A 56348-nucleotide genomic window follows, 5' to 3' on the forward strand; every position below is an offset into this window, starting at 1 on the left:
GCAAGGCAGGATCGAGCACGTCGGGGCGGTTGGTCGCCGCGATGATGATGATGCCTTCGTTGGTCTCGAAGCCGTCCATCTCGACCAGCAGCTGATTCAGCGTCTGCTCGCGCTCGTCATTGCCGCCGCCGAGGCCCGCGCCACGGTGGCGGCCGACGGCGTCGATTTCGTCGATGAAGATGATGCAGGGCGCATTCTTCTTGGCCTGCTCGAACATGTCGCGCACGCGGCTGGCGCCGACGCCCACGAACATCTCGACGAAATCGGAGCCGGAAATGGTGAAGAAAGGCACATTGGCTTCGCCGGCGACAGCACGCGCCGTCAGCGTCTTGCCGGTGCCGGGAGGCCCGACCAGCAGCACGCCGCGCGGAATGCGGCCGCCCAGGCGCTGGAACTTCTGGGGATCGCGCAGGAACTCGACGATTTCCTGCAGGTCCTCCTTGGCCTCGTCGATGCCGGCGACGTCATCGAAGGTGACGCGGCCATGGGCCTCGGTCAGCAGCTTGGCCTTGGACTTGCCGAAGCCCATGGCCTTGCCGCCGGCGCCCTGCATCTGGCGGGACAGGAAGATCCACACGCCGATCAGCGCCAGGATCGGCAGGGCCTGCAGCAACAGCTGTAGGAGCCATGGCGTCTCGGCGGGCGGGGCAGCGCTGACCTGTACGTTGAGGTCGTTCAGCGTCTTGGCCAGATTCGGATCATTGGGCAATTGGGTGGTGAAGCCCGTGCCACCATTGACGTAGGTGCCCTTGAGCTCGCTGCCCTGGATGGTGACATCCTTGATTTTGCCTTCCTTGGCGGACTTCACCAATTCCGAATAGGAGATCGAGCCGTCGGCGGCGGCGCTCTGGCTGCCCGTCTGCCGGAACAGGGTGAAGAGTGCCAGCAGCAGCAGCACGACAATCACCCAAAGCGCAAAATTTCGGAAGTTCGCGTTCATCTCTCGCCTTTCGCGGCGGACGGCCTGCCTTCTGCAGGAGACGCCACAGCATATCGCGGCTAAAATAGGCACAGGCGAGCCAAATGCCAAGGCAAGCCCGTGGGATAGATAGCCCTGCGCTCCCTTACAGAAGTGCCGAGGGCTTGTCACGGTGAAGATTCGAGTGGCGCATGCGCCGCTAATTTCTTGAAATAGGCCATTATTTTGCCGCTTCTAGGGCAGGGCTGGCGGAAAATGACAATTTCTACATCTTGGTTTTCGTGATGCCGCGTCGGCGTTCAGGCTCGCGGGTGACTTGGAGATTGCCGGACTTGTCCAGCCGCAGCAGGGTGCCGCCGAGGCTGCGCTGCCAGTGGGCTCCCTGGCCGTCGCCCAGGTCGAGAGGTTGGTCGAGAACCTGGTCGAGCGCCGCCGCCAGTGCCTCCAGGCGTTCGAGGCGCAGGCCATAGGCCGATCCCGCGTTTCTGTCCCGCATCTCGAGCACCGCCCGCTCCAGGATGCGCAGCCTGATATCGGCGGGGCAGGCCGCAAGGCCGCGGCCGTCGAGCCGCAGGCAGTCTTGCTCCCGACGGACCAGAACCTCGAAACGCTCGGCCGCGATGGCTTCCAGCGCGTCGCTGCTGCGTGCGGCCCGGCGGGCGAGCAGGCCCAGGCGCTCCGGATCGAGGCCGAGCGGGGCAAGCTGGGCCAGAAGGGCGCGCAGGCGTACGCGCTCGAATCGGGCATTGCGATTGGACGGGTCCTCGAGCCAGGCCATGCCGGCGGCCTGCAGGGTCGCCACCAGCCGGGCTCTGGTCGTGCCGAGCAGGGGGCGGATGAGGCTGAGACCAGCCAGAGGCATGACGGGGCGCATCGCGGCCAGGCCGTCGACGGCAGAGCCGTGCATCAGGCGCATCAGCACGGTTTCGGCCTGGTCGTCGAGCGTATGGGCCGTGGCGATCGCATCCGCTCCGATTTCGGTCGCGGCTTCTGCCAGCAGGGCATAGCGGGCGTTGCGGGCTGCTTCCTGCAGGCGTGCGGCCGGCTTGTCGCCCTCCCAGCGCTTGATGATGCAGGGCAGGCCGAGTTCCGTGGCCCTCATGGCAACGATACGGCATTCCCCGGCGCTTTCGGGACGCAGGGCGTGATCGATGCTTGCGACGGTGAGGCAAGTTTGCGGGTTTTGCTCGCGCCAGCGTGCGGCCAGCAACATCAGGGCGGTGGAATCGGCGCCCCCCGAGACCGCGAGGATGACATGCGTACGATTGCCGAAATCGGCAAGGAGGGTGCGAAGCTCTCCCAGGGCAATGGGTGCGGACAAGGCACGGCTCCCGGATGCATGACCGGCATCCGCCATGGCGGTGTCCCGGGCGCCGAAGGCCGGGATCACCCGACCTTGCAGGCGTTCTTCTTGATCTCGCGATCGGCACCGCTGAGAATGGTCGGGCCGGCCTTGGGATATTTGCTGCCGACGGCCTGAAGCGCGGCGCAGGCCGCATCCTTCTCGCCCATGGCCGCCAATGTGATGCCGAGCTTGAGCATGCTTGCCGGCGCGCGCCTGGAATTGGCGTAGGTCTTGGTGACCTTCAGGAACTGCTCGGCTGCATCGGTATATTGCTTGCGCTGATAGAGGCTCTCGCCGATCCAATGCACGGCGTCGGGCACGCGCTTGTCCTTGGGGTGGCTGGCGATGAAGTTGCGAAAGGCAGCCTCGGCCTGGTCGTAGCGCTGGGTCTCGATCAAGCGATAGTCGGCGGCGTATTCGGCCTCCGGAGTTGCCGGGGCTGCGGGTGCCGGCTCGGCGCCGGCATTGGGTTCATTGCTCGCCATCGGCCGCGACGTGTCGACGGCAATGCCCGGCAGGCCGGGGGAGACGGTGGAGTTGCGCGGGCGCGGCGTCGAGGGCGGCGGAGCCTGGTCGGGAACGTCGCCGGTGGAGTCCTGCATGGCGACATCGTTGCCGCCGCCGGCGGGAAGGCTGCCCAGGGAGTTGGGCTGCGTGGCGGGAGGGGCGTTCTGACCGCTCTTCTGGCGCGAAGGCGTGCTGGGGGCCGGCTTCGGAGCGGACGCCTTGCCACCACCGCCTTCAAGGGCCTGCAGGCGATATTCGGTATCTTCCTGCTGGCGCTTCATGTCATCCTGGAGGCGGCGCACCTGCGACTGCAGATCCTCGACGGTGCCGAGCAGCCGGCGGTTCTCACCCTCCAGCCGCTGTACGCGTACGAGGAGATCGCCCATGGTGGATTCCTGGGCCACGACATAGCCGCCTTGCGACGGGCTGGGTGCCGCAGCCGTGGCCGCCGGGGGGGGCTCGGCGGTCGAGCCGGTGACGTTGCCGTCATACTCGGTTTGGGCAGGATACGCGGCCTGGGCAGGCGGCTGCGGATAGGGCTGGTCGGGCGTGTAGCCATTATCCTGCGCGGACTGGTCCTGCCCGACGCTGCCGGGCGGCATCAGTCCTTCGTCATAGGACGCTGCGCGCACCGGGCCCGAGGGCAGGGCCAGGGTCACGGCCAGCAAAAGCGCGGCGGAAGCGGGGCGGAGCATAGGGCGGCTCATTCGGTTGCAATCAATCCAAGGCGTTCTGCGATCTGGCGGAATCGCCGTAAATCGCAAGGATGGGTCGAAACTCGGCATTCGAGCAAGGCGCGTTCTCACCACAACGCATCATGCTCCGGTCACGTCGATACCACACAGGTCAAGTCAGGCGAAACTTTGAACAAACGGCTTTCCCCATGATAGAAAAGGCGCAAACCCCGCCAAATTTCGGTGGCGTGCTTAACGATATCTGCCACAGGCTGCCTCTTCGGGTCTATTACGAGGACACCGATTTCTCCGGTATCGTCTACCACGCCAATTATCTGCGCTTCTTCGAACGCGGGCGGACCGAGTTCATCCGCGCGCTCGGCGTCGACCAACTCGCCCTTCACCGCGAGGAGGGAATCGCCTTCGCCGTACGTTCGATCCAGGTTGAATTCCTGCGTCCTGCCTTGATGGACGACATCATCGAGGTGGAGACCAAGGCTGGCGAGGTGCGCGGGCCTTCGCTGCACCTCGAACAGTCGATCCGGCGGGGCGAGGAAGTCCTGACCACTGCCAAGGTGCTGGTGGTATGTATCCGTAACGGCAGGCCCCAGCGTCTGCCGGAGAGTCTGCGCACTGTGCTGTCCAAAGCATGATGGCTCGAGGCGTGAACGCTTTTTGGCTCGAACCTTTTGTTTCGACACTTCTTCGCGGTTTGGGTCGTTGTCCTCAAATCGCGGAACGCATCAGTCGGAATCAGTAATCGGCCAGCGTTGAAGTCGCTGCCATCAATGTTGCAGCGCATCGTAAATAAGAATTCGCGAATCGAAGCCGGCCGTAACCCGACATTAACGGTACCGATGATCAATAGGCCTGGAATCCGCCGTTTATCGCGGTTGGGAAGGGGTGCCGCACTGCGGTCACATTCAAACGTCAAAAGGAGCCCGTGACGCCTGGAGTTGTTGCTCTGCACAATCAGGCGCGTGGATTTCCCGAGTAACGTTTGGTGTGTGCCGGGGCGGCGCCCTAGAGCAAAACGCCTTCGGCAGGCTTGATCTTGGCTTGAAGCTCAGGATCGGGATCGAACTCGCCGAGTATTGTTGCGAATAGGCCGATCTTGCGCGGATCTGCCTGGCTACGAATGTGCCGATCCTCCGCGGACCGGATAGACTGAGAAGACGCCGATCCTCGGGATCGGCTTTGGCCCGCCGGCCTCAGGACGAGGAATTGAAGGAATGGAAGCGACCGCCGATATGGCCCAGACGGCCCTGGCTCCGGTAACCGATGTGAGCCTGCTCGGATTGATCATGAATGCCGGTCTGGTCGTCCAGATCGTCATGCTGGGCCTGATGGCAGCCTCGGTTTGGTGCTGGGCCATCATCATCGACAAGGCCATCCTGTTTTCCCGGTCGCGCGCCGCCATGAACCGCTTCGAGCAGGTGTTCTGGTCGGGCCAGAGCCTGGAAGAGCTCTATCGCTCGCTGTCGCAGCGCCAGAACTACGGCATGGCCGGCCTGTTCGTCTCGGCCATGCGCGAATGGAAGCGCTCGCTCGAATCGCCCGGCCGTTCCTTCCTCGGCCTGCAGGCGCGCATCGAGAAGGTGATGGATGTCACCGTTCAGCGCGAGGTGGAGCGTCTTGAATCCAAGCTCCTGGTGCTCGCCACCGTCGGCTCCTCCAGCCCGTTCATTGGCCTGTTCGGCACGGTCGTCGGCATCATGACCGCCTTCCAGTCGATCGCGGCCACCAAGAACACCTCGCTGGCAGCGGTGGCGCCCGGCATTTCCGAGGCGCTTTTCGCCACGGCGATGGGCCTGGTCGCCGCCATTCCCGCGGTGATCGCCTACAACAAGTTCAACGCGGAAGTCGCCAAGCAGCAGGCTCGCCTGGAAGGCTTCGCCGACGAATTCTCCGCCATCCTGTCGCGCCAGATCGACGAGCGCCTGGCCGCCTAAGCGGTCACCTCGTTCGGTCCTTCATCTCAAGGAAAGCATCATGGGTGGAAGTGTTGCGACAGGATCCGGCGGCTCGGGCGGCGGGACGCGCCGCCGGCGCCGTCACAAGGCGCCGATCGCCGATATCAACATGACGCCGTTCATCGACGTCATGCTGGTGCTGCTCATCATCTTCATGGTCGCCGCGCCGCTGCTGACCCAGGGCGTCGATATCGATCTGCCGCAGACCCAGGCGAAGGCCATCTCGGTGGACAAGCGCCCGATCACCGTCTCCATCAAGGCGGACGGCCAGTCCTATCTGAATGACAGCGACAAGCCGGAGCCTGATCTGCTCGGTCGCCTCAAGGCGATGACGGAGAACGGGGCTGGGGCGGATGAGCGTATCTTCGTCAAGGGCGACGGCAAGGCGAGCTGGGATCAGATCGCCAAGGTGATGAGCGACATCACCGGCGCCGGATTCAAGAAGGCCGCGCTGGTGACCCAGCCGCAGAGCTAGGAACGGGGCATTCACATTCCCCTGTCTCGACCGATGACCGCATGGGTAGGCGGATGACACAGAGACAGGGATGGCTTGGCGACGTCGAAGGGGCGAACGAAGACGTCGGGGTTGGGGTTTGAAAGGCCGGTTTGAGTACGATGCGTGATTATGGACTTCCCGTTTCGGCGGCGGTGCATGTAATTTTGCTGGGAGCGTTGCTGTTCGCGTTTCCGGCCGCCAAGCCGCTCGACTCGGCCCCGGCCGTCCCGGTGGACATGGTCACGCCGGAACAATACGACCAGATCATGAAGGGCGATCCGACACCGTCGGCCAGTGGTGGCGGCGGGCAGGAAGCGCCGCAGCAGGCGCAGGCTACGCCGACTCCGCCGACGCGCGACGTGCCGGATGCCGAAGTCGCCGACAATTCCGACGACGCCCCGCCGCCCTTGCCGACGCCAAAGCCCGATCCGAAACCGGACACGCAGGCCCTCGCCAAGCTGGCGCAGGCTGCTGCCGCTGCCGAGGCAGCCGCCAAGGCGCAGGAACAGGCCAAGGCCGAAGCTGCGGCCAAGGCTGCACAGGCCAAGGCGGACGCTGCCGCGAAGGCGGCCCAAGCCAAGGCTGCCGCCGATGCCGCCGCCAAGGCGCAGGCGCAGGCCCGCGCCGAGCTTGCCGCCAAGGCCGAGGCTGCGGCCAAGGAAGCGGCGGAAGCCGAGCGCCAGCAGAAGCTCGCCGAGGCTGCGGAAGCCGCCAAGAAGGCGGAAGCCGACAAGCAGCGCAAGGTTGCCGAGGCGGAGGCCGCCAAGAAGGCGGAAGCCGAGAAGCAGCGCAAGATCGCGGAGGCGGAGGCCGCCAAGAAGGCTGAGGCCGAGAAGCAGCGCAAGATCGCTGAAGCCGAGGCCGCCAAGAAAGCCGAAGCCGAGAAGCAGAAGCAACTGGCCGATGCCAAGACCAAGGCTGACGCCGAGCGACAGGCCGCCATCGACAAGGCGATTGCCGACAAGAAGGCGCAGGAAGCCAAGCAGGCCGCAGCCGCGAAGAATGCTAAGCAGCTCGATGGCATCGACGGCATCCTGGCCAAGCGTAAGGCCAAGGAAGGTCAGCAGGTTGCCAGCAACGGCCCTGCCACGACGCCGAGCAAGCCGTCTGGCCGTGCTGGCAATACCCGCGACAATATCGGCCAGACCGCGTCAACCGGCAGGCCGGAGGCCAATGCGCCCAGGCTCAGCCTGAGCGAGCAGGCTGCAATGGGGCGGATGGTCGAGAAGCAGGTAACACGTTGCATGCCGCCGAACTTCGGCGTGAATGCAGGCTCGGCCTTTGCCAAGGTCAAGCTGTCGATGAACTCCGACGGTACCCTTGCTGCTGCCCCGACCTTGGTGAATTCCAGCGATGCTGCGACCGGCAATGCCCTGATCCGGGCGATCAAGCGCTGCATCACCGCCGACAACCCCCTGCCGTTCAATCCGCAGACCTACGCGGCATGGAAAGAATTCAACTACACCCATGAACCCGGCGGCTTCTGATCTTCCGGGCAACATGGCCGAACGTGACGAGAGACACATGCGAATGAATCTGAATCGACGCGGATTTATGCAGGCTGGCGCTGGGGCGATTTCTGCGCTCGCAGGCCTCGCGGCCATGCCGGCCTGGGCGCAGTCGGCTGCTCCCATCCTGGAACTCAGGGGCCGAGGTCAGGGCGGTATCCAGCCCGTCTCGGTTGCCGTCATGGGCATCAGCGGCAGTGGGCGCGATCTTTCCGGCATCATCAGCAACGATCTCAGCCGCTCCGGCCTGTTCCAGCCGATCGATTCCAAGGCCTTCGTCGAACAGGTCGGCCCCAATGCCACGCCGAATTTCGGCAGCTGGCAGACTCTCAACGCACAGGTGGTCGTCGCAGGCCAGGTGGTGCCCGCAGGCGGCGGCCTCGGCATCCAGGTTCGGGTCTGGGATGTCGCGCAGGGTAGGCAGATTGCCGGCCAGCAGTTCTCCGCACCGGCCAACAGCTGGCGGAGACTGGGCCATGTCGCTGCCGATGCCGTGTTCAAGGCGGTAACAGGCGAACCCGGTCCCTTCGACACGCGCATTGCCTTCATCTCCGAATCCGGGTCCAAGGACAAGCGGGTGAAGCGCCTCGCTGTGATGGACCAGGACGGTGCCAACACCGTCTATCTCAGCCGCGGCACCGATCTGGTGTTGACGCCCCGCTTCTCGCCGACCACGCAGGAACTGACCTATCTTTCCTTCGCTGATGCCGATCCGCGCGTCTTCCTGACCAATGTCCAGACCGGCCAGCGCCAGGTTGTCGGCAACTTCCCCGGCATGACCTTCTCGCCGCGCTTTTCGCCGGACGGGCGCAAGGTCATCATGAGCCTGGAGAAAAACGGTTCCTCGACCATCCAGCTGCTGAACCTGCAGACGAAACAGGCGACGCAGCTCACCAATGGCAGCGCGATCGATACCTCGCCTTCCTATTCGCCGGATGGCGGCCGTATCGTGTTCGAGTCCGATCGCGGCGGCACCCAGCAGATCTACATCATGGGTGCCGACGGCTCAAACCAGCAGCGCATCACCTCCGGCGAGGGCGGTGCCCGCTACTCCACGCCGGTCTGGTCGCCCCGCTCCGACCTGATCGCCTTCACCCGCCAGAAGGGGGGGCAGTTCGGCATCGGCATCATGAATCCCGACGGTTCGGGCGAGCGCATGATCACCGAGGGCTTCCACAATGAAGGCCCGACCTGGGCGCCGAACGGCCTCTATCTGATGTGGTTCCGCGATCTCGGCCAGGGGCCGCAGCTCTGGCAGGCCTCGATCTTCGGCACGCCTGAGCAGCGGGTGCCGACGCAGGGCTTTGCCTCTGACCCGGCTTGGTCCGCCTCCTTGTCCAAGCAGGCCTGACGCCGGGGGCGAGCTCCGGGGGGGCGTGGGTCATCCGGCCCGTGCCTGGAAACGCAGCGTTTGGGTTATAGGAAGAACGGGCAGGATGCTCGAGCATGCGAATGTTCCCCTCTCCGGTTTCAATGCCGGGGAGGGGTTTTTATTTGGCCCGGGATGACGCTTCCTGAGCACCGGGCTCGATTTCGGGCCAATCCTCGGTGGGGTCTTCCTCTTTGCTCGCGGCGAGGGCCTTGAGGCGGCGGGCATAGCGCTGGGCTAGGATGGCGCAGGTCATCAGCTGGATCTGGTGGAACAGCATCAGCGGCAGCACGATGGCCCCGATGTTCTGGCCGGCGAAGATCACGGTGGCCATCGGCACGCCAGTGGCCAGGCTCTTCTTGGAGCCGCAGAACACGATGGTGATCTCGTCCTCCTTGGAGAAACCGAGACGGCGGCTGCCATAGGTGGTGATCAACAGCACCAAAGCGAGCAGGGCGGCATCGACGAACACCATGGTGAGTAGGGCCGTGGCCGAGAATTGCCGCCACAGCCCGCCCGTGACGGCCTCGGAAAAGGCCAGATATACCACCATCAGGATCGAGCCGCGGTCGACGAAGCTCAGCACGAAGCGGTGCCGGCGCACGAAGCCGCCGATCCAGGGCTGCAGCACCTGGCCGAGCACGAAGGGCAGCAGGAGCTGGGTGACGATGGTGATCAGCACCGAGCCCGAAAAGCCCACGCCGCGCGAGGCGAAGAGCAGGCCGGCCAGCAGCGGCGTGATGAAGATGCCGAGAATGTTGGAGCCCGATGCCGCGCAGACGGCAGCGGGAACATTGCCGCCCGCTATCGAGGTGAAGGCGATCGAGGACTGCACCGTCGAGGGCAGGATGGCGAGAAAGAGGATGCCGCTGGCGAGCGTCGGCGTCAGCGCCGAGACCAGGCCATAATCGAGCGCGAGCGCCAGCACCGGAAACAGGGCATAGGTTGCGAGCAGGATGGTCAGGTGCAGGCGCCAGTGCGACAGGCCCGCAATCACCGTGTCGCGCGAAAGCCTGGCGCCGTGCAGGAAAAAGAGCAGCGCGATCGCACCATTGGCCAGGGCCGCGAATATTTCGGCTGGCCGTCCTGCAATGGGCAGGAAGCTCGCCAACGCCACGACGCCCAGAAGCATCAGCATGAAATTGTCGGGGCGGAAGCGCGAAAGCAAGTTGATGACCACCTGACCGGGAAAGACGGCGTTGCCTCATGGGCTGGCGCCGGAACCGCTGCCTTGGAACGCCGCCCAGCGTTAACCCATCCTTGCGAGGGGCGGAAGCCTCACTCGCAGCTGCGCGTGCCGGTGCAGACCTGCTATGCACGCGCCGTAGGGCCGAGGGTACTGGAGATGCAGCCGCTCCACGGCATCGGTAGGCTCAGGCGCGCTGGAAGGCGCTCGGCCGGACCACCACCGGCTCCGTGGCCGCGCCGCGGAAATAGCGGGCCTCGCCATTGGCGGCGAAAACGGCGGCGTTGAGCAGTTTGAGGCCGACCGGCTTGTTGTTCTCGCTGCTGCGCAGGCTCGGCGTGTCGACCTCCACCACCGTGCCCTGGGTACCGAGGGCGACCTCGAGGCGGCGGGTGGCGCCGACGCGGCGCTGCGCCACGATCAGCCCATTGAGAGCCGATGCGCCCGGGTCGACCGGCGTGACGTCGTGCGGGCGCACGAACAGGCTGGCCGGCCCGTCCGGCAGGCCGTCGGCATTGAAGGGCAGGGCCGTGCCGTCGAGCAGGATCCGTCCCTGCGAGATCGCCACCGGCACACGGCTGGACTCGCCGATGAAGCCGAAGATGAAGGGCGTGGCCGGATGGTCGTAGATCTCGTCGGGCACGCCGAGCTGGTCGATGCGGCCCTTGTCGAGCACGGCAATGCGGTCCGACAGTTCCAGCGCTTCGTCCTGATCATGGGTGACGAAGATGGTGGTGTGGCCGGTCTTGTCGTGGATGGTGCGCAGCCAGCTGCGCAGATCCTTACGCACTTTGGCGTCGAGGGCGCCGAAAGGCTCGTCCAGCAGCAGCACCTTGGGTTCGACAGCCAAGGCACGGGCGAGGGCGACGCGCTGGCGCTGGCCGCCGGAGAGCTGGGAGGGGAAACGCTGGCCGAAGGCGCCGAGCTGCACGAGATCGAGCAATTCGTTGACGCGCCTGACGATCTCCGCCTCGGCCGGCCGCTTGGCCCGGGGGCGCACGCGCAGGCCATAGGCGACATTGTCGGCCACGCTCATATGGCGGAACAGCGCGTAATGCTGGAACACGAAACCGACCCGGCGTTCCTGCACGGTGAGGCCGGCGGTATCGTCGGCGCCGAAGAAGACGGTGCCCGTGGTCGGGCGCTCCAACCCGGCGATGATGCGCAGCAGTGTGGTCTTGCCCGACCCTGAGGGGCCGAGCAGGCCGAGGAGCTCGCCGGATTTGATCTCGAGGTCGATGCCGTGCAGGGCCGGCGAGACGCCGTAGCTCTTGGTCAGGCCGGTTACGCGGATGTCCATGGGACGGTCCTCAGTGTTTGGCGCCATGCGCCAACTCGTCGCCATAACGCCATTCGAGGATGGTCTTGGCGACGAGAGTGACGAGCGCGAGCATTGCGAGCAGGGAAGCGACGGCGAAGGCGGCGATCGCGGCCGAGCCTCCGCCTTCATAGAGAATCTGGATATGCAGCGGCATGGTGTTGGTGCCGCCGATGACGTGGCCGGACACCACCGAGACCGCGCCGAACTCGCCCATCGCCCTGGCATTGCACAGAAGCACGCCATAGAGCAGGCCCCAGCGGATATTGGGGATGGTTACCGTCCAGAACATTTTCAGCGGCGAGGCGCCGAGGGTCAGCGCGGCTTCCTCGTCGGCCTTGCCCTGGGCCTGCATCAGCGGGATGAGTTCGCGCGCCACGAAGGGAAAGGTGACGAAGATGGTGGCGAGCACGATGCCGGGCAGAGCGAAGATGATCTGGATGCGATGCGCGGAGAGCCAGGGACCGAGCAGGCCTTGCGCGCCGAACAGCAGCACGAAGACCAGGCCCGCCACCACCGGGGAGACGGAGAAGGGCAGGTCGATCAAGGTGATGAGCAGGCTTTTGCCCTTGAAGTCGAACTTGGCTACGGCCCAGGCCGCGATCACCCCGAAGACGATGTTGAGCGGCACGGCGATCAGGGCGACGATAACGGTCATCCACACGGCGGTGCGGGTGTCCGGATCCTCGAAGGATTCAAAATAGGCCGCGGCCCCGCTGCGGAAGGCCTGGTAGAACACCTCGATCAGCGGCATCACCAGAAAGGCTGCGAGGAAGACCAGGGCGATGCCGATCAGCACGCGGCGGACCCAGGATGTCTCGGTGGTGACGGCATGTTCACGGCTGACGGGCGGTTCGCGATAAAGCTCGATCGCCAGTTCGGAGGTCGAATTAGGCATCGCCCATCCTCCTGCGGCTCCAGGCCTGGATCAGGTTGATCGCCAGCAGCATGGCGAAGGAGATCGCCAGCATGATGATGGCGATGGCGGCGGCATCGGCATATTTGTTCTGCTCGAGCTTCTGGAAGATCAGGCTGGGCACGATCTCCGAAACATAGGGAATGTTGCCGGCGATGAAGATCACCGAACCGTATTCGCCGACGGCGCGGGCGAAAGCGAGGGCAAAGCCGGTCAGCACGGCGGGCAGCAGCGGGGGCAGCAGCACGCGCGTCACGGTCTGGAAACGGGTGGCGCCGAGCGTGGCGGAAGCTTCCTCGATCTCCTTGTCGATCTCGGCCAGCACCGGCTGCAATGTGCGCACCACGAAGGGCAGGCCGATGAAGACCAAGGCAACGAAGATGCCCTTGGTGGTGAAGGCGACCTTGATGCCGGCAAGAGCGAAGAACTGGCCGATCCAGCCATTGGATGCGTAGAGGCTCGACAAAGCGAGGCCCGCCACGGCCGTCGGCAGGGCAAAGGGCAGGTCCACCGCAGCGTCGACCAGGCGCTTACCCGGGAAGTCATAGCGCACGAGCACCCAGGCGACGATGACACCGAAGACGACATTGACCAGGGCGGCGATGAGGGAAATGCCGAAGGTGACCTTGAGGGCCGCGGCAACCTGTCCCTCGGCCGCAATGGCCAGGATGCCGGAAGGGCCGAGTACGGCCGCCTTCTGCAGCAGCGCGGCTAGGGGGATCAGCACGATCAGGCTGAGATAGAAGATCGTGTAGCCGAGCGTCAGCCCGAAGCCCGGCAGGGCGTTCGGCTTGACGAAGGGAGCTCGCAAGGTGGCGGCAAGAGCCATGGGCGGTTCCTGGTGGGGCGACTTCCTTCTCCCCTTGTGGGAGAAGGTGCCCCGGAGGGGCGGATGAGGGGTGAAACGATGCGCTATCTCGTCGCGCGGCCGCAAGACGTACCGGGCAGGTCGCAAGACCCCTCGTCCGGCGCTGCGCGCCACCTAAGGCACTTCCATAGGAAATGCCAGATCCCGCAAGGGGAGAAGGTTTTCACCCCTTCGGCTTGTAGATCTGGTCGAAGATGCCACCGTCAGCGAAATGCTTGGCCTGGACCTTGGCCCAGCCGCCGAATTGCGGATCGGAGATGGTGAACAGCTTCAGCTTGGCGAAACGGGCGAGATCGGCCGGATCGGCGGCGGCTTCGTCGCTGGCACGATAGCCGTTATGGGCGATGATCTTCTGGGCGGCCGGGGTGTAGAGGAAGTCGAGATAGGCCTCGGCCTGCTTCCTGGTGCCCTTGGCGTCGACATTGGCGTCGACGATGCTGACCGGCGGCTCGGCCAGGATCGAGATCGAGGGAACCACGACTTCGAGCTTGTCCTCACCGAATTCCTTCAGCGTCAGGAAGGCCTCGTTCTCCCAGGCGATCATCACGTCACCCACCTCGCGCTGCGCGAAGGTGATGGTAGCGCCGCGGGCGGCACTGTCGAGTACCGGCACATTGCGATAGAGGGCCGCCACGAATTCGCGCGTCTTGTCCTCGTCGCCGCCCGTCTTGTCCCAGGCATAGCCCCAGGCGGCCAGATAGTTCCAGCGCGTGCCGCCGCCGGTCTTGGGATTGCCGGTGATCACGGCAATGTCGGGGCGCACGAGGTCACCCCAATCCTTGATGCCCTTGGGATTGCCCTTGCGCACCACGAAGACGATGGTGGAGGCGTAGGGCGTGGAATTGCGCGGCAGACGGGACTGCCAGTTCTCCGGGATCTTCTTGGTCGCCTTGGCGATGGAGTCGATGTCGTTGGACAGGGCCAGCGTCACCACATCGGCGTCGAGCCCGTCGATGACGGCGCGGGCCTGCTTGCCGGAACCGGCATGGGACTGCTTGATGGTGAGGTCCTCGCCTGTCTTGGCCTTCCAATCCGCCGCGAACGCCTTGTTGATCTCCTTGTAGAGTTCGCGCGTGGCATCATAGGAGACGTTGAGGAGCTCGGCGGCGTGAGCGCGCGAAGGCGCGCCGAAGGTCATCCACAGCACGAAGCCGAGGGCCAGCAGCACGGCAAGGGTGTCGCGAAGGCGGGTGAGGCTGGTCATGCCGTTCATTTCACAACCTGGAAGTGGGAAAGGAGAATTTACAACTTCTTCATATATCCACTAAATCAATCGACATTGTCAATGTGTTAAATGTGATAAAATCCACAAGAATAATGTGTTATATGATTTCCTGGGGGGTCTCCAAACCCGCCTGGAACCGGCGCACCTACAAAAAAGGCGGGTCTGAAGACCCGCCCCGAAAAATTGCTGCGCTGCCTCATTGCGGCTTGTAGATCTGGTCGAAGACCCCGCCATCTCCGAAATGCTTGGGCTGGGCGGTCTTCCAGCCCCCGAAGCGGGCGTCGTCGATCGTCACCAGCTTGAGCTTGGGAAAGCGGGCGAGGTCGGCCGGATCGGCGGCCTTCTCATCGATCGGCCGATAGAAATTGTGGGCGATGATCTTCTGGGCGGCCGGGGTGTAGAGGAAGTTGAGATAGGCCTCGGCCTGCTTGCGGGTGCCCTTGGCGTCGACATTGGCATCGACGATGGCGACCGGCGGCTCGGCCAGGATGGAGGAGGAGGGCGAGACGATCTCGTATTTGTCGGCGCCGAACTCCTGCAGCGTCAGGAAGGCTTCGTTTTCCCAGGCGATCAGCACGTCGCCGGTGTCGCGCTGGGCGAAGGTGACGGTGGAACCGCGGGCGCCCGAGTCGAGCACCGGAACGTTGCGATAGAGGGCGGCCACGAAATCGCGGGCCTTGGCCTCGTCGCCGCCACTCTTGTCGAAGGCATAGCTCCAGGCCGCCAGATAGTTCCAGCGCGCGCCGCCGCTGGTTTTGGGATTGGGCGTGATCACGGCGATGCCGGGCTTGACCAGATCGTCCCAATCCTTGACGCCCTTGGGATTGCCCTTGCGCACCACGAAGACGATGGTGGAGGTGTAGGGTGAGGAATTGTGCGGCAGACGCGACTGCCAATTGTCGGGAAGCTTCTTGGTCGCCGTGGCGATGGCATCGATGTCGCCGGATAGAGCGAGGGTGACCACATCGGCCTCGAGGCCGTCGATGACCGAGCGCGCCTGCTTGCCGGAGCCGCCATGTGATTGCTTGATGGTGAGATCTTCGCCAGCCTTGGCCTTCCAGTCGGCGATGAAGGCCGTGTTGACCTCCTTGTAGAGCTCGCGCGTCGGGTCGTAGGAGACATTCAGCAATTCGGCAGCGCGAGCCCCGGCGAGCGCGCCGAAAATCAGCCAGAGCACGAGGCCGAGAACCAGGAGGACGCCGAGCGTATCCCTCAGGCGCGCCAGGCGAAGCGTTTTGATCGTCATGGGTTCGGTTTCCAGTCGAGAGAAGCTTGGCCAAATCTCCACTAAATCAATCAACCTTGTCAATCTATAAAATGCATAGAGTAATGGTGTTATAAATCAATTCACACGCTGGGGATGTGTGACATGAATGCGACAGTGGTCGAGAATGACGGTGCGCCTCGCTTGAGCCCAGCCGGGGCCACCATTGTGCCGGAATTGATCAGCACTTGGTTAACCATAGTGGCAGTTTGGCTCTTGCAGTGAGGCGCGACGGCTGCGCGACCGCCAAGAAATCGTCGCGAGCCGTGTTTCCAGAACGTTCGATTAACCAGCTTTCGCTATGGCTGATTTACCAATTCTGACGACCGGAGGAGTAACCGGAATGATGACGTCCCTGCGCGCGGTCCCTGCACTGCGCTTCGCCGCTGCACTGACCTGCGTGCTCGCACTGGCGGCCTGTAAGAGTAAGTCGGGTGCCGGCGACGGTCTCGGTGGCCCCGGCGGTGCCGGTGGCGGCGGCTATGGAGCGGGCGGTGCTGCATCGCCCGGCAGCCAGCAGGACTTCGTCGTGAATGTCGGCGATCGCGTGCTCTTCCTGGTCGACCAGTCCGACATCACCCCCGAGGGCCAGCAGACGCTGAACAAGCAGGCTCAGTGGCTGAAGGCCTATCCGCGCTACTCCGTGACCATCGAAGGCCATGCCGACGAGCGCGGCACGCGTGACTACAACTTCGCCCTCGGCCAGCGCCGTGCCCAGTCGGTGCGCGACTATCTGATGGCGCAGGGCATTTCCGGTGGCCGCATGCGCACCATCTCCTACGGCAAGGAGCGCCCGGTCGCGACCTGCAATGACATCTCCTGCTGGTCGCAGAACCGCCGCGCCGTCACCGTGTTGAACGGCGGTAATTCCTGAGTTGCAGGCGGGTCTTCGGACCCGCCTGATCCTGCGTGTATTTGAGGCGGACAGAATGTCCGCGGTCCCAGCCGATGCGTTGACCACACGAACCTTGCGAGGTTTGCAACGGCAACGTCAAGGCTGGGACCGCGGACATTCTGTCCGCCTCTTGCTTTTCAAAAGTTGCGTCAATCCTCGTCGCCGAACAGCGGCATTTGCGGTGGTGTAGAACTCGGTACCGCCAGGCCCAGATGGCGATAGGCATGCGGCGTCATCACCCGGCCGCGCGGGGTACGCTGCAGGAAGCCCTGCTGGATCAGATAGGGCTCGATGATGTCCTCGATGGCGTCGCGCGGTTCGGATAGCGCGGCGGCGATCGTCTCGATGCCCACCGGGCCACCGCCGAAGCTCAGCGCCACCAGGTTGAGATAGCGATTGTCCATGGCATCGAGCCCGGCCTGGTCGACTTCCAACGCGCTCAAGGCCTTGTCGGCGATGGCTCTGGTGATGGTTTCGGCGCCGAGCACCGAAGCGAAGTCGCGCACGCGGCGCAGCAGGCGGCCGGCGATGCGAGGGGTGCCGCGAGCCCTGCGGGCGATCTCGTTGGCGCCGTCCTCGGCGATCGGCGTGCCCATCACCCGGCCGCCGCGCTTCACGATCAGCTCGAGCTCCTCCACCGTGTAGAACTGCAGGCGGATCGGAATACCGAAGCGGTCGCGCAGCGGTGTGGTCAACAGGCCGGCCCGGGTGGTGGCGCCCACCAAAGTGAACTTGGCGAGATCGATGCGCACCGATCGCGCTGCCGGTCCCTCGCCGATGATGAGGTCGAGCTGGAAATCCTCCATGGCTGGGTAGAGGATTTCCTCCACGGCCGGATTGAGGCGATGGATCTCGTCGATGAACAGGACGTCTCGCTCTTCCAGATTGGTAAGCAAAGCGGCAAGATCGCCGGCCTTGGCGATCACCGGCCCGGAGGTGGCGCGGAAATTGACGCCGAGTTCGCGCGAGACGATCTGGGCCAAGGTGGTCTTGCCGAGACCTGGCGGCCCGACGAACAACACATGGTCGAGGGCGTCGCCGCGCTTGCGGGCGGCCTCGATGAAAATGGACAGGTTTTCACGCGCCTTGGCTTGGCCGACGAACTCGCCGAGGTCCTGCGGGCGCAGTTTGGAGTCGGTCGCATCCTCGTCACGCGAATCGCCGCTCAAGAGGCGGGCGGATTTGGGCGCCTCGCCGCCGGCGTTCTTGCGCGTGGGCTTCATCGCGACAATTCCTTCAGGCCGAGGCGGATGAGTTTGGCCGTCTCGGCGCCTTCACCCGCTTCCCGCAAGGCGGCGGCGACGGCGGCCGAGGCCTGGGTCTGGGCGTAACCGAGATTGACCAGGGCCGATACCGCATCGCTGACCGGGCCGGCAGCGCGCTGCTCGCCGAGATCGGCCTGCAGGCCGATGACGTCGGCGGGGACGTGGCCGAAGCTCGGCACCTTGTCCTTGAGCTCGGTGACGATGCGCTGGGCGACCTTCGGACCGACGCCCGGCGAGCGCGCCACCGCCCCCTTGTCGCCGAGGGCGATGGCGGAGGCGAGATCGGCGGGCTTGAGCGTGGACAGAATGGCGAGCGCCACCTTGGTGCCGATGCCCTGCACGGTCTGCAGCAGGCGGAACCAGTCGCGCTCGTTGTCGCTGGAGAAACCGAACAGGCGGATCTGGTCCTCGCGCACATGGGTTTCGATGGCGAGCATGGTCGCCTCGCCCGGGGAGGGCAGGGTGCCGAGCGTGCGGCTGGAACAATAGACGATGTAGCCCACGCCCTGCACGTCGAGGATCACCCAGTCCTCGCCATAGCTGTCAACGATGCCGCGCAATTTGCCGATCATGAAGGTCCTCTCACGGCAGTTCTAGCGCTTTGCCGTGATTCGCGGCATGGGGCGATCCTGGTCGCCTGCGGCCCCAGGGTTTCTCACTTGCCGAACAGGGCGCTGAGTTCGGCATAGGTCATGGCGTCCTTGGCAAAGCCGAAGGTGCCCTGGTCGCGCAGTTCGAGGGCAGCCCGCTTCAGGGCGCCGAAAGCCGCCCGGGTGAAGGAGCCGCCGACACTGACGCGGCGCACGCCGAGCCTGGCGAGATCGGCAACGGTGAAATCCTGGCCGCCCACGGTGAACAGGACGTTGAGCGGCCTGTCGATCGAGCTAAGCACGCTGGAAATCTGGTCGAGCCGGGTCAGGGCCGGTGCGTAGAGCACCTCCGCCCCCGCTTCCTGGAAGGCCTGCAGACGACGGATGGTGTCGTCGAGGTCGGCGATGCCGTGCAGGAAGTTCTCGGCGCGGGCGGTGAGCACGAAACCCCCGGCGCGTGCCGTCTCTGCCGCTGCACGCACCCGGTCGACGGCGTGGCCGAATTCATAGATCGGCTGGTCGGGCCGACCGGTGGCATCCTCGATCGAGCCGCCGGCAAGCCCCACCTCGATGCCGGCAAGGATGGTGAGCTGGCAGTCCTCGGGAGCGTCGCCGAAACCGTTTTCGAGATCGGCGCTTACCGGCAGGCTGGTCGCCTCCACGATGGCTCGCGCATTGGCGAGGGTTTCCTCGCGCGACATCTGGCCGTCCTTGCGACCCACCGTGAAGGCCAGGCCGGCACTGGTGGTGGCGATCGCCGAAAAGCCGAGGGAATCCAGCAATTTCGCCGATCCGGCATCCCAGGCATTGGGAATGAGGAAGAGTTCGGGACGCTGATGCAGTTCGGAGAAGACGGCGGCGCGGCTGGCCTGGGTCATGGCGAATCCTCGGATAAATTCACGATTTGTTCTAAGGATGGAGATCGCGGGAGGCAAGCGCAATTTCCCGGGACCGCCAGCCGTCGGCCGGCCTGGAGCCTATTTCAGGAGCGCTGCCAGATTGTGGCTGGTGCGATGATGGGCATGGGTGATGGCGACGGCGAGGGCGTCGGCCGCGTCGTCCGACTTCGGATCGGCCTTGGGCAGCAGCACCTTGATCATCAGGCGGATCTGCTTCTTGTCGGCATGGCCGGAGCCCACCACGGTCTTCTTGACCAGGTTCGGTGCATATTCGTTGACGGCGAGGCCGGCCTGGGCCGGTACCAGCATGGCGATGCCGCGAGCCTGGCCGAGCTTGAGGGTCGCCGTGGCATCCTTGTTGACGAAGGTTTTCTCCACCGCCGCCTCGTCCGGCTCGAAACGCGTCACTACCTCGGTGAGGCCCGTATGCAGCTCGAGCAGGCGGTGGGCGAGCTCCTCATTGTCGTCGGAAAACACCGTGCCACAGGCAATGAAGGACAGCCGGTTGGCCAGCACCTCGATCACGCCCCAGCCGGTGCGGCGCAGGCCTGGGTCGACGCCGAGGATGCGGATGGGGGTCTGTGACATGATCGGAGCGCGGACATCCTGTCCGCTCTTTCTTCGAAAAAAGGTCGGGCTTCCAAGAGCGGACATCGCGACATGCGAGCATGTCGCTGAGATGTCCGCGTTCCGATTTACTCCGCCAGTTTCGCCATCAGCGCGTCGGAGAGTTCGAAATTGGCGTAGACATGCTGGACGTCGTCATGATCGTCGAGATTGTCGACCAGGCGCATCAGCTTCTCCCCGGTCTCGTCGTCGACGGCGATGGTGTTCTGCGGACGCCAGACCAGCCCGGATTTGCGGGCTTCGCCGAGCTGGGTTTCCAGAGCCTTGGTGACTTCGGCAAGGTTCTCGGCGGCGCAGATGAATTCGTGTCCCTCCTCGGAGGAGGCGCAATCGTCGGCGCCGGCTTCCAGCGCCGCTTCCAGCATGGCATCGGGCGAACCCTTGTCGGCGTCGTACTCGACCACGCCGACGCGGTCGAACATGAAGGACACCGCGCCCGTCTCGGCCAGGTTGCCGCCGGCCTTGGTGAAATAGGAGCGCACGTCGGAGGCCGTGCGGTTGCGGTTGTCGGTGAGGGCTTCCACGATCAGCGCCACGCCGCCGGGCCCATAGCCCTCATAGCGGATCTCGTCATAGTTCTCGCCATCGGCGCCAGCTGCCTTCTTGATGGCGCGATCGATATTGTCCTTGGGCATGTTTTCGGCGCGGGCGGCCAGCACGGCGGCGCGCAGGCGCGCATTCATGTTCGGGTCGGGCAGGCCGAGCTTGGCCGACACCGTGATTTCACGGGCGAGCTTGGAGAAGAGCTTCGAGCGCTTGGCATCCTGCTTGCCCTTGCGGTGCATGATGTTGGCGAACTGGGAATGACCGGCCATATGTCTTGCCTTGATGTCGTCTTGGGGACTCGGTGAAGTACGAGCCGAATGAAACGCCGGTCCGAAGATCGGCAATTGTGGCGCGGCTTATAGAATTGGTGGCGAGAAAAATCCATCCCGCCGCGTCGTTTGCCGTGGATTCACCAAAACGCCGGCTCGGCCTGCGACAATTTTCCACCGATTCTCACCGGGGCGATCTTCACCGCCAGGCCCGTACGGTCGTCAGTCTCCACCGCCAGGCCCGACAGGGTCGCCTCGCCGGTCGCCGGCTCGAAGCGCAGGCCCGGCGTCTTCTGGATGAAGCGGCGCACCGGCTCCTCCTTGTCCATGCCGAGCACGCTGTCATAGTCGCCGCACATGCCGGCATCCGACATATAGGCGGTGCCATGGCTGAGGATCTGATGATCGGCCGTCGGCACATGGGTATGGGTGCCGATCACCAGGCTGGCCCGCCCATCGGCGAAATGGCCGAGCGCCTGCTTCTCGCTGGTGGCTTCGGCATGCACGTCGACCACCACCGCATCGGCGCCAAGGCCGAGCGGGCAGGCGGCGAGCTCGCGCTCGAGGGCTGCGAAGGGGTCATCGAGTGCATCCATATAGACGCGGCCCATCACCTGGATGACGAGCAGGCGGGTGCCGTTCTTCAGATCCACCAGGGTCGCGCCGCGCCCCGGCGTGCCCTTGGGATAATTGGCCGGGCGGATCAGCCTTGGGGCTCGCTCGATGAAAACGAGGGCCTCGCGCTGGTCGAAGGAATGGTTGCCGAGCGTGACCACATCGGCACCGGCGGCGACGACCTCGTCGAAGATCGCCTCGGTCAGGCCGAAGCCGCCGGCGGCGTTCTCGCCATTGATGATGACCGCATCGAGCTTCCAGGCTTCGCGCAGGCCCGGCAGGCGTTCGATCACGGCATTGCGACCGGTGCGGCCGACGATGTCCCCCAAGAACAACAGACGCATATCAACGCCCCGTCACTGTGATGATTTCGTTTTCGGTGGCGATGGCGTCGAGCGGCACGTCATGGTGCTCGGACGGCAGGAACGCGACTTCCTGGCAGGCAAAGGCATAGCCGAGGGTGAAGACGGGGTGCATTGCCCGCAATTGGGGAATGGTGCGGTCGTAGAAGCCCGCGCCATAGCCGATGCGGTAGCCGCGGCGATCGAAAGCGACCGGGGGCACCAGCAGCACCTGCGGGTGGACTTCCTCCGCCTCGGGCGCAGGCTCGGGAATGTTGTGGCGACCGACCACCAGGGGGTCGCCCGGCGCCCAGGAGCGGAAAGTGAGGGGGTGGCCATAGCGAGGCGTAGTCGGCAAAGCGAGCCTGCGGCCCGTATGGTGCAGGCGTTCGGCGATCTCGTCCGGATGGATCTCGTCGCGAAAAGCCTGGTAGAGGCCGACGATGCCGCTGGTGTATTTCAGGCGGCTGAAGGCGTGATGGGCGGCTCTGGCCGTCGCTGCCTGGCGCTGATGACCGCGGATCTCTGAGCGCGCCGCCATTGCCTTGTGGCGCAACTGGGTCTTGTGATCGGTGGAAGCCATTACACGCTTGGCAAAGACAAATTTGGAATGAGGAGGGAGCGGGCCACCTCGGCCGTTGGACGGTTCGATCCCGGGCGCCTACTGATGTAGGTGGGCGCCGTAATGTCCAAGCCCTCGAGCGAGAACAGTGACAGCTCCCTTGGGAGTCGTATGGCCCCGGGGATACAGTTGTCCTGACGAACCAGGCAGCACCGCACCGAGATAATAAGGGCGAGACGGTGCGAGCGCCAGAGGTCGATGAAAATATTCAGGCGTTTTCCCGGAGCGCGGACTTCCCGGGATCGCAGGCATCTCAGCGACGTGCTTGCATGTCGCGATTGTCTGCCGTTTCTGCAAGCACAGTGTTTCCAAGAGCAGGCAGGGATGCCTGCGATCCCAGAAAATACGGAAGCGCTAGACGCCGGTCTTGGACAAGGAATCGATCAGCTTCTCGACTCGGCTGGCGGCATCCGTCAGGGCCTGCGTCACGCGCATCTGGGTCTGCTGCTCGCGCTGCAGCGCATTGTCGCGGGTCTGGCGCAATTCATCGAGATCATGCTGCAGGGAAGCCGCCCGCCGCTGCATTTCCGACAATTCGTCCGCGACCATGATGCCGGCCATCACGGCAAGGCGCATGTCGCCGATCTCGCCGAAAGAGGAACGCAGGGCATCGATCTTGGCGTCGAGCTGACGACCGAGGCCGAGGAGATGTTCTTCCTGGCCCTCGTCGCACGCCATGCGATAGGCGCGGCCCGCAATGGTAACGGATACATGCGCCATGCTAGCTGTCCTGCGGCTCAAGCACGTAACGGATGGAATCCATCGCCTGGTCGAGGCGTCGCGATACATCGCGATTGGCGGTTTCCATAGCAGCGAACCGTGCATAGCTCGCGTCGAGTTCCAGAGCCAGACGGTTGCGATCCTCCGAGAGTGCCTGCACTTCGATGCGATGTCCGCCGATGGTGCGATCGAGTTCCGCGCGATGTTCGGCGGCCTCCTCGAGCTGGGCCAGGGCCGTATTCAATCGTTGCAAGGCTGCATCCACAGACAAGGGCCTACTCACTCTTTCCCTATGGCGGCATTCCATCGAATCATGACGGGACCGCTCCGCGTTTTTGCTTAAATATCAAAGTATCGCGGTTTCGCACCACGGCCAAGCGAAAGCCGCCGGCCTTCCCCTGATGATACCTCCTGCTTTCGATCACCCCACCATCGGTTGCGTGAATTTCAGGCACAAGCCCGGGGATCATTGACAGTCGGGGATGAGGTGCTAAGAACCCACCGCTCTTTTTGCCAAATTCCGGCGAATTTCATCAGGAAACACTCCATGGCACTCACCGAAATGCAGAACCGCCTGGCCAACGCCATCCGTGGCTTGGCGATTGATGGGGTTGAGGCCGCCAAGTCCGGCCATCCCGGCATGCCCATGGGCATGGCCGATGTCGCCACCGTCCTGTTCACGCGTTTCCTGAAGTTCGATGCCGCCAATCCCCATTGGGCCGATCGCGATCGCTTCATTCTGTCGGCCGGCCACGGCTCGATGCTGCTCTATTCGCTGCTCTATCTGACCGGCGTGCCGGGCATGACGGTCGAGGAGCTCAAACATTTCCGCCAGCTTGGCTACAAGACCCCCGGCCATCCGGAGAACTTCCACACCGTCGGCGTCGAGACCACCACCGGCCCGCTCGGCCAGGGCATCTCCACCGCCGTCGGCTTTGCCTTCGCCGAGAAGATGCTGGCTGCCCAGTTCGGCAAGAAGGTGGTCGACCATTTCACGTATGTGATCGCTTCCGACGGCGACCTGATGGAAGGCGTCAGCCAGGAGGCGATCGCGCTCGCCGGCCACTACAAGCTCAACAAGATGATCGTCCTGTGGGATCACAACGGCATCTCCATCGACGGCCCGCTGACGCTTTCGGACTCGGTCGACCAGATCAAGCGCTTCCAGTCCGCCGGCTGGCGCGCCGTGAATGTCGACGGCCATGACCAGGATGCCATCGCTGCCGCCATCGAGGCCGCCCAGAAGTCGAACAAGCCGACGCTGATCGCCTGCAAGACCACCATCGGCTTCGGTTCGCCCCACCGCGCTGGCACCTCCAAGGCCCATGGCGAACCGCTGGGGCCGGAAGAAGCCAAGCTCTCCAAGGAGAATCTCGGCATTACCGGTGCACCCTTCGAGGTGCCCGCCGACGTGCTCAAGGCCTGGCGCGAGGCCGGCTCGCGTGGCGCCAGCGCCCGTCAGGCCTGGGAAGAGCGTTTCGCGACCCTCTCCGAGCGCAAGCAGGCCGAGTTCACGCGCCGCATGGATCACGTGCGCCCCGCCAAGCTCGGCAAGGCCATCCTCGCCCACAAGAAGGCGCTCGCCGCCAATCCCACCGCGATGGCCACCCGCAAGTCGTCCGAAGCGGCCCTCAACGTCATCGTCGAGGTCATGCCGGAACTGGTGCTCGGCTCGGCCGATCTGACGCCCTCCAACAACACCAAGGCCAAGGGCCTGGTCGAGATCACCCCGAAGGATTTCAAGGGACGCTATATCCATTGGGGCATTCGCGAGCATGGCATGGCCGCCGCGATGAACGGCATCTATCTGCATGGCGGCTTCGTGCCCGCCGGCGGCACCTTCTTCGTCTTCACCGACTATGCCCGCCCGGCCATTCGCCTGGCGGCTTTGATGGGCACCTGCCCGGTCTATGTCATGACCCATGACTCGATCGGTCTCGGCGAGGACGGCCCGACCCACCAGCCGGTCGAGCATCTGGCCGCCTGCCGCGCGATCCCGAACATGCGCGTCTTCCGTCCCTGCGACGCGATCGAGACCGCCGAGTGCTGGCAGCTCGCGCTGGAGCGCACCAACGGCCCGACCATCCTGGCGCTGACCCGCCAGAATCTGCCTCTGCTGCGCGAAGCCACCACGGCCAATCTGTGCGCTCAGGGCGCCTATGAGCTGGCGGGCACCGGCGGCGGCAAGGCCGCGGTGACGCTGTTCGCTTCGGGCTCCGAGGTCGAGATCGCCATGAATGCCCGCTCCATCCTGAACCAGCGCGGCGTGCCGACCCGTGTGGTCTCGGTGCCTTCGCTGGAACTGCTCCTGGCACAGCCGGAAGAGGTCAAGGCCAAGATCATCGGCGATGCACCGGTGAAGGTCGCCGTGGAAGCGGCCGTCCGCTTCGGCTGGGATGCCGTGATCGGTCCCGATGGCGGCTTTGTCGGCATGACCGGTTTCGGCGCCTCCGGCCCGATCAAGGACCTCTACAACCATTTTGGCATCACGGCGGAAGCCGTGGCCGAAACCGCCCTGCGCCGCCACAACGGCTGAGCATGAGCTGTAAACGGGCGGGGCGCATATGAGTGCGCTCCGCTCTAACTCTTTGTTTTGACGCGTTTTCCTAATCGAGAAGTCGATCGGCTTTTCCGGAAAATGCTCTAGCTGAAGGCAGAGAAAGGAAATATCGGATGACAGTTCGTGTCGCCATCAACGGCTTCGGCCGCATCGGCCGCAACATCCTGCGCGCCATCGTCGAAGGCAAGCGCAAGGATATCGAAGTCGTCGCCATCAACGACCTCGGGCCGGTGGAGACCAACGCCCATCTGCTGCGCTACGATTCGATCCATGGCACTTTCCCCGCCGAGGTGAAGGTCGAGGGCGATTCCATCGTCGTGCAGGGCAAGAAGATCAAGGTCACTGCGATCAAGGATCCGGCCCAGCTTCCCCACAAGGAGCTGAACATCGACATCGCGATGGAATGCACCGGCATCTTCACGTCCCGCGACAAGGCGGCCGCCCATCTCAAGGCCGGCGCCAAGCGCGTGATCGTCTCCGCGCCCTGCGACGGCGCCGACCTCACCGTGGTCTATGGCGTCAACCACCAGGACCTGACCAAGGACCATCTGGTCATCTCCAACGCTTCCTGCACCACCAACTGCCTGACGCCGGTGGCCAAGGTGCTGCACGATGCCTTCGGCATCGAGCGCGGCTTCATGACCACGATCCACTCCTACACCAACGACCAGCCCTCGCTGGACCAGATGCATAAGGATCTCTACCGCGCCCGCGCTGCGGCGCTGTCGATGATCCCGACCTCGACCGGTGCCGCCAAGGCCGTCGGCCTGGTGATGCCCGAGCTGAAGGGCCGTCTCGACGGCACCTCGGTCCGCGTGCCTACGCCCAACGTCTCGGTGGTCGACCTCAAGATCAACACCAAGAAGAAGACCAGCGTCGAGAAGGTCAACGAGGCCATCATCAAGGCTGCCAAGCGCGGCCCGCTCAAAGGCGTGCTGACCTATACCGACGAGCCGCTGGTGAGCCGCGACTTCAACCACAACCCGGCGTCCTCGATCTTCGCGCTCGATCAGACCAAGGTCATCGACGAGAAGTTCGTGCGCATCCTGACCTGGTACGACAATGAGTGGGGCTTCTCGAACCGCATGTCCGACACGGCGGTGCATTTCGCCAGCCTGATCTGAGTTCGTTTTCAATGAAATGAGCAAGGTGCCGCGGGTAACTGCGGCGCCTTTTCTTTTGAGTAGCTTCCTGACCGGAAGTACTGCCGGCCGAAATCGGTTGCTTGTCCCCGGGCAGGCGGCTGTGATTGACTGGTGCTGCAGCGAAGGGGAGTGAAGCCACATGGCTCGGCGAGGCGTCTGGTTGTTCGTTCTGCTCTTCGTCGTTTTGAGCCCGATGGCGGCTCGAGCCAGTTCCGATAGCGACTGCAAACCGGGCTGGAGAGTGGCGGGTACCGAATCCAACAGCTGCAGCAATCTGGCCGTCCTGCAGCCCGGTAATGACACGCGCGCCAATCTGCTGCTCCTGCTCGCCGATCTGGAGGACAAGCAGCCTGCCCCGGTTCGGCCGGATCAGGAGGGTGCGGAAAAGACGCTCATAGAACCGAGCGATTGGGCGACCTTCCGCGGCACGCTCTATCCCTCGGCTGCAATCGGCGGCAATGGGCCCTACGCTGCGGGCGAGGGCTCGCGCTGCCGCAGCAATGATGCAGGCGCCGCCGATTTCGTGGCGACGCTCAAGGCGGAGCAGGGCGTGACGGCGGGCGAAAGGGACGAGTTGATCGCCGCCCGGCAGGGCCTCAGGCCCGATTGCACGGGAGCCGGCGCTGGGCAGGAGGCCGTTTCCGCGGCCGCCGCGCATGCGCAGTCGCCCCTGGCCAAGGACTTTGCCGCCTACCTGTTGGGAGCGGCGGCCTTCTATGCCGGCGATTTCGACACCGCTGCCCGGCATTTTGCAGCCCTTGGAGGTTCTGCCCAACCTTGGCTGAAGGAGAGCGGACGCTATCTTCTGGGCCGCGTCGAGGTGAACAGGCTGCAGGCCGGTGCCTTCGACGAGTATGGCAATCTGAGGGAGGTTGCGCAGCGCGACATCGGCAAGGCGACCGAGGCGGAAACGGCCCTGCAGGGCTATCTGACGGCCTATCCCAACGGGCGCTATGCCGCCTCTGCCCGCGGCCTGTTGCGACGGGTCTATTGGATGAGCGGCGCCAACGCCAAGCTGCTCGCCGACTATGAGCGCCTGTTGGGCCAGAAGGCGAGCGAGCGGGGTGTTTCCGCTGCCGACCTTGCCGAGGAACTGGATACCAAGCTGTTGCCCCTGCTCGGGACCGAACAGGTGCGCTCGCCTTTGCTGCTGGCGACCCTGGACCTGGTCCGCATGCGCAAGGGCGGTGCCCTCAGCGGCGAGGCGTGCTGCAGCAAGGCCCTGACCTTGGATGAGTTGAACGGACAACGCGAATTCTTCGCAGGCAAGACGGAGCTGTTCGATTTTCTGCTCGCGTCCTATCAGTTGCATGTCGCCCGCCAGCCGCGTGCCGTGCTGGGTCTGATCCCGGATCGGGCGCAACAGAAAAGCTACACCTATCTCGAATTCAGCCGGCAGGTGCTGCGCGGGGTGGCCCTGGATGCGGTAAAGGACCGCAATGCGCGCGGCTTTTGGCTCGACCTCGTCGGTGGGGCGAACCCAACCAGCCAGCGTGTCGTCATCGAACTGGCCGTGGCCCTGCATGACGAGCGGGCGGGCAAGCCCGAACGCAGCTTCGAGCCGGCCTCGCCGGTGCGCAACGAGACCATCCGACAAACCTTGCTGCGCTACAGCGCCGGTCCCCAATTGCTGCGCCGCCAGGCAAAGGATACCGCCGCCTCGCCGGCCGAGCGGGCGACCGCCCTTTATACGCTGCTCTATCGCGATCTCACCCGCGGCGCCTACAAGGCCTTTCCAGGGGATTTGGCGCTGGTGCCCACCGATGCCAAGCCTGAGGCGGATCCCGGTGACGCCGAAGGCGACGGCGCGCCATCCTCGGATGTGTTCATCAAACCGGAAACGGCGTCGGATTTCCCTTGCCCCGATCTCAAGAGCAGCATTGCAACGCTGTCCGCCACTCCACGCCACATCGGGGCACGCTTGTGTCTGGGGGAGTTCATCCGTCTCAACGGCCTCGATCAGGCTTTCCTGGACACGCTGCCGGCGAAGGATGAGCTCGGCGGCAATGGGGTACTTTTCCCGGGCCGGAAATTCTCGCGGCTCGAAGTGTATCGCTCCGTTGCAGGCGCGGCGGGTGCGACCGCCGATCAAAAGGCCTATGCTCTCTATCGTGCCATCTGGTGCTTCGCGCCGACGAGCAAGAATGGCTGCGACGACAGTGTCGTGCCCGTTGCCCAGCGAAAGGCCTGGTTCCAGAAGCTGAAACGCGATTATGCGCAATCACGTTGGGCGCAGTCTCTCGAATATTACTGGTAGACATGCTGCGCTCGGCGTGTGCCCTCGTCATTGCCCTGGCGGCTGGCGGTGTCGCGGCCGCGGAAGCTCCCGTCGATGCCGCCCGCCATTACAGTTTCTGGTTGTGGGCGGGCGTGAGGACGCAGCCCGAACTCGCACGGGCCCGCGAGCTCTATCTCCTGGCGTCGGAGGTCGGTGGACGGGAACCGGTTCGCCTCCTGTCGCGGCGAAGCGCCGTTCCCCACCTTCCCGATACACCGCTGTGGCTGGTGGTACGCGTCGATACCCTGGCCTGGCCGCCCGAGATCTACACCCAGGTCCTGGCCCAGCTCGGGCGCTGGCGAGCGGCGGGCAATCGTGTCATCGGCCTGCAGATCGATTTCGATGCCCGTACGCGCCACCTGGAGAGCTACGCTTCCTTCCTCGCGGGCCTGCGCCGTCAATTGCCGGTGGAATACCGGCTCGGCATCACCGGCCTGATGGATTGGAGCAGCAATGGTGATCCCAAAGGGCTCGAAGCGCTCGGCGGCACCGTCGACGAAGTGATCATCCAGACCTATCAGGGACGCCGCACGATCCCCGGCTATGCCGCCTATCTTTCGCGCCTGAGCCGGCTGCAGATGCCCTTCCGCATCGGTCTGGTGCAGGCCGGCGACTGGCAGGAGCCACCTGGCCTCACCGCCAATCCCTGGTTTCGCGGCTATGTCGTGTTCCTGCAGAATCCGGCGCGGCCTTGATCTTGGGATCATGCGGTTGCCGCTCGTTCAATGAGATGTCGCGCCGCCGGCGGAGCGGCACTCATCGGCAGATCTCCCGAGATGTTCGGAGCGCGCTGCGCGTGACTCCTGGTGCTGGTCCCGCCGATATCCGGACAGGAAGAGCCGGACGCCGCTTTCGATCACGCGGTCGATCTCGGTATCGCTGACGGGCTGGGCGGCGAGCACTTCGCGCAGGTGCAGATTGCCGTGGACCAGGCTCAGGAATTGCTGCGCGGCGAGATCGGGATCGGAGACGGCCAGGCAGCCTTCCGCGCTGCGGGCCGCGATATAGGCGGACAATCTTTCGAGCAGCACCCGTGCGCCGTGCTCGTAGATGATGCGGCCGAGATTGGGAAAGCGTGCCGACACGCAGATCAGCGAGCGATAGATCTCCGTGGCCCGGTTCGAGCCGAACAGTCCGACATAGTTGCGCGCCACCTGCAGCAAGACGGTTTCCATGTCGGTCGATCCGACCGTCCTGCACCAGATCTCGACCGCAGCGGCGGCCATCTCCTGCACGACGAGCGATGCGAACAGCTCTTCCTTGCTGGCAAACAGGCCGCAAGCCTTGGCCTCGGCAATGCCGGCACTTGTGGCGATGTCCTCCATGCTGACGGCATCGTAGGGCCTGGTGAAGAACTTCCTCCGGGCGGCACGCAGCAAGTGCCGGGCGCAGACGATCGCATCGTCACTGCCCTTCATTGTCATGAGAGGGGAGGATAGGTCGGAGTTGGGATCTGCAGTCACGGTCGGCTCCCTTCACAGCCTCGCGAGCGATAGCTTCGCATTGGAAATTTATATCGTATTACGATATAAATGTCATGCACAAGTACGTTTGCGACAACCGCGGAGACCATGATGATTTCGACTCTTTTTTCCGGAAAGCGGGTACAGGATTGGTTGCTGCTCCTGCTGGCGCTCGGTCTGTTCAGTACGCCCTGGCTCGCCGGGTTCAGGGCGATGGAGGTGCCGACTTGGCACGCCTGGGTGATGGCTTTCCTGCTTGCCTATCTGGCCTTGGCGGCTTTGAGCGAGGCCAGGCAATGGGAGGAATGGGTGACGCTGGGACTGGGCCTCTGGCTCATCGTGGCGCCATGGGTGCTGCGCTTTTCCTCCGACACAGCGGCCGAACGCGCCCATTGGCTGGTGGGCGGGCTGGTGATCGTGATTTCCCTGGCGGCCGAGTGGCGTTTTCGCCATGCCCGGACGAGTTGAAGGCGAACGCACTGCTCGCCTGCCTTGCCGACAAAGGAGGCTTTTGTGATGGAGTATCGTCTCGAAAAGATCCACGTCGCCGACCGGGCCGATCGCTCCGCCTATATCGTGCAGCGGCTGAACGAATATGCGGCCGAGGGCTGGCGGGTCGTCAGCATCGATCTGAGGATACACCCGTCTTTCGCAGTGGAGGATCTGCCGGTGCTGCTCGAGCGCAAAAGGGTCTGACGGCGGCGGACCGGTGCGCCTGCCGTTTCGAGCCGACGGCGCCCCGTCATCCCGGCGCCGTCATGTGCATCACCGCCGCTGGCAGTGGCTCCGGGTTCACTGCGGGTCGAGGATGCGCCAGTCGAAGCTGCCGGCCCAATCGGCGAAGCTGTGCCAGTTCACCTCGGGAAAATCCCTGCGCAGGGCAGCGATGTCGACGTCGTAGCCGATCCGATCGAACCACTCGAACATGATGGCGGCATCCTCGCTCTGCTGGCGGATCGCGGCGGTCGGTACTTCCTGGTAACGGATCGGACGGCCGGTTGCCTGCGAGAGAATTCGCACCTGTTCCTCGCCGGAGAGTTCGTCTCCCGCATAGTCGAAGCGTTTGCCGAAGACCCTTTCGCGACGCTCGACCAGAGCGGCGTTGAACGCACCGATATCGGCCAGCGCCACCTGCTGCAAGACGCGCTTGGCCGGGACAGCGAGGGCGTGCACGCCTTGGCGCAGGCCGCCGATCGACCAGGAGGCCACGATGTTTTCCATGAAAAAGACTGGGGCGCTGATCGTATAGGGCACACCCAGCCCCGCAATATGCCGTTCGACCTGATATTTGCTGTCGAAATGCGGGATGCCGGTGGCCTTGTCGGCGTCGGCGACCGACGAGTAGATCAAGTGCCCGATGCCGGCCGCCTTGGCCGCATCGGCGGCGGCGATGCCCTGGCGGGTTTCTCCGTCTGTGCCATCAGCCAGCATGGTTCCCATCAGGAACATGGTGTCGACGTTGCTGGCTGCCTTGACGATGGAGGCCGTGTCGTCGAGATCGCCAGGCACGATCTGTGCACCCGCCGCCGCCAGGGCCTGCGCGCCGGCACTGTCGGGCCTGCGGCTCAATGCCTTGACGTTGTGTCCCCTGGAAAGCAGGGCGCGGGTAACGGCACCTCCCTGCTGACCCGTGGCGCCGGTCACCAATATAGTCCGCTTCGTGGTCATTGCATCGCTCCATTGCTTGTGATGAAGCCAATTTAGCGCTGCCGCATCGAACCATAATGGGCTATTATCGGAAAACATCGTCCCAAATTTGGATATAATGCTCGATCTCAACGATATTCTGGTCTTTGCCCGGGTGGTCGAGGCCGGCAGTTTCACCGGGGCTGCCCGGCTGCTCCGCGCGCCCAAGACGACAGTGAGCCGCCGGATCGCCGCACTCGAACAGGCCGTCGGTGCGCGCCTGCTGCAGCGCACGACGCGGAGCCTCGCCATGACGGAGGCCGGGCGTCTCTATTACGAACGCAGCAGCGAGGCGCTGAGGCTGATCGACGAGGCAAACCTGCGCCTTGCCGAAGCAAGAACGGAACCTTCGGGGACGATCCGCATCTCCGCCCCTGCCGGATTTGCCGATCATCTGCTCAATAGTGCCGTGTTCGACTTCCTGGCCGCCCATCCCAAGACCAAGGCTGAATTGATCCTGACCGACGACCGGCTCAACCTGATCGAGCATGGCATCGATCTGGCCTTCCGGACCGGGATCCTGCCGGATTCCACTTTGATCGCGCGCAAGCTTGGCACCACGCATCGAATTTTGTGCGCCAGCCCGGACTATCTCACGCGATTCGGAACGCCGCAGGTGCCGGCGGATCTCGCCCGGCATGCCTGCGTGATCGTCGGCCCCTCGGTGGAGGGGGCGTCATGGCTGCTTGAGGGGCCGGAGAGCCAGGAAACAGTGGCAGTTTCAGGCCGCTTTGCCGTCAACGACATGCATTCGGCGCTATCGGCGACCATTGCCGGCTATGGCATCGCCCAACTGCCCCACCAGCTCGCAAGACCGGCCCTGCAGGATGGGCGGCTGCAGCGTATTCTCGAAGATCATACCATGTCAGCCGGTGGTCTCTATGTCGTCTATCCCAGCAGCCGGCATCTGTCGCCTTTGGTCAAGGCTTTCATCGAGCTGGCGGTGCGAAAGCTCGACACGCAATTGTTCCGATGAGTGCCGACGCCGAAAGGATCGATATGTCCGTGCCGAGCTATCTCTCGATGCAATTTAGATCCTTTGGCTGTCTTGAACGCTTTATCGATCCGCCGGCTTGCTCTATTGCTCGCCGGTGATTTTGCGAGGCAGGCGGGGTGTGCTAGGGCGTGTGGTGAGTATGGCTTGGTGCCAATCCATGCTGACGCCTCGGGCACTTTGCCGAAAACAGATGGACAGGACAGGCATGAGCGCTTTTCGCACCCTCGACGACGTGAATGTGGAAAACAAGCGCGTTCTGGTCCGCGTCGACCTGAACGTCCCGATGGAGAACGGTGTCGTCGGCGATGCCACCCGCATCGAGCGCATCATCCCCACCGTCCTCGAACTCGCTCGTGCCAAGGCCAAGGTCATTCTGCTCGCCCATTTCGGCCGGCCCAAGGGCGTGGACCCCAAGGAAAGCCTGAAGCCCGTCGCCGCCAAGCTCGCCGAGATCGCCAAGCGGCCGGTCGCCTTTGCCGAGGACTGCATCGGCGAAGCCGCGGCCAAGGCGGTGGCGGCGATGCAGCCGGGCGACATTCTCTGCCTGGAGAACACCCGCTTCCATCCGGGCGAGGAAAAGAACGATCCGGACTTCGTCAAGGCGCTGGCCGCCAATGGCGATATCTGGGTGAACGATGCCTTCTCGGCTGCGCATCGCGCCCATGCCTCCACCGAAGGCCTCGGGCACGTCCTGCCTGCCTATGCCGGCCGCACCATGCAGGCCGAGATCGAGGCGCTGTCCCGCGCCCTCGAACAGCCCAAGCGCCCGGTCGTCGCGGTGGTCGGCGGCGCCAAGGTCTCGACCAAGCTCGAGCTCCTCGGCAATCTCGTCGCCAAGGTCGATGCCCTGATCATCGGCGGCGGCATGGCCAACACCTTCCTGCATGCCCAGGGCGTCGGCGTCGGCAAATCGCTGGCCGAGCGTGACCTTGCCGATACCGCCCGCTCCATCCTCGCCAAGGCGGAGAAGGCCAATTGCGCCATCATCCTGCCCGTCGACGCCGTGGTGGCCTATCATTTCGCCGCCGATGCGCCGAACCATGCCTATGGCCTCGATTCGATCCCGCTCGACGGCATGATCCTCGATGCCGGCCCGCAATCGGTGGAGCGCATCAAGGGCGCCATCGACGAGGCGGAGACGCTGGTGTGGAACGGCCCGCTGGGGGCTTTCGAGCTGCACCCCTTCGACCACGGCACGGTGGCGGCGGCCAAGCATGTCGCTGCGCGCACCAAGGCCGGCAAGCTGCTGTCGGTTGCCGGCGGCGGCGACACGGTGGCGGCGCTCAACCATGCCGGGGTCGCCGACCAGTTCTCCTATGTCTCGACCGCGGGCGGCGCTTTCCTGGAATGGCTGGAAGGCAAGCCGTTGCCGGGTGTGGAGATCCTGCGCGCCTGAACGGCGCCGTACGGCTCGCCGTCCACGCCGATCGTCTCGGAGATCTCGCAATGGCACGCATCACCCTTCGCCAGCTGCTCGACCATGCCGCCGAGCAAGGCTATGGCGTCCCTGCCTTCAACATCAACAATATGGAGCAGGTGATCGCCATCATGGAGGCCGCCAAGGCCACCGGCTCGCCGGTGATCATGCAGGCCTCCCGCGGGGCGCGCCAATATGCCAACGACGTCATGCTGACCAAGATGATGGATGCGGCGGTCGAGATCTATCCCGACATCCCGGTCTGCGTGCATCAGGACCATGGCAACAACGAAGCCACCTGCCTGACTGCCATCCAGGCCGGCTTCACCTCGGTGATGATGGACGGCTCGCTCAAGGAGGACGGCAAGACGCCGGCCGACTATGCCTATAATGCCGGCATCACCCGCCGTGTCGTCGACATGGCCCATTGGGTCGGCGCCTCGGTGGAGGGCGAGCTCGGCGTGCTCGGCAGCCTGGAAAGCGGCATGAGCGAGGCCGAGGACGGCCATGGTGCCGAAGGCGAGCTCTCGCATGACCTGCTGCTCACCGATCCCGACGAGGCGGTGAGGTTCGTCAAGGACACCAAGGTCGATGCGCTCGCCATCGCCATGGGCACCTCGCATGGCGCCTACAAGTTCTCGCGCAAGCCCGATGGCGCCATCCTGGCGATGAATGTCATCAAGGAGATCAACCAGCGCATGCCCGAGATGCACCTGGTCATGCATGGCTCCTCCTCGGTGCCGCAGGAACTCCAGGACATCATCAACAAATATGGCGGCGAGATGCCGCAGACCTGGGGCGTGCCGGTGGAGGAAATCCAGCTCGGCATCAAGCATGGCGTGCGCAAGGTGAATATCGATACCGATTGCCGCATGGCGATCACCGGCCAGATCCGCCGCATCTTTGCCGAAAATCCGGGCGAATTTGATCCGCGCAAATATCTCAAGCCGGCCCAGGATGCGATGATCAAGCTGTGCAAGCAGCGCTATGAGGAATTCGGCACGGCCGGCCAGGCTGCCAAGATCAAGGTCATTCCGCTTCACGAGATGGCCAAGGACTACAAGGCCGGCAAGTTCGAGCCGAAATTCGCTTGAGCGGCGCCGGAAAACCGTTTCGCGTTCCCCAGTCGATGCGAAGCGATGGCGAAACCTTACAGCATCGGCGCCGATTCCGGGATCGGCCCCGATGCCGTAGTGAGAAGAAGGACACCCGGGATTCCTGCCATGGCTGAAGTTCCACCCCGCCCCCCCGTCCAGATCTATCTGGTCACCCCTGCCATCGACGATGTCGCTGCCTTCCTGCCGGCCCTGCGGGCCGCGCTGTCGGCCGGCGACATTGCCTGCGTGCTGTTCACGCCGGTGGCCGGCGACGACAGCAGCGCCAAGAAGCTGATCAAGGAGATCGCGCCGGTGGTGCAAGGCGCCGGCGCGGCGCTGCTCGTCAGCGGCTGGAGCGCCGTGGTGGCACGAGCGGGTGCCGACGGCGTGCATCTCAATGACGGCCGCAAGGGCCTCGCCGATGCACTCGACAGCTTCAAGCCGGAGCGCATCGTCGGGTCAGGCGGCATCCGGACGCGCGATGAGGCCATGACCGTCGCCGAAAGCGGGGTCGACTATGTCATGTTCGGTGAGCCGGCGCGCGACGGGCGCCTGCCGCCGCTTGAGGGGGTGGTTGAGCGCACCGCCTGGTGGTCCGAGCTTTTCGAGGTGCCCTGCGTCGCCTTTGCGCCGGATCTGGCGGCCGTGCCGCTGCTCGCCGACGCCGGTGCCGATTTCGTGGCGCTCGGTAATGCCGTCTGGAATCACGAGCAGGGGCCTGCCGAAGCGGTTGCGCTGGCGGACCGGCTGCTGAAGCAGAGAGGGAGTCTCGCATGAAGCGCATCGCTGTTGCAGCCGCGCTGGCGCTGCCCGTCCTTCTTGCCTCGCTGCCGGGCCGGGCGGAGCCATCGGCTCCGGCCGATGCCGCGCAATCCGCCGGCGCCGATGGCGGCGAGGCTGTCAAGCCGGCGCAGACGGGCACGCCGGCACAGCCTGCGCCTGACGCTGCCAAGCCGGCGGAGGGTACGCCTGGCGAAGCCGCCGCTCCGGCCGATTCGGCCAAGCCTGCGGAGGCTGCGGCTCCCGCCGCACCGGCAGGTCCGCCACCGGATCTGGCTTATGGCGCCTTCCAGCGCGGCTACTATCTCAAGGCGCTGGAGGAGGCCACCAAGCGCGTGGTATCCGACAAGGATCCTGCGGCGATGACCTTGATCGCGCAGCTCTATGCCAATGGCCTGGGTGTGCCGCCCGATCCGGCAAAGGCGGCGCAGTGGTATTCCGAGGCGGCCGAGCGTGGTGACCGCAATGCCATGTTCGCCTATGGCATGACCAAGCTCCTGGGCAAGACCGTACCCAAGGACGAGCCGGGCGGCATGTTGCTGCTCAACCGCGCCGCCGAGCTGGGCGTGCCGGAGGCGGCCTATAATCTCGGCATCATCGCCCTGCGCACGACGAATGGCCCGCCCGATTATGCCACCGCCTATAAGCGTTTCAGCCAGGCGGCGCTCGCCAACAATGGCGATGCCCTCTACTCGCTCGGCGTACTCACCAAGGAAGGCAAGGGCGTCACGCTCGACAAGAAGAAAGCGGCCGACTACTTCCTCGCCTCGGCCAATACGAACAATGTCGACGGCATGGTGGAATATGCCATCGCCCTCTTCAACGGCGAGGGCGTGCCGCGCGACCAGGAAATGGCGGCCGATTGGTTCGAGCGCGCCGCGCTGCGCGGTTCGCCGATCGCCCGCAACCGCCTGGCGCGCATGTATGCGGCCGGCATGGGCCTGGCGCCCAATCCGGTTCTGGCCTGCATGTGGCATCTGCTCGCCAAGGCGGCCGGGCTCGAGGACAAGCAGCTCGACGAATATGTCGCACGGCAGACGCCGGAGGTACGGGCGGCGGCCATTCAGGGGGCCCGCTTCTACGGCATGTGATGCCAACCGGTATTTTCCGCGGGGTGGCCAGGGGATCGACAAGGGGAGGCCGACGGTGCTGGATGCAGCGGCGAGGGCAGTGATCGAGCGCCATTCGCTCGGCTATGTGGCGAGCGTCAATTCCGACGGCACGCCCAATCTGTCGCCCAAGGGCATGATGCCAAGCGTTTTGCGATTTGAGGCCTCACCTCGAATCGCAAAGACGCGTCGAGCCAAAGAGTGAGAGCAAAAGGGCGTTTCTACTAAAACGCGCTTTGCTCTGGTGCTGGACGACCACCATGTCGTTTTCGGAGAGGCACGCTCCCCCGGCACCCTGCGCAACATCCGCGAGTGCCCGGTGGTGGAGATCAATTTCGTCGATGTGCTCGCCCGCAAGGGCGTGCGCATCCGTGGCCGCTGCGAGATCATCTCGCGCGAGAGCGAGGCTTTTGCGGCCCTGCGCCCCGCTTTCGATCGCTGGGGCCCGCTGGCCGAGCGTATCCGCCATTTCGTGCGGGTGCGCGTCGAGGCCGTGAAGCCGATCTCCTCGCCCGCCTATGACATCGGCACCGAGGAAGAGGCGCTGCGTAGCCATTGGAAAGCTTACTATCAGGCCTTGTGAGCGTCGCAGGCCGCGGCGATTCGAATTTTCACACCGGTCGCATTTTCCCGTTCATATCGGCGGCATTTTCCATTAGACAGGCCGCTTCCCATTCCCGCGCCCCGATCTCCGGGGCGACCGTTATTTGAAAGTTCCATGATGCTGCGTTCACCTTTGATGAATGTGATGGTTGCTGCCGTGCTCAAGGCCGGCAAGGGTCTCAAGCGCGATTTCGGCGAGCTGGAGAACCTGCAGGTCTCGGCCAAGGGGCCGGGCGATTTCGTCTCCATCGCCGACAAGAAGGCCGAGCGCACGCTGCATCAGGAACTGGAGCGGGCCCGCCCGGGCTATGGCTTCGTGATGGAGGAGGCGGGCGTCGTCGAAGGCGCGGACAAGACCCATCGCTGGCATATCGATCCGCTCGACGGCACCACCAATTTCCTGCATGGCGTGCCCTTCTTCGCGGTTTCGGTGGCGCTGGAGCGCGAGGGCCTGCTGGTGGCCGGCGTCGTCTACAATCCCGCCACCGAGGACCTGTTCGTGGCTGAGCGCGGCAAGGGCGCCTTTCACAACGAACGTCGCATCCGCGTCTCCGGCCGCCGCCTGATGGAGGATTCCATGGTGGGCATGAGCCTGGCGCGCCTCGGCCGCGGCCAGCACCAGACCAATCTTGCCGATCTCGGCGCCGTGATGGGCAAGGTCGCCGGCGTGCGCAATTTCGGCGCTTCTGCCCTGGACCTGGCCTATGTCGCTTCCGGCCGCCTCGACGGCCTTGCCTCGCGCTGGCTCTCCTCCTGGGACCTGGCGGCCGGCATCGTGCTGGTGCGTGAAGCCGGCGGCTTCGTCAGCGACATCCGTGGCGGCGACACCATGCTGGACACCGGTGACATCGTGGCCGGCAACGAGGCCATCCACAAGGGGCTGCTCGGCCTCTTCGCCAAGGCCTGACAGGGCGGCCGCAGGGGCGAAACCGTAGCAAAAACGGGGAGGGGAGAAGATTTCCTCTCCCACCCGCTTGACAGTTTCGGCCCAGCCTTGCATAAGCCGCCCGTCCGGCAGCGCCGGGCCTCGTGGCGGGGTAGCTCAGCTGGTTAGAGCAGCGGAATCATAATCCGCGTGTCGGGGGTTCAAGTCCCTCTCCCGCTACCATCTCTCTCATAGAAAAGACAATCGAACCGCGGCGAGATTTTCGTGCGCGGCACTTGCGAGAAGCCGAAACGCTTCTTGCGCCAACCGTTGGTTGAACAGCTTGCCTAGTGCCGAACCTCGACGACCTGACTGGCCGCAGTCTCTACGGATTGGAGCGCGGCCGGGCACGATCGCAGATAGACAAAAATGTCATAGGACGCGGTCTTGGCGGTGCTGGAAAGTCGTTTCTATCGCTTTTCATTGATCATCGCCGAGGTGAAGGCACCACAGAAGATGAGCTGGTCCTTTTCCAGCGCAGATCGAAGCGACTCCTTGAACGGCGTCGTCACATAGGTCCCGATCACAACGTCTCCTACCTGGGTGAAGCAACGGCGATCCATCAGACGCATCTGGTCTGGCGGTCCCTTCTCGCCAGCCTGCCGCATTTCCACCTTGGTGCAGGCCATCTCAATATTGTCGGCCTTGAGCGTGTGCGTTTGAACCGAGCCTGTCCAGTAGCTATCTCCCAGTGCCTTGGTACCCTCCTTGAGTCCCGCCGCCGTGGCATCCAGGAGCACGGCCTGCGAGGCCCGGGTGACGCCATGGGCATCCTCGCCGCTTACGGGCAGGATGAAGACCGTGGCTCGTCCCGCCTTGCCTCCGTAAAAGGCAATGACTTGCCCGTCCGTCGCTGTTTTATGGATCTTGACCTGAGTCATGCCCGCAATGCTTTTGGGAAGTATGCGCTCAAAATCGGAAAGATCTTTAGCGTTCACGGGGGGCGCAAGAACGGCAAGCGCGCCCAGCAAGGCAAGTTTGAGCGGATGAAGCGGTGCCGTTCCAGCCTGTCGCATTCCTTGCATTCCTCCTGGTTCTCAAACTGTCAGCTGCGGTAGTAGGGCCCTTTGGCAGGCTATACGTTTATCGTCGGTGCGGGCAATGGCGCATGCCTCGCCGGGCCACAAACGCATGAGGTGCTGCAGAACGGATATTGGGCAAAGCCGGATGACGTTATTGGGAGCAACTGTCCGTTCAACGAAGACGGAACTGCCGGGCCTTCGCATCTGGAAGCACTAGTACTAAAGAGGCGATTGCTCCTGAACCGGGTCACAGGATAGCCTCGGTGCGCTTCCCGCCTGACGAGGATGGAGGCCGGAGGCCCGGATGACAGCCTCAGCAACCGTCCGCCCGGGCCTCCCTCTTTCATCAACTATCAATCGGTGACCTGTTCCGCCTACGGGACCGACCTCCTGCAACGGGAGGCTTGTATGACAGGAAGGCACATCCAGCGCTACAGCTTGCGCACGGCGACCTGGCTGCCGACCGCCAATTCCAATTGGCAGCGCTCACGGCCGAGCAAGGCGTGAACGGGCGCGACCACGCCATCTTTCCACCATCCGCTCAATGTGTAGTCGTCGAAAGCCATGATGCCGCCGGGCTTCAATTTCGGCCAGAACGCATCAATATCGGCGGTAACGGCATCCTTGTTATGATCGCCGTCGACATAGACATAGTCGAGCGTCGCATCCCCAACCTTATTGGCCCAGTTGGTGGAGAAGTCTCGAACGATCTCGACAAGTCCGGCTTGTGCCTGTTCGCGAAATCGTTCGACGACTCGAGGATAGCGCCCTTCGACTTCCTCGCGCGTAAAAGCCGGCCCGCCATAAAGGGTTGTCGTGTGCGCAGCATCGTCGAAATGCATCCATGGGTCGACCAGATATAGTTTCCTGGGTTGTGTGATCTGCAGCAATTGGGCGGAGAAGTCGCCCATGAGAACACCTATTTCGACACCAATGCCTCCCTTTGGCAGCACTTGCAGCAACATTCCTCTGGGGTCCGGAAACATATGGCTTCTCTCTTGCATTGCTTTGCCTGGGCCCATGCTATCCACGAGCGTAAAGACATTGTCCAGACTATTCGAAGCATTCCTATTGCTCCACGTGCCAAGATGATCCGGCGTGAGCAGAGGGGGAATTCGTATACGCTGCGCCCGCAAGATCAATGCGTCACTGGATCTATGCCGGGTGGGCGAAGCTGGGCCTTTGCTTCGTACTTCGGGAGACAGTTGGTTGGACGCGTCGAACAGCCTCCGGGCGGAACCAGTTGAAATAGCGCGCCGTAACCGGAGCGGCGGTTTGCGGCCCGAACTGCTCCGGCCGGAACAGTGGCGGCGGCGGGCCGGGTGCTATTAGATGCCCGTTATCGACGCCTGTCTGGCAGGAGTACATCGATGCTGGGTGCGATGAGGCGGGGCAGGTTTCTGGCGGCTGGCCCGTGGGAACGAGCAACAGGCAACAGCAATGTGCCATCCCTTCGCGTCGGTCCTGCCGGGACACTCTGCCTGGGAATAGGGCTGGGCCTATTCCTGGCGGCGTCTGCCCATGCCGGAAAGCCCGTGCGCTGGCAGCCTCTGGAGCTGTTCGGACGCAAGATAGCCTTGATCGAGACCGACGATGACGGCCGCCAGCTCGAGGTCGAGGGCAAGATCGTCGCCGAGAACGGGGTGATCGCCCTCGAGAAGATCGGTGTCATCGGTGGGATGGGCTATGCGATCGGCTATGCCGGCAGCGGCGGCAATGCCTGCGCCCCCGCCCGGTTCATCATTGCTTTCCCGCCGGGCAAGCCGGCCCGTTTCGATGGCCCCATCGGGGAGTGCCAAAACGTGGAATTCACGAGTTCCGGTGTCGGCTTCGTCTTCGAGGAGACCACGTCCTATGGCAACGGCACCCGATGGGTATGGCTGCCGGAGACGGGTTTTTCCGCCCCGCAGACAACGGCTACCGCGCCCGATCCGATGATCTGGCAAAACGCGCTCGACCTGAAGGCGCAGCATCCCAGCCAGATCTTCAGCTATGGCACGATCGCCAGCCGGCTGGTCGAGATGCTCGGGCCGGACGAGGCGACATTCAAGCGCCTGCTGAACGGTTTGGGCAGCGTCGACGTCGAGGGCGATGCGGTGATCGGCTCGTCCTGCCTGAAGATCCGCTGCCCGGACGAGACGGCATTCTACATCGTCGACGTCTCGAAGAAGCAGGCTTTTCTGGCCTGGAAGGAGAGCAACAAGCCCATCGCCGTCCGGCCGGACGTGAAGGCCTGGCCGCCGGCCTTCAGGCGCAGGCTTGCCGAATGGGCGCGCCCGTTCAAATAGGGACCTCCCGGCCGAGGCGGGAAGCGAGCCGGCGAAGCGGGCCTCGTCCGCAACAGCTTGTTTGGGCGTGTTTTTCCAACCTGAAAAGTCTGCCGGCTTTCGGCAAAAGATGCGACATTGCAATCCGGAATGTCGGGAGCACGCGATGAAGAGCGGCAGCTGGCTTTCGGCGAGCCGATTGCTCATGGGGGTAGCGCTCTGGTCCTGCAGCGGCCCGGCGCAGGCGCAGAGCTATGATGCCTGGCTCGCCTGGCCCGACGACTATCGGCGGGGTTTCGCGCTGGCCATCGTGATGGAGCAGCTCTCGACCTGCCTCGGTGACGGCTGCAGTATCACGCGCCACCGCCGGCAGTGCCTTGCCGGCATGACCGACAGGGCGGCAGTGGAGCTGCTCGGCCGCTATGTGGATCGCCATCCCCAGGCCAGATCGCGCCCGGTCAATGCGACGATGGGCCAGGCACTCTACGAGTTGTGCGGCCCAGCCCCGTGATGGGCGCCGATGGGGCAGTCTCGAAACCACGATCGCAGCGGGAGACACGGGCGGGTCATTCCGCCCGCAGGGGTGCTCAGGATGAGGGGGCCGCCGTCCAGGCGCGTGGCGGGCCCGCGCTCCTCCTTTGCGTCGTTTCATGCAGAGCCGAAACAAAAGCGCGATAGGATGGTGCCTGCGCATGCGCGCTCAACACGGGTGAGGAATACGATGGCTAAGGATACGACGATTGTGCTGGTCCATGGCTTCTGGGGCGGGGCGGCTCACTGGGCCAAGGTGATCACGGAACTCACGCGCCTGGGGTATGACAAGGTCCGTGCCGTGGAATTGCCGCTCACCGGCTTGGCGGATGATGCCGAGCGTACCCGCCAGATGGTCAAGCAGCAGGAAGGCAGGGTGGTGCTGGTCGGCCATTCCTATGGGGGTGCGGTGATCACCGAGGTCGGCGGCCTGCCGAACGTGGCGGGCCTGGTCTACATCGCCGCCTTCGCACCCGACGCCGGCGAGAGCCCCGGTGCAATCAGCCAACAGCTCCCGCCCGAGGCGTTTCCGAACATCGCGCCGGACAGCGATGGCTATCTCTGGATCAAATATGACAAGTTCGGCGAAAGTTTCTGCCAGGATCTGAGCGCCGAGGAAGCCCGGATCATGGCTGTCACCCAGAAGGCGCCGCTGGCCTCCACCTTCGGCGACAACGTCACTGCACCGGCCTGGAAGGTGAAGCCGGTCTGGTACCAGATTTCCAGCCACGACCGCATGATCGCCCCCGACAACCAGAAGCGCATGTCCGGGCGCATGAATCCGCGCAAGGTCATCACGCTCGAGGCCAGCCATGCTTCGCTCGCTTCCAGGCCGGCTGAGGTCAGCCAGCTGATCGACGAAGCCGCGAGCGCGGTCGGATAGGACATTTGCAAGGCCCGGGCCACAATGCCGATCCGATCCCGGATCGGCATTGTGGCCGGCCGAAGCGGATGATGGTGTGACTATTCCCGCAGCATCCTCGCGATATCCTCGATCGGATGCGAGGTCAGCTGTTTGGGGATTTCACGGCTGACGCGTTCCAGGACTTCCTGGTGGAAGGCCTGGCGCAGGTCGCCGAGCACCTTTGGCGGGGCGATCACGACCAGCCTGTCGAATTGGCCGGCATGAGCGCGTCGATAGAGTATTTCGGCGAGCCCGGCCGCAAAGCGTTCTTCACCCAGCCGATGCCAGTCTGTTTCCTTGATGGCGCTGGTACGGCCATTGCTGCCTGTGCCGGTACGCCCGGGCTGGTCTGTGCCCTGCTCCCGTGTGGCAGGGTTGTCTTCCTGCAGGACCTGGTCCACGGCGAGACTGGCCTTGTTGCCATGGCCGATCTGGCGCAGAAAAAGCGCCTTCCTGCCATCACCGACCAGCACGAGGGTGTTCTTGTCGTCTAGGATCATGGTTGCAATACCTCTTTGCAAGCAAATGCATCCAGGCGCTCAAATGTTCCTATATTAGGCGCGGGATGCCAGGTTTGTTGCTCCGCGGCAGGGTGCGTCGATTGACGAAGCTCCCATCCTGCGATGTCGTCGCGATTCCTGCGGGGTGGAGATCGATCACAGGAAATAAGCGATATCGCAGCGTAAGGGTGCACGGTCGCTTTCGCGGATCCAAATGGCATGCATTCCCGTAGAATTGCTTCCTCCAATAACGCCTTGATTCCGCGCATTTTACGATCGTTGTCTCCTATTTTGAACCAAAATGTACCGTCATTTCTTGAGCCGAAACGCCAGGAATTCATAAGACTGCTGTGCTATTTCGCACAGAGCGGAGCACCGGTCCGCTGTCATTGAGAGGCATCGGAAGCCTGTCGTGACAGAGGGAGTGCTGCCATGCCTCGCGACGAAACGCTGTTGGACTTCACCGAGGAAAACCATCGCCTGCGCCGCGTCTCAAGGGGCGATGCCGGCCGGCAATTCCATTTCTCCGTCTGCATCGTCGCCGTTCTGGCGATCGCGATCCTGGTGACCATGATTGCAGAATCCGCCACCTTGAGGAAAAGGCCGATGTCGGGGCCGGGCCGCTCTGTATCGCTTGGCCAGCCGCTGCGCTAGGTGTGCGGCCCCAGAGTGCGGTGGTGCATTGTCGATGCCTGTTTCGTCAGGAAGAGGATGCCCGGTGCCTTCGGATGCTGCTGCCCTCCCGGCCGGATCAGGTCGCGAGCATGCGCAAAAACAGGCCGGACAGCAGGTGGCATAGCGGTTCGGGCGCATGCTCTCCCGCTGCGATGGCATCGTCGACGACACCGTGCATGCCGTCGAACAGGATGAGCGCCACGGCGCGGCTTTGCGGAACGGCCCAGACTCCCGCGGCCCGCCCCTCGTCGAGCAGCGTGGTGAGCTGGGCGATGACGGCGTCCTTCTCGCGTGACTGCCGTTGGCTATGGGGGAAATCGTGGAAGACCACGTCGTGGAGCTGGAAATTCGCCAGATAGGTCGCAACGGCGCCGCTGATCCAGGCTGAAAGCCGCGCGGCATGGTCGTCGCGAGGGCAGGCGTCGATGGCCGCAGCAACCCGGGACAGGAAATCCTGCGAGAAGCGTTCGCGCAGGGCGCGGATGACATCCGTCTTGGTATCGAAATAATGGTAGAAGGTGCCCTTGGCCACACCCGCGCGTGCCGCGATATGGTCGACCGTGGTGGCTTCGATGCCACGGGCAATGAAGAGCTCTGCTGCTGCGGACATCAGGTCGTCGACCCGCACCTCGGCCGGCTGGATACGCCGTTGGCGCGGTCGCTCGCCTCGCAGCGGCACACCGGTGCCTCCCATCTTTCCGGCCATGCCCAGCCTCTTCCATCCGAGTCCGAATGAATGACTTTCTGTCATGTTTAGAACGATTTTGGAATAGCTTATAACAATTGACCGACCGTCGGTCGATATATATCGATGCTGAAAGTCTCTCCTGTCCAGTGACGGTCATGTCCCGCTTGCGCAGAAAAACCGCTGTCGCCGCGATCTATCTCGGCACTTTCATGGCGACCTTGGCGATCAGTATCGTCACGGTCGCGCTCCCGGCCATCCAGAAGGGGCTCGACGCCGAACTTTCCGATCTGCAATGGGTGGTTGGCTCCTACGCCCTGTGCCTTTCAGCCTTCATGCTCTCGGCCGGTCCCCTTGGAGACCGCTATGGGCGCAAGCGCGCCTGGCTTACGGGTATCGGCCTGTTCACTCTGGGATCGGCGATCTGTGCCGCAGCGCCGTCCCTCACCGTGCTGGTGGCAGGCAGTGCCCTTCAGGGCGTCGCGGGTGCTCTGGTCATCCCGGGCGCGTTATCGATCCTCACGCAGGCCTATCCTGATCCCGCCGAGCGTGCGCACATCATCGGTGGCTGGTCATCCTTCAGTGCCGTTTCGCTAATTCTCGGCCCGATGCTGGGTGGGCTATTGGTCGACAATGTCGGTTGGCCCAGCATCTTCCTGGTGAATCTGCCGCTCGGCGTGCTCGCCTTCGGCCTCGGGCTGGTCGGCATCGCCGAAAGTGCCGATCCCGGTCAGGCCGCACTTGACCCGCCGGGCCAGTTTCTCAGCATTCTGTTCCTAGGTACGCTGACCTATGCGCTGATCGCTGCGGGGCAGGCAGGCTGGACCGCGCCCACGACACTCGGGGCTCTGGCGATCGCCGCACTGGCCCTGCCGGCCTTCATCGTGATCGAGGGCAAAGCGAGCCGTCCTGTGCTGCCGATCGATCTCTTCCGCAACATCCCTTTTGCCTCGCTCAATTTCGCTTCCTTCGCTCTCGGCGTGTCCGGCTATAGCAGCCTGTTCTTCTTCTCGCTCTTCCTGCAGCAGGCGCAGGGATGGCCGGCCACGCAGGCCGGCTGGCGCATGGCACCGGTCTTTGCCGCCATGGCGGTAACGGCGGTGCTGTTCGGCCGACTCTCCGCCCGCTATGGCCTGCAGCGTCTGATGCTGCTCGGCTATACGTTGCTCGGCGGCGCCATACTGATGATGTCACGGTTCGAGCCGGATACGTCGTATGTCGTCATCGCGCCGCTTTTCACGCTGCTTGGAATCGGCATGGGGCTGGCGGTGCCGGCAACCAGCGCAGCCATCATGGCCTCTGCTCCGCGAACACGCTCTGGCGCCGCATCCGCAACCATGAACGCTCTGCGGCAGGGGGGCATGACCATCGGCATCGCCTTGCTCGGCACCATGATGGCGAGACGCGCGGTGGCGACGATGGCACAGGCCCTGGCCGAAACCGGGCAGACATCGTCGCTTGCACTGGCCAGCGTCGCCGTACGGCGGCATCAGGTGCCAGCTGGCCTGGCCATGGCTGCAGACGACTTCCGGCACCTGCTCGCCCATGCTTTCGCGGATGGGTTCCGCCTCGCCATCGTCCTTGCTGGTCTGGTCGGGCTGGCAGCGGCCCTGGTGTTGATGCTCGCCTTGCATATCCGCGCGCAGCGCCCAGGACCACATCCCGCCCTCGACGATGCCTGACCTCTTCAAAGGAGGGAGCCTGCCGATGCGATTCTGTTGCGGGGCCATGCCGAATGCCTTCATCGGCAGGCGTCGTCCGTGCACCGACCGGCGCGATTGGGCCGAACACGCAATTGTGATCACACCTGGTTGCGGGCCGGCGAGGCTTTCATCCATCGGCATGCGAGTGCCTCAAGCCCTGCCGGCAGGGATGGGAACCAAAGGGCGGTCGAAAGCGAGCGCTGCCCGCACCGATGGCCGTTTCTTCAAAAAACAAGCCCCTCACGAGCTGATTCATGCAACCCAGGGCGCCGATGCCGGTTGGGAGAAGAAGCGCGGTGATCGCGCGGGTTATCCTGCGTCAGGTCACCAAATCATGTCTGACGAATGAGGAGGGATGGTATTTGGACAAATATTCCCGGCTTAGGTGTCAGGCTGCCTCAATATGTCGCGGTCGTCGGCAGTCGGTCCAGGCAGAGGTTCCTAACTATAACGAAATGTAATGTGCTTTTTTGCCCCAACGTGGCAAAATGCTGCTTTCATCAAACGTAACTCGGGGATCATTCCGGATATGCAGGAAGCTGACAATAATTTAATCGATGTTACGGTGGATATCGTCGCAGCTTACGTCGCTAACAATTCTATTCCGACGGACGGATTGCCATCTTTCATATCAATGGTTCACGACAGCCTGTCCAAGCTTCGCGAACAGCCGGTAGTCGAGGAAGCGACACCGTTGCGTCCAGCCGTACCAGTACGCAAGTCCGTGACGCCCGATTTCATCGTCTGCCTGGAAGATGGCCAGAAATTCAAATCGCTGAGGCGGCATCTGCGCAGCAAATACAATATGTCGCCGGAGGAATACCGTAGCAAATGGGGCCTCGCGGAGGACTATCCCATGGTTGCACCGAATTATGCTGCGGAACGCTCGCGCCTCGCCAAGGCTGCAGGCCTCGGGTCGTTGCGCTGGGGCCGCAACAACCCGCCGGCCAAGACCGCCAAGGCTGGGTGAGGGCACTTTTCGTCGCATCTCACGCAAAAGGCCTGAGGGATTCCATGCGGGTCCCTCAGGCCTTTTTGCGTTTGGCCGAAGAAGTGCGGACAGATCCAGAACCGCCATGGCGCTGCGGCTGCCTCGTGCCGCAGCGGCAAATCTCACCTTCGGCCTTCGCGACCAGGCCGGAGATCGTGGGGGTGGACCTTCGTGCATCACCGCCGATCCCGATCACCTCCGGCCTTGAGGAGTTCGAAGAAGGTCACCCTGGGCCGGCGTCAGGAATACATGCGCTGAACATCATGCGGCGGGCCGAGCGGCGAGCCATTTTGGCAGGTAACTCCGCGCCGTCAGCGTGATGTCGCCTGCCGGCGTGACTCCGGCTGTGCCGAGGAGCGATACCAGTTTGCCGGCATCGTGAAGTTGAAGGAGATCGACCGAACCGCCAACGTGAATGCCGCCGATGAAGATCTGCGGGATCGTGGCTGCGCCGGTCATCGGGCGCAGCACCTTGCGGATGTCTCCGCCCAGACCGCCAGCCTGCATCGCCACCGAATCAAGATCGACGGAACGGAAGGGGACGCCCATGTCCTTCAGGAACCTGCGCACTGCCCAGCAGAACTCGCACCATTCCAGCGCGAACATCACCACGGGTTGGTCGGGGTCCTTGATCGCCTGATCGACGAAGCTGTGCGCATGATCGGGGGCCGTATCGATCGCCGCCGCGGAAACCGCAGCAGGTTGTGCTGCCGGGACGCCGAAGAGGCATAGTGGCGTTGAGTTCGAGATTTCTCTCTCGGCTGCGTCCATCTCCTGCTCGATCGCCTCGAACAGCGGTGTCGAGAGGTAACGCTCGCCGGTGTCGGGCACCATGAACAGGATCCGGCTGCCTGGCCGTGCCGTCTTTGCGACCTCAAGCGCAGCCGCCAATGTCGCACCGCCCGTGACACCGCAGAAAATACCCTCCTGCCGCGCGAGTTCCCGGGTCAGATGCAAGGCCTGCGAGCCGCCAACGGGCTGGATGGCGTCGACCAGGCTGGAGGCGACGGCATCTGCGGTCAGTTTGGGGATGAAGTCAGGGCTCCATCCCTGCATGGGATGCGGGCGGAACAGGGGATGGCTTTCGGATGGGGTCGCGTCGCTCTTGTAGTGCTGACCCATGCCGCTTGCCAACATCGGGGCGTTTTCAGGCTCTGCCACGATGATCAGCGTGTTCGGGCTCTCGGCGCGCAGGATCCGCGCAACCCCCTTGAGCGTACCGCCGGTGCCCGCTCCAGTGACGAAATAGTCGGGGCCGGTCCCTCCGAAATCTCGCAATATCTCGCGCGCGGTGGTGTCGCTGTGAACATCGGCGTTTGCTTCGTTCTCGAATTGCCGGGTCCAGAACCATCCATGCGCAGCCGCAAGTTCGCGCGCCTTTTCGACCATTCCCGTTCCTTTCTCGGAGGCGGGTGTCAAGACGACCCGCGCTCCGAGGAAGCGCATCAACTTCCGGCGTTCGACCGAGAAGCTCTCGGCCATCACGATGACCAGCGGGTAGCCCCTGCGCGCGCAAACCATCGCAAGGCCTATGCCGGTATTACCGCTCGTTGCTTCGATGACTGTCTGGCCTGGCTGCAGCCTGCCGTCGCGCTCGGCGGCTTCTATGATGCCGAGCGCCAGCCGATCCTTGACAGAGCCGAGTGGGTTGAATGCCTCGAGTTTGGCGTAAAGTTCGATCCCCTTCGGCTCGAGGCGAGCCAGGCGTACGACGGGGGTATTGCCGATGGTTTCGAGAATGGAGCTGTGAATGTTGGACATGGTTGGATCCTTTCCGGAGGTATCGGGGGCGATGTGGGTCAGTGGTCAATCGGGGGCTTGAAGCGGGCGACACCGGTCGATGTTGCGCCATGCGGAATCGGGCCGGGCGTGAAGCACTCCCGTGGTCCGTGCCATGTTGCGATCGCGTCGCCATCTTGCGGGCACGCGGTACAGTCGGCTTTCCAGGCTGTGGTAAGGGGCGTGGCTGCAGCAGTGCTGCTCCTGTCGGTCATGGCCTGCTCCTGAGTTGGCCGTCGCGACGGCGAGGGGACGCTTGTCGGGAGGCCATTGGTCGGCCCTCAAGCTCGGTGTTTTCCGGCATCGGGAATAGGCCGTAGCTGGCTGCCGGTCCTTCGTGCTGCGACGATCGCACCAATGGTCAGCAGCGCTGCGCCGGACGCCTCGACCATGCTCGGGCTTTCATGCAGGGCGACTGCCGCGATGATCACCGAAAACAGCGGCACGATCGCTGCGAAGACGGAGGCGCGCGTGGCACCGAGCCGTCCGATGGCCCGGCCGTAGCAGTAGAGCGCGGCAATCGCCGAGAGCAGGGACTGATAGATAATCTGCAGCAGCAATTCTCGAGGGGCAGCGGCAAGCAGATGTCCCGGACCGGACATGATCAGCCAGGCTGGTGTGTAGAGCAGCAGCGATGCGACGCAAATGATCGCCGTCGCGGTCAGAGGCTGCAATCCAGTCCGCCTGAGCGAAACGGTGTAGCCCGCCCACATGAACGCTCCGACGACGAAGAAGCCGAGAGCGTAGCCGTCATAGCCGGCATTCCATGTACCAACGATCATGCAGCCTGCGCCTATGACGATGCAGGCGATGCCGGTGACCAGCGTTCGCGTAACCGCCTCGCGCAAGAACAACACGGACAGGATCAAGGTGAACGCCGGCAGGAGGCCGACCGTGATGGCACCCCCAAGGCCGGCCGCCGTCAGCCTGACGCCCGTGGCCGCGACAAGCGTATAGGGCGCGCCGGCGCCGACAGCCATGAACAACAGGTGCCGCGGCGCCACCAGCCGTATGGCCGGCCATTCGCGCCAGACGAGGGGCAGGAACAAAAGACCCGAAATGCCAAATCGCAGTGCAGTAAGGTCGGTGGCAGCAAGATCGCCGACTACGCCGAGGCGTGTCACGGTCCACCAACCGCTCCAGATCACTGCCGCGCCGAGCCCGGAGAGATAGCCGCTCGCGCCGGCTGCCAATTTGGACCGGCCAATGAACCGGAGGAGTGCGGCTACCTGCCATGCCAAGGCTTTTGCGCGCAGAACCAGGCTGGCACTCGGCGTTGACAGCCGGATGGGGTGAAGTTCGGGCATGTTGCTTTTCATCCGCAGTCTGGTTTCGTAATGTGACTGCGAAATTGCGATGAACGCCGAAGTTAGTCCTTATCGGCGGCTGATCGTTTGCTGATCATTCCGGGTTTTGCGGGCTCCTGCTGAGACTGGCCTCGATGCTGCACCGTTTCGGATTCTTTGAACTCGACGAGGGAGCGCGCGCGCTCAGGCTGCGGGGAACTGCGCAAAAATTGCAGCCGCGCGTCTTCGATCTTCTGGTCTATCTCGTCCGAAATGCCGGCCGCGTCGTCCCGAAAGACGAATTGATGGATGCCTTGTGGCCAAATCTCCATGTCACCGAAGCATCCCTGCAGCGCGCCGTCAGCCTGGCCCGCGCAGCTTTGTCGGCCGGAGGCCTCGAGAATGCGATCCGCAGCTATGTCCGGCACGGCTACCGTTTTGCGATCGACGATGCGAGCGTTGATGCCGCTGTCCCGGGGTTCGACGCGCAAGAGTCCAATCGTGCCCAGGCGCTGGGGTTTGCCAAGGCCAAGGACTGGCACGGCGCCGCAATGGTCTTCGAGAGGCTCGATGCCGACGGGCAACTCTGCGCGGCAGACATCGATGTGTGGGCATTGGCGGTGGAATGCCAAGGCCGCCCTGCTGCTGCGATCCCGGTGCTGACCCGCGCCCTTGCCGCCTATGTTGCCGAGGGGCAGCCCAACCTCGCCGCGCGTGCGGCGGTGACGATCGCCAAACTCGAGTTGGAGCGCTCCGCTCCGGCCGCCGCCTCCGGCTGGATGGGACGGGCTGAAGCCCTTCTGGGTGACATGGAAGACCCGCGGACCACAGCCTACCTTTTGTGGATGAAGGCGCGGCAGGTGATCTTCCAGGGCCGTGCCGCGGAGGCGCTCGAACTGTCATTGCAATCGCATAGCGCAGCGCATGCCTGTGGCGATCCGGGCCTGATTGCACTCACGCTCGTCTATATGGGCTTCTACAACATCTCGCTTGGCCGCATCGAACAAGGGGTGAGCCAGCAGAACCACGCCGCCGCCATTGCCTTGTCGAGCAATGTGGATCCGGTTTTCGGAAGTCTTGTCTACTGCAACATCCTGTGGAGTTGCCGGACTTTTCCTGACTGGTCGCGCGCCCGGCAATGGAGCGAAGGCTTCGACAGCTGGAGCGAGGCGAGCTACGCCACCATACCGGGCACTTGCGACCTGCATCGCGCCGAGATCCTCGGGGCGCAACGCGACCTGATCGGTGCGCTTGCGGCGATCGACCAGGCTCTGCCGAAGCTCTCGGAGGAGGAGGCCTGGTCGATAGGGGACGGCTATCGCGTCCGCGGCGACATTCGAGCGATGATTGGCGATCTGGACGGCGCCAGGAAGGACTACGCCGCCGCTTATGCCGCGGGCTGGGATGCCGAGCCCGGAAACGCGGTCCTGCTGGCGGAAGCGGGCCAGGTGGGTGTGGCCCTGGCGGCGCTGGACCGGGTGCTCGAAGGCGCGAGCTGGTATCACATCCAGCGGCGTGGAATCCTTCTGGCACACAGGATGCGCATTGCGGCAATGGGTGGCCTTCGCGATATCGCAGCCGGGGCATTGGCCGAACTGGAAACACAGTCCGACCGTTGGACGCAGCCGGCCGTGCATGCGCTCGTCAACGAGGCGCATTATTTGCTAGCGAGCGACAATGAAGCGATCCGGTTTCTGGTGCTCGCCCGCCAGCTGTGGACAAGCGCCGGAATTGAGTACCACGCGGCCCGTGTTCGGCTGGAACTCGCCCGCATCCTGATGGAAGCGGGGGACATCGCCGCGGCCCGGACCGAGATTGCGGCGGCAGAACGCACCGCCGTCCGCATCGGCTCGCGCCGGCTTCAGATGATGGCGGCCGAGATGCAGCCGCAATTGACTTCCACGCCACCGTCCCACCTGATCGCCCAAGGATAGGCTGACTGTCGCCGGCGTGCGTGAATGATCATCGCAAGATCAGCCGCCGGTAAGGACGGCCAAGCCACCTCACCCCTAGTTTCCACTTCGTCACGCATGGTGCGTGGCTGCAACACGGCATGGTGCGGGCAACGCCCGGCCATTCGAAGGGAACGACGACAATGCAGCTTTATGTCATCCGCCGGCCGAGCGCCTGGGCATCGCTCGCTGAACTGGAAAAGGCCGGCGCCAAGTCGGCGCAGATCGGAAACGAACAGATGCCGGACCGGGTTCGCTGGATCCGCAGCTATGTGGTGAACGAACCGGACGGCCGCATCGGCACATTCTGCATCTATGAAGCCAAGGACGGCGCCGCCATTCGCGAGCATGCGCGCCGCGTCGGCATGCCGGGCGAAGAGTTCTATCCGGTGGCAACTACGGTCGTCGTGCGGCCGGATCCTGTGCCAGCCGAGGCAGTCTGAAACATCGGCACCGCGCGGCCCCCATGGCCGCCGGTGCGCGATGTCCTGTCCAGAGCTCATTCGATTGGAGAGTAAAATGAAACGTGCTTGGTGGGCTTTCGCCCTATTATCCCTTCTCGGCGCCGGCTCGGCATCGGCGCATTCGGGCGGCGAGTCGCCCTTGCTCGATCATGTTCGCAAGGCGAATGATCGGTTCAAGAATGTTTCGGTAGCGGTCGCCGAAGGTTATGCCCCCATTCCCTGCGCCAGCGGCCAGCAGGGTGGTGCAATGGGCATTCACTACGTCAACGGCGCTTTCCTCCAGGATGGCGTCATCGACATCGCAAAGCCCGAAGCGGTGATGTATGAGCCAACGCCCGACGGCAAGCTCGTGCTGGTTGCCGTGGAATACATAGCCTTCAAGGGGCCGGCTGCGTTGGAGGGCCATCTTTTCAACTTCAACGGTGCGCCCAACCGCTATGGTTTGGATCCATTCTACGAGCTGCATGTCTGGGCCTGGAAACGAAATCCGGCCGGCCACTTCGCCGACAACAATCCGAACGTATCGTGCAACGCCGCGAAACCCGAATAGGTAAGCAAGGCGCTGTCCTGGACGCTCGACGTGATAACGTTCGACGCCGTGCATCCGGGAACAGGAGCGGATTGTGAACGATCGCATCCGCCCCGATTTCGGCATCGGGGCCGGCATGGTTCGCTGATGGGCCGATGCGGCTTAAACGGTGAGCACGATCTTGCCGCTGTGGCTGCTGCTTTCCATCAACGCATGTGCCTTGGCCGCCTCCGCCAGCGGGAAGACGGCATGGATCAGCGGGCGGCAGCGCCCCTGCGCCAGCAAGGGCCAGGCGTTCTTCTCCACGTCCGCTGCGATGGCCGCCTTGGCCGTCACCGATTGAGCCCTCAGGGTGGAACCCATATGGCTCAGGCGCTTGGTCATCAGCCGCACGAAGTCGATCTCGACCTTCGAGCCCTGCAGGAAGGCGATGTTGACGATGCGCCCTTCCAGCGCCGCCACCTCGTAATTCTTGGCGATATAGCTGCCGCCCACCATGTCGAGGATGACATCCGGGCCGCGCTTGTCGGTGGCCTGCTTGACGGCCGCGCTCCAATCTTCGGCCTTGTAGTCGATGGCGACATCGGCACCGAGCTTGCGGCAGATCTCGCATTTCTCCGGTGAGCCCGCAGTGACGATGACGGTGGCGCCCAAGGCCTTGGCCAGCATGATCGCCGTGGTGCCGATGCCGGAGGAACCACCGTGAATGAGGAGGGTTTCGCCGCTCTGCAGGCGGCCACGCTGGAAGACATTGTGCCAGACGGTAAAGAAGGTTTCGGGGATGGCAGCAGCCTGGACCATGTCGAGGCCGGCGGGAATAGGCAGGGCGTGGCCGGCATCGGTCACGGCAAAGGGCGCATAGCCGCCGCCGGGTGTGAGGGCGGTCACCTTGTCGCCGACCTTCCAGCGGGTGACCTTCGGCCCGATGGCAACGACCTCGCCGGCAACTTCCAATCCCGGCAGGTCGGAGGCATCCTTGGGTGGCGGATAGGCGCCGGCGCGCTGCAGTATGTCCGGGCGATTGACGCCGGCGGCCGCAACGCGGATCAGAATCTCGTTGTCGCCGGGGCGCGGCACCGGACGCTCTTCCGGCACCAGCACTTCGGGGCCGCCGGGCCGGCTGATGGCGATGGCGGTCATGGTCGCGGGCAGGTCGGGCATGGCGGCTTCCAATCGTATCAGGGCAGGGGAGCGATCAATGCTGTTTGCCCTGATCGCTTGTCCCGAAGCAAAGCTCGTTTCCGCAAAAAAACGCCCTTTTGCTTCAACGCTTTGTTTCGACGCTTCCTTGCGATTCATGGTCGTCCAACCCAATCGCAAGGCAGTTTGGCGATGAATCAGTCGAAGATGCCGTCGCTGTGCTTGGCGACATAGTCCGCAAGGCCCAGCGTGTGGTCGCGAGCATAGGCTTCGGCCTTGGCGACGTCGCGCTTTTCGAGCGCCTCGATGATGTTGAGGTGATCGACGATCGACTTGCTGGCGCGATCGTCGCGGCCGATGGTGATCTGGCGGATGCCGCGCACATGCAACACCAGATTCTCGGTCATCTCAGCCAGGATCTGCGAGCCGGAAAGCTCGATCATGGTCTGGTGGAAGCGGATATTGGCGGTCGAGTATTCGTGCGGATAGTCGGCCGGCTTGTGGGCGTCGTTGAACTCTTGGAAGATCGTGCGCAGCCGCGCGATTTCCCGGTCGCTGGCGCGCTGGCAGATCAGGCGCACCGCCATGCTTTCCAGGGCCGCCCAGGCCTGGATCATCTCGATCACCTCGCGCTTGGTCTTCTTCAGCACGATGATGCCGCGCCGGGGCAGGGATTTGACGAAGCCCTGCTGCTCGAGCATGGCGATGGCCTCGCGAACCGGCGTGCGGCTGACGCCAAGACGCTCGGAAAGCTGGCGCTCGTCGATCCAGGTCGGCTCTGGCGAAGAGTAGATGTCCATATTGGCGATGGCATGCTTGAGCGCGGTATAGACCTTGGTCTTGTAGGTCTGTTCCGGAGAGAAACGTTCCAGCACCAGTTCGGGAGTGGATTCGTCGGCAATC

Annotated in this window: 56 protein-coding genes, 1 tRNA gene, 1 other RNA gene and 1 pseudogene (1 of these 59 running past the window's edge); 30 read left to right on the forward strand and 29 right to left on the reverse strand. The window is 63.9% G+C overall.

Annotated elements, in window-relative coordinates:
- The 3 genes from QM672_RS27420 to ybgF form a co-directional block, all read right to left on the reverse strand.
- Positions 1–940 (reverse strand): ATP-dependent metallopeptidase FtsH/Yme1/Tma family protein (locus QM672_RS27420; protein WP_415086435.1); only part of this gene is annotated, 940 nt, incomplete at its 3' end.
- 244 nt (positions 941–1184) lie between these two features.
- Positions 1185–2240, reverse strand: coding sequence for a tRNA lysidine(34) synthetase TilS (gene tilS / locus QM672_RS27425; RefSeq protein WP_415086437.1), 1056 nt, complete (start codon positions 2238–2240; stop codon positions 1185–1187).
- 65 nt (positions 2241–2305) lie between these two features.
- Positions 2306–3466 (reverse strand): tol-pal system protein YbgF, encoded by a 1161-nt coding sequence (ybgF, locus tag QM672_RS27430; RefSeq protein WP_367625442.1) that lies wholly within the window; start codon positions 3464–3466, stop codon positions 2306–2308.
- Positions 3467–3654: 188 nt separating this feature from the next.
- Here ybgF and ybgC point away from each other — a divergent pair, with 188 nt between their 5' ends.
- From ybgC to tolB, 5 genes are all read left to right on the forward strand, one after another.
- Complete coding sequence (ybgC, locus tag QM672_RS27435) at positions 3655–4098, forward strand: tol-pal system-associated acyl-CoA thioesterase (RefSeq protein ID WP_376717721.1); 444 nt, start codon at positions 3655–3657, stop codon at positions 4096–4098.
- Between the two features lie 579 nt (positions 4099–4677).
- Complete coding sequence (gene tolQ / locus QM672_RS27440; protein WP_068285660.1) at positions 4678–5397, forward strand: protein TolQ; 720 nt, start codon at positions 4678–4680, stop codon at positions 5395–5397.
- Positions 5398–5437: 40 nt separating this feature from the next.
- A complete protein-coding gene (locus QM672_RS27445; RefSeq protein WP_311939984.1) occupies positions 5438–5893 on the forward strand; it encodes an ExbD/TolR family protein in 456 nt (151 codons plus the stop codon).
- Positions 5894–6033: 140 nt separating this feature from the next.
- The gene (gene tolA / locus QM672_RS27450) at positions 6034–7401 is read left to right on the forward strand and encodes a cell envelope integrity protein TolA (RefSeq protein ID WP_415086441.1); all 1368 of its coding nucleotides are present in this window, start codon (positions 6034–6036) and stop codon (positions 7399–7401) included.
- Between the two features lie 43 nt (positions 7402–7444).
- On the forward strand, positions 7445–8773 hold the full coding sequence (gene tolB / locus QM672_RS27455; protein ID WP_415086491.1) for a Tol-Pal system beta propeller repeat protein TolB: 1329 nt from the start codon (positions 7445–7447) through the stop codon (positions 8771–8773).
- Between the two features lie 139 nt (positions 8774–8912).
- On the opposite strand, the gene QM672_RS27460 is transcribed toward tolB, so the two are convergent.
- From QM672_RS27460 to QM672_RS27485, 6 genes are all read right to left on the reverse strand, one after another.
- Positions 8913–9929, reverse strand: a complete 1017-nt coding sequence (locus tag QM672_RS27460; protein WP_311939978.1) for a bile acid:sodium symporter family protein — start codon at positions 9927–9929, stop codon at positions 8913–8915.
- Positions 9930–10164: 235 nt separating this feature from the next.
- The gene (locus QM672_RS27465; protein ID WP_415086443.1) at positions 10165–11322 is read right to left on the reverse strand and encodes a sulfate/molybdate ABC transporter ATP-binding protein; all 1158 of its coding nucleotides are present in this window, start codon (positions 11320–11322) and stop codon (positions 10165–10167) included.
- On the reverse strand, positions 11288–12193 hold the full coding sequence (cysW, locus tag QM672_RS27470) for a sulfate ABC transporter permease subunit CysW (protein WP_311939976.1): 906 nt from the start codon (positions 12191–12193) through the stop codon (positions 11288–11290). Before cysW ends, QM672_RS27465 begins: the two co-directional genes overlap by 35 nt.
- Positions 12186–13040, reverse strand: coding sequence for a sulfate ABC transporter permease subunit CysT (gene cysT / locus QM672_RS27475; RefSeq protein WP_394313031.1), 855 nt, complete (start codon positions 13038–13040; stop codon positions 12186–12188). The genes cysW and cysT overlap by 8 nt, the downstream gene beginning before the upstream one ends.
- A 202-nt stretch (positions 13041–13242) precedes the next feature.
- Positions 13243–14283, reverse strand: coding sequence for a sulfate ABC transporter substrate-binding protein (locus QM672_RS27480; RefSeq protein ID WP_415086446.1), 1041 nt, complete (start codon positions 14281–14283; stop codon positions 13243–13245).
- 217 nt (positions 14284–14500) lie between these two features.
- Positions 14501–15550 carry a sulfate ABC transporter substrate-binding protein gene (locus QM672_RS27485; protein ID WP_415086447.1) on the reverse strand — a complete coding sequence of 350 codons (1050 nt, stop codon included), beginning with the start codon at positions 15548–15550 and terminating at the stop codon, positions 14501–14503.
- A gap of 361 nt (positions 15551–15911) precedes the next feature.
- Here QM672_RS27485 and pal point away from each other — a divergent pair, with 361 nt between their 5' ends.
- Entirely contained in the window at positions 15912–16442 is a 531-nt protein-coding gene (gene pal, locus QM672_RS27490; RefSeq protein WP_068285675.1) for a peptidoglycan-associated lipoprotein Pal, read from the forward strand.
- Between the two features lie 170 nt (positions 16443–16612).
- Here the strand turns inward: pal and ruvB are convergent, their stop codons facing one another.
- The 10 genes from ruvB to QM672_RS27540 form a co-directional block, all read right to left on the reverse strand.
- Entirely contained in the window at positions 16613–17686 is a 1074-nt protein-coding gene (gene ruvB / locus QM672_RS27495) for a Holliday junction branch migration DNA helicase RuvB (protein ID WP_311939972.1), read from the reverse strand.
- A complete protein-coding gene (gene ruvA, locus QM672_RS27500) occupies positions 17683–18300 on the reverse strand; it encodes a Holliday junction branch migration protein RuvA (RefSeq protein WP_311939970.1) in 618 nt (205 codons plus the stop codon). Before ruvA ends, ruvB begins: the two co-directional genes overlap by 4 nt.
- Before the next feature lie 83 nt (positions 18301–18383).
- Positions 18384–19196, reverse strand: coding sequence for an isocitrate lyase/PEP mutase family protein (locus tag QM672_RS27505; protein WP_415086448.1), 813 nt, complete (start codon positions 19194–19196; stop codon positions 18384–18386).
- A 99-nt stretch (positions 19197–19295) separates the two neighbouring features.
- Positions 19296–19805, reverse strand: coding sequence for a crossover junction endodeoxyribonuclease RuvC (gene ruvC, locus QM672_RS27510; RefSeq protein WP_311939967.1), 510 nt, complete (start codon positions 19803–19805; stop codon positions 19296–19298).
- Between the two features lie 107 nt (positions 19806–19912).
- Positions 19913–20659: a YebC/PmpR family DNA-binding transcriptional regulator gene (locus QM672_RS27515; protein WP_415086449.1), complete on the reverse strand. Its 747-nt coding sequence runs from the start codon at positions 20657–20659 to the stop codon at positions 19913–19915.
- A gap of 140 nt (positions 20660–20799) precedes the next feature.
- Entirely contained in the window at positions 20800–21618 is an 819-nt protein-coding gene (locus tag QM672_RS27520) for a TIGR00282 family metallophosphoesterase (RefSeq protein WP_311939964.1), read from the reverse strand.
- Between the two features lies 1 nt (position 21619).
- Positions 21620–22198 (reverse strand): 5-formyltetrahydrofolate cyclo-ligase, encoded by a 579-nt coding sequence (locus tag QM672_RS27525; protein WP_311939962.1) that lies wholly within the window; start codon positions 22196–22198, stop codon positions 21620–21622.
- Positions 22199–22235: 37 nt separating this feature from the next.
- A non-coding RNA gene (ssrS, locus tag QM672_RS27530) (6S RNA) lies at positions 22236–22393 on the reverse strand.
- A gap of 198 nt (positions 22394–22591) precedes the next feature.
- A complete protein-coding gene (locus QM672_RS27535) occupies positions 22592–22957 on the reverse strand; it encodes a cell division protein ZapA (RefSeq protein ID WP_068285691.1) in 366 nt (121 codons plus the stop codon).
- Position 22958: 1 nt separating this feature from the next.
- Positions 22959–23210 (reverse strand): DUF4164 family protein, encoded by a 252-nt coding sequence (locus tag QM672_RS27540; protein WP_376717717.1) that lies wholly within the window; start codon positions 23208–23210, stop codon positions 22959–22961.
- 294 nt (positions 23211–23504) lie between these two features.
- Here QM672_RS27540 and tkt point away from each other — a divergent pair, with 294 nt between their 5' ends.
- The 4 genes from tkt (at position 23505) to QM672_RS27560 (ending at position 29635) form a co-directional block, all read left to right on the forward strand.
- A complete protein-coding gene (gene tkt / locus QM672_RS27545; RefSeq protein WP_311939956.1) occupies positions 23505–25493 on the forward strand; it encodes a transketolase in 1989 nt (662 codons plus the stop codon).
- A 137-nt stretch (positions 25494–25630) separates the two neighbouring features.
- Positions 25631–26641, forward strand: a complete 1011-nt coding sequence (gene gap, locus QM672_RS27550) for a type I glyceraldehyde-3-phosphate dehydrogenase (RefSeq protein WP_311939954.1) — start codon at positions 25631–25633, stop codon at positions 26639–26641.
- A 160-nt stretch (positions 26642–26801) separates the two neighbouring features.
- Complete coding sequence (locus tag QM672_RS27555) at positions 26802–28919, forward strand: tetratricopeptide repeat protein (RefSeq protein WP_415086450.1); 2118 nt, start codon at positions 26802–26804, stop codon at positions 28917–28919.
- A gap of 2 nt (positions 28920–28921) precedes the next feature.
- Entirely contained in the window at positions 28922–29635 is a 714-nt protein-coding gene (locus tag QM672_RS27560; protein WP_415086451.1) for a DUF3142 domain-containing protein, read from the forward strand.
- A gap of 27 nt (positions 29636–29662) precedes the next feature.
- On the opposite strand, the gene QM672_RS27565 is transcribed toward QM672_RS27560, so the two are convergent.
- Positions 29663–30403: a TetR/AcrR family transcriptional regulator gene (locus QM672_RS27565; RefSeq protein WP_415086453.1), complete on the reverse strand. Its 741-nt coding sequence runs from the start codon at positions 30401–30403 to the stop codon at positions 29663–29665.
- Between the two features lie 108 nt (positions 30404–30511).
- On the opposite strand from QM672_RS27565, the gene QM672_RS27570 reads away from it, so the two are divergent.
- Positions 30512–30871, forward strand: coding sequence for an SPW repeat protein (locus QM672_RS27570; RefSeq protein WP_415086455.1), 360 nt, complete (start codon positions 30512–30514; stop codon positions 30869–30871).
- A gap of 48 nt (positions 30872–30919) precedes the next feature.
- Positions 30920–31099: a hypothetical protein gene (locus tag QM672_RS27575; protein WP_311939945.1), complete on the forward strand. Its 180-nt coding sequence runs from the start codon at positions 30920–30922 to the stop codon at positions 31097–31099.
- A gap of 96 nt (positions 31100–31195) precedes the next feature.
- On the opposite strand, the gene QM672_RS27580 is transcribed toward QM672_RS27575, so the two are convergent.
- Complete coding sequence (locus QM672_RS27580; RefSeq protein ID WP_415086457.1) at positions 31196–32071, reverse strand: NmrA/HSCARG family protein; 876 nt, start codon at positions 32069–32071, stop codon at positions 31196–31198.
- A 97-nt stretch (positions 32072–32168) separates the two neighbouring features.
- On the opposite strand from QM672_RS27580, the gene QM672_RS27585 reads away from it, so the two are divergent.
- From QM672_RS27585 to QM672_RS27620, 8 genes and pseudogenes are all read left to right on the forward strand, one after another.
- On the forward strand, positions 32169–33065 hold the full coding sequence (locus QM672_RS27585; RefSeq protein WP_415086459.1) for a LysR family transcriptional regulator: 897 nt from the start codon (positions 32169–32171) through the stop codon (positions 33063–33065).
- A gap of 226 nt (positions 33066–33291) precedes the next feature.
- On the forward strand, positions 33292–34482 hold the full coding sequence (locus QM672_RS27590) for a phosphoglycerate kinase (RefSeq protein WP_311939939.1): 1191 nt from the start codon (positions 33292–33294) through the stop codon (positions 34480–34482).
- Between the two features lie 50 nt (positions 34483–34532).
- Complete coding sequence (gene fba, locus QM672_RS27595) at positions 34533–35597, forward strand: class II fructose-bisphosphate aldolase (protein WP_415086462.1); 1065 nt, start codon at positions 34533–34535, stop codon at positions 35595–35597.
- Between the two features lie 129 nt (positions 35598–35726).
- A complete protein-coding gene (locus QM672_RS27600; RefSeq protein WP_367625455.1) occupies positions 35727–36377 on the forward strand; it encodes a thiamine phosphate synthase in 651 nt (216 codons plus the stop codon).
- Complete coding sequence (locus tag QM672_RS27605) at positions 36374–37471, forward strand: tetratricopeptide repeat protein (RefSeq protein ID WP_367625456.1); 1098 nt, start codon at positions 36374–36376, stop codon at positions 37469–37471. The genes QM672_RS27600 and QM672_RS27605 overlap by 4 nt, the downstream gene beginning before the upstream one ends.
- A 55-nt stretch (positions 37472–37526) precedes the next feature.
- A pseudogene (locus QM672_RS27610) lies at positions 37527–38072 on the forward strand (pyridoxamine 5'-phosphate oxidase family protein).
- A 138-nt stretch (positions 38073–38210) separates the two neighbouring features.
- On the forward strand, positions 38211–38999 hold the full coding sequence (locus tag QM672_RS27615; RefSeq protein WP_311940142.1) for an inositol monophosphatase family protein: 789 nt from the start codon (positions 38211–38213) through the stop codon (positions 38997–38999).
- Positions 39000–39123: 124 nt separating this feature from the next.
- Positions 39124–39200 (forward strand) — tRNA-Met (locus QM672_RS27620).
- 227 nt (positions 39201–39427) lie between these two features.
- On the opposite strand, the gene QM672_RS27625 is transcribed toward QM672_RS27620, so the two are convergent.
- Positions 39428–40033, reverse strand: a complete 606-nt coding sequence (locus QM672_RS27625) for a hypothetical protein (RefSeq protein WP_415086465.1) — start codon at positions 40031–40033, stop codon at positions 39428–39430.
- 437 nt (positions 40034–40470) lie between these two features.
- Positions 40471–41004 carry a class I SAM-dependent methyltransferase gene (locus QM672_RS27630; protein WP_415086467.1) on the reverse strand — a complete coding sequence of 178 codons (534 nt, stop codon included), beginning with the start codon at positions 41002–41004 and terminating at the stop codon, positions 40471–40473.
- Between the two features lie 570 nt (positions 41005–41574).
- Here QM672_RS27630 and QM672_RS27635 point away from each other — a divergent pair.
- The 3 genes from QM672_RS27635 to QM672_RS27645 all read left to right on the forward strand — a co-directional run bounded on the left by QM672_RS27635 (position 41575) and on the right by QM672_RS27645 (position 43720).
- Positions 41575–42327, forward strand: a complete 753-nt coding sequence (locus QM672_RS27635) for a hypothetical protein (protein ID WP_415086469.1) — start codon at positions 41575–41577, stop codon at positions 42325–42327.
- A gap of 145 nt (positions 42328–42472) precedes the next feature.
- Complete coding sequence (locus QM672_RS27640; protein WP_415086471.1) at positions 42473–42817, forward strand: hypothetical protein; 345 nt, start codon at positions 42473–42475, stop codon at positions 42815–42817.
- A gap of 210 nt (positions 42818–43027) precedes the next feature.
- The gene (locus tag QM672_RS27645) at positions 43028–43720 is read left to right on the forward strand and encodes an alpha/beta hydrolase (RefSeq protein ID WP_415086473.1); all 693 of its coding nucleotides are present in this window, start codon (positions 43028–43030) and stop codon (positions 43718–43720) included.
- Between the two features lie 80 nt (positions 43721–43800).
- On the opposite strand, the gene QM672_RS27650 is transcribed toward QM672_RS27645, so the two are convergent.
- On the reverse strand, positions 43801–44241 hold the full coding sequence (locus QM672_RS27650) for a host attachment family protein (RefSeq protein WP_311945157.1): 441 nt from the start codon (positions 44239–44241) through the stop codon (positions 43801–43803).
- 432 nt (positions 44242–44673) lie between these two features.
- On the opposite strand from QM672_RS27650, the gene QM672_RS27655 reads away from it, so the two are divergent.
- Complete coding sequence (locus QM672_RS27655) at positions 44674–44895, forward strand: hypothetical protein (RefSeq protein WP_311945159.1); 222 nt, start codon at positions 44674–44676, stop codon at positions 44893–44895.
- A 97-nt stretch (positions 44896–44992) separates the two neighbouring features.
- Here QM672_RS27655 and QM672_RS27660 read toward each other — a convergent pair whose 3' ends face one another.
- On the reverse strand, positions 44993–45622 hold the full coding sequence (locus QM672_RS27660; RefSeq protein WP_415086475.1) for a TetR/AcrR family transcriptional regulator: 630 nt from the start codon (positions 45620–45622) through the stop codon (positions 44993–44995).
- Between the two features lie 137 nt (positions 45623–45759).
- On the opposite strand from QM672_RS27660, the gene QM672_RS27665 reads away from it, so the two are divergent.
- From QM672_RS27665 to QM672_RS27675, 3 genes are all read left to right on the forward strand, one after another.
- Complete coding sequence (locus QM672_RS27665; protein WP_415086477.1) at positions 45760–47283, forward strand: MFS transporter; 1524 nt, start codon at positions 45760–45762, stop codon at positions 47281–47283.
- Between the two features lie 46 nt (positions 47284–47329).
- Complete coding sequence (locus QM672_RS27670; protein ID WP_415086479.1) at positions 47330–47653, forward strand: hypothetical protein; 324 nt, start codon at positions 47330–47332, stop codon at positions 47651–47653.
- Positions 47654–47833: 180 nt separating this feature from the next.
- A complete protein-coding gene (locus tag QM672_RS27675; protein ID WP_376717803.1) occupies positions 47834–48274 on the forward strand; it encodes a MucR family transcriptional regulator in 441 nt (146 codons plus the stop codon).
- 282 nt (positions 48275–48556) lie between these two features.
- Here the strand turns inward: QM672_RS27675 and QM672_RS27680 are convergent, their stop codons facing one another.
- Both QM672_RS27680 and QM672_RS27685 read right to left on the reverse strand, forming a co-directional pair.
- Positions 48557–50056: a pyridoxal-phosphate dependent enzyme gene (locus QM672_RS27680; RefSeq protein WP_415086481.1), complete on the reverse strand. Its 1500-nt coding sequence runs from the start codon at positions 50054–50056 to the stop codon at positions 48557–48559.
- 299 nt (positions 50057–50355) lie between these two features.
- Positions 50356–51381, reverse strand: a complete 1026-nt coding sequence (locus tag QM672_RS27685; RefSeq protein WP_415086483.1) for a DMT family transporter — start codon at positions 51379–51381, stop codon at positions 50356–50358.
- Between the two features lie 134 nt (positions 51382–51515).
- Here QM672_RS27685 and QM672_RS27690 point away from each other — a divergent pair, with 134 nt between their 5' ends.
- From QM672_RS27690 to QM672_RS27700, 3 genes are all read left to right on the forward strand, one after another.
- Positions 51516–53294 (forward strand): winged helix-turn-helix domain-containing protein, encoded by a 1779-nt coding sequence (locus tag QM672_RS27690; RefSeq protein ID WP_415086485.1) that lies wholly within the window; start codon positions 51516–51518, stop codon positions 53292–53294.
- Between the two features lie 161 nt (positions 53295–53455).
- Entirely contained in the window at positions 53456–53755 is a 300-nt protein-coding gene (locus QM672_RS27695; RefSeq protein ID WP_367625475.1) for a DUF4242 domain-containing protein, read from the forward strand.
- A 76-nt stretch (positions 53756–53831) separates the two neighbouring features.
- Positions 53832–54326, forward strand: a complete 495-nt coding sequence (locus QM672_RS27700) for a hypothetical protein (protein ID WP_367625480.1) — start codon at positions 53832–53834, stop codon at positions 54324–54326.
- A 141-nt stretch (positions 54327–54467) separates the two neighbouring features.
- Here the strand turns inward: QM672_RS27700 and QM672_RS27705 are convergent, their stop codons facing one another.
- Both QM672_RS27705 and QM672_RS27710 read right to left on the reverse strand, forming a co-directional pair.
- Positions 54468–55466 (reverse strand): NAD(P)H-quinone oxidoreductase, encoded by a 999-nt coding sequence (locus QM672_RS27705; RefSeq protein WP_415086487.1) that lies wholly within the window; start codon positions 55464–55466, stop codon positions 54468–54470.
- Positions 55467–55642: 176 nt separating this feature from the next.
- A protein-coding gene (locus QM672_RS27710; protein WP_311945174.1) for a GntR family transcriptional regulator crosses the window boundary here: on the reverse strand, positions 55643–56348 show its 3' portion. Its footprint extends 29 nt past the window's final position; the window shows 706 of its 735 coding nt (coding positions 30–735); its start codon lies off the right edge, out of view; it ends in the stop codon at positions 55643–55645.

The sequence above is a fragment of the Labrys sp. (in: a-proteobacteria) genome (assembly GCF_047605565.1).
GTDB classification, from domain to species: domain Bacteria; phylum Pseudomonadota; class Alphaproteobacteria; order Rhizobiales; family Labraceae; genus Labrys; species Labrys neptuniae.

Bases quoted from the DNA above. Each gene is read 5' to 3' on its own strand.
- QM672_RS27630 (WP_415086467.1), bottom strand. From the start codon at position 41,004: ATGTTGCTGCAAGTGCTGCCAAAGGGAGGCATTGGTGTCGAAATAGGT.
- QM672_RS27625 (WP_415086465.1), bottom strand. From the start codon at position 40,033: ATGCGACAGGCTGGAACGGCACCGCTTCATCCGCTCAAACTTGCCTTG.
- QM672_RS27570 (WP_415086455.1), top strand. From the start codon at position 30,512: ATGATGATTTCGACTCTTTTTTCCGGAAAGCGGGTACAGGATTGGTTG.
- gap (WP_311939954.1), top strand. From the start codon at position 25,631: ATGACAGTTCGTGTCGCCATCAACGGCTTCGGCCGCATCGGCCGCAAC.
- QM672_RS27670 (WP_415086479.1), top strand. From the start codon at position 47,330: ATGCCGAATGCCTTCATCGGCAGGCGTCGTCCGTGCACCGACCGGCGC.
- QM672_RS27685 (WP_415086483.1), bottom strand. From the start codon at position 51,381: ATGCCCGAACTTCACCCCATCCGGCTGTCAACGCCGAGTGCCAGCCTG.
- ybgC (WP_376717721.1), top strand. From the start codon at position 3,655: ATGATAGAAAAGGCGCAAACCCCGCCAAATTTCGGTGGCGTGCTTAAC.
- tolB (WP_415086491.1), top strand. From the start codon at position 7,445: ATGAATCTGAATCGACGCGGATTTATGCAGGCTGGCGCTGGGGCGATT.
- QM672_RS27535 (WP_068285691.1), bottom strand. From the start codon at position 22,957: ATGGCGCATGTATCCGTTACCATTGCGGGCCGCGCCTATCGCATGGCG.
- ruvB (WP_311939972.1), bottom strand. From the start codon at position 17,686: ATGAAGCCCACGCGCAAGAACGCCGGCGGCGAGGCGCCCAAATCCGCC.
- QM672_RS27615 (WP_311940142.1), top strand. From the start codon at position 38,211: ATGCTGCGTTCACCTTTGATGAATGTGATGGTTGCTGCCGTGCTCAAG.
- QM672_RS27465 (WP_415086443.1), bottom strand. From the start codon at position 11,322: ATGGCGACGAGTTGGCGCATGGCGCCAAACACTGAGGACCGTCCCATG.
- QM672_RS27555 (WP_415086450.1), top strand. From the start codon at position 26,802: ATGGCTCGGCGAGGCGTCTGGTTGTTCGTTCTGCTCTTCGTCGTTTTG.
- QM672_RS27690 (WP_415086485.1), top strand. From the start codon at position 51,516: ATGCTGCACCGTTTCGGATTCTTTGAACTCGACGAGGGAGCGCGCGCG.
- QM672_RS27700 (WP_367625480.1), top strand. From the start codon at position 53,832: ATGAAACGTGCTTGGTGGGCTTTCGCCCTATTATCCCTTCTCGGCGCC.
- QM672_RS27505 (WP_415086448.1), bottom strand. From the start codon at position 19,196: ATGACCCAGGCCAGCCGCGCCGCCGTCTTCTCCGAACTGCATCAGCGT.
- pal (WP_068285675.1), top strand. From the start codon at position 15,912: ATGATGACGTCCCTGCGCGCGGTCCCTGCACTGCGCTTCGCCGCTGCA.
- QM672_RS27675 (WP_376717803.1), top strand. From the start codon at position 47,834: ATGCAGGAAGCTGACAATAATTTAATCGATGTTACGGTGGATATCGTC.
- QM672_RS27650 (WP_311945157.1), bottom strand. From the start codon at position 44,241: ATGATCCTAGACGACAAGAACACCCTCGTGCTGGTCGGTGATGGCAGG.
- ruvA (WP_311939970.1), bottom strand. From the start codon at position 18,300: ATGATCGGCAAATTGCGCGGCATCGTTGACAGCTATGGCGAGGACTGG.
- QM672_RS27705 (WP_415086487.1), bottom strand. From the start codon at position 55,466: ATGCCCGACCTGCCCGCGACCATGACCGCCATCGCCATCAGCCGGCCC.
- ruvC (WP_311939967.1), bottom strand. From the start codon at position 19,805: ATGTCACAGACCCCCATCCGCATCCTCGGCGTCGACCCAGGCCTGCGC.
- QM672_RS27520 (WP_311939964.1), bottom strand. From the start codon at position 21,618: ATGCGTCTGTTGTTCTTGGGGGACATCGTCGGCCGCACCGGTCGCAAT.
- QM672_RS27680 (WP_415086481.1), bottom strand. From the start codon at position 50,056: ATGTCCAACATTCACAGCTCCATTCTCGAAACCATCGGCAATACCCCC.
- cysT (WP_394313031.1), bottom strand. From the start codon at position 13,040: ATGGCTCTTGCCGCCACCTTGCGAGCTCCCTTCGTCAAGCCGAACGCC.
- QM672_RS27695 (WP_367625475.1), top strand. From the start codon at position 53,456: ATGCAGCTTTATGTCATCCGCCGGCCGAGCGCCTGGGCATCGCTCGCT.
- ybgF (WP_367625442.1), bottom strand. From the start codon at position 3,466: ATGCTCCGCCCCGCTTCCGCCGCGCTTTTGCTGGCCGTGACCCTGGCC.
- QM672_RS27605 (WP_367625456.1), top strand. From the start codon at position 36,374: ATGAAGCGCATCGCTGTTGCAGCCGCGCTGGCGCTGCCCGTCCTTCTT.
- QM672_RS27590 (WP_311939939.1), top strand. From the start codon at position 33,292: ATGAGCGCTTTTCGCACCCTCGACGACGTGAATGTGGAAAACAAGCGC.
- QM672_RS27575 (WP_311939945.1), top strand. From the start codon at position 30,920: ATGGAGTATCGTCTCGAAAAGATCCACGTCGCCGACCGGGCCGATCGC.
- QM672_RS27460 (WP_311939978.1), bottom strand. From the start codon at position 9,929: ATGCTGATGCTTCTGGGCGTCGTGGCGTTGGCGAGCTTCCTGCCCATT.
- QM672_RS27660 (WP_415086475.1), bottom strand. From the start codon at position 45,622: ATGGCCGGAAAGATGGGAGGCACCGGTGTGCCGCTGCGAGGCGAGCGA.
- QM672_RS27525 (WP_311939962.1), bottom strand. From the start codon at position 22,198: ATGGCTTCCACCGATCACAAGACCCAGTTGCGCCACAAGGCAATGGCG.
- QM672_RS27560 (WP_415086451.1), top strand. From the start codon at position 28,922: ATGCTGCGCTCGGCGTGTGCCCTCGTCATTGCCCTGGCGGCTGGCGGT.
- tolA (WP_415086441.1), top strand. From the start codon at position 6,034: ATGCGTGATTATGGACTTCCCGTTTCGGCGGCGGTGCATGTAATTTTG.
- QM672_RS27480 (WP_415086446.1), bottom strand. From the start codon at position 14,283: ATGACCAGCCTCACCCGCCTTCGCGACACCCTTGCCGTGCTGCTGGCC.
- QM672_RS27665 (WP_415086477.1), top strand. From the start codon at position 45,760: ATGTCCCGCTTGCGCAGAAAAACCGCTGTCGCCGCGATCTATCTCGGC.
- QM672_RS27585 (WP_415086459.1), top strand. From the start codon at position 32,169: ATGCTCGATCTCAACGATATTCTGGTCTTTGCCCGGGTGGTCGAGGCC.
- tkt (WP_311939956.1), top strand. From the start codon at position 23,505: ATGGCACTCACCGAAATGCAGAACCGCCTGGCCAACGCCATCCGTGGC.
- cysW (WP_311939976.1), bottom strand. From the start codon at position 12,193: ATGCCTAATTCGACCTCCGAACTGGCGATCGAGCTTTATCGCGAACCG.
- QM672_RS27655 (WP_311945159.1), top strand. From the start codon at position 44,674: ATGCCTCGCGACGAAACGCTGTTGGACTTCACCGAGGAAAACCATCGC.
- tolQ (WP_068285660.1), top strand. From the start codon at position 4,678: ATGGAAGCGACCGCCGATATGGCCCAGACGGCCCTGGCTCCGGTAACC.
- QM672_RS27600 (WP_367625455.1), top strand. From the start codon at position 35,727: ATGGCTGAAGTTCCACCCCGCCCCCCCGTCCAGATCTATCTGGTCACC.
- QM672_RS27580 (WP_415086457.1), bottom strand. From the start codon at position 32,071: ATGACCACGAAGCGGACTATATTGGTGACCGGCGCCACGGGTCAGCAG.
- QM672_RS27515 (WP_415086449.1), bottom strand. From the start codon at position 20,659: ATGGCCGGTCATTCCCAGTTCGCCAACATCATGCACCGCAAGGGCAAG.
- QM672_RS27640 (WP_415086471.1), top strand. From the start codon at position 42,473: ATGAAGAGCGGCAGCTGGCTTTCGGCGAGCCGATTGCTCATGGGGGTA.
- fba (WP_415086462.1), top strand. From the start codon at position 34,533: ATGGCACGCATCACCCTTCGCCAGCTGCTCGACCATGCCGCCGAGCAA.
- QM672_RS27445 (WP_311939984.1), top strand. From the start codon at position 5,438: ATGGGTGGAAGTGTTGCGACAGGATCCGGCGGCTCGGGCGGCGGGACG.
- QM672_RS27485 (WP_415086447.1), bottom strand. From the start codon at position 15,550: ATGACGATCAAAACGCTTCGCCTGGCGCGCCTGAGGGATACGCTCGGC.
- QM672_RS27645 (WP_415086473.1), top strand. From the start codon at position 43,028: ATGGCTAAGGATACGACGATTGTGCTGGTCCATGGCTTCTGGGGCGGG.